This window comes from Bradyrhizobium sp. DOA9, from assembly GCF_000617845.2.
Lineage (GTDB): Bacteria > Pseudomonadota > Alphaproteobacteria > Rhizobiales > Xanthobacteraceae > Bradyrhizobium.
Genome location: NZ_DF820425.1, coordinates 4,897,130 through 4,951,890, shown reverse-complemented (window position 1 = coordinate 4,951,890; position 54,761 = coordinate 4,897,130). Strand labels below are relative to the sequence as shown.

The window sequence follows — 54,761 nt, the reverse complement described above, 5'->3', positions numbered from 1 at the left end:
CACCCCTTCGACGCCTATCCGCGGCTGCGCCAGCAGGCCCTCGACAACACCCCGCCGAGCCCGGCGGACAATTTCCGCTGGCGCTATTACGGAATCTTCTATGTCGCGCCGACGCAGGACTCCTACATGTGCCGCCTGCGCATCCCTAACGGCATCATGAAGCATTGGCAGCTGTCGGGCCTTGCCGAGCTCGCCGACGAGCTCTGCGGCCCCTACAGCCACGTCACCACGCGCGCCAATCTGCAGCTGCGCGAGATCCCGCCGAAGCACGCGATTAGAATGATCGAGGGCATCCAGGATCTCGGCCTGTGCTCGCGCGGCTCCGGTGCCGACAACATCCGCAACGTGACGGGAACGCCGACCGCGGGCATCGATCCGCAGGAGATCATCGACACGCGGCCCTATGCGCGCGAGTGGCACTACCACATCCTCAACGACCGCTCGCTCTACGGCCTGCCGCGCAAGTTCAACGTCGCCTTCGACGGCGCCGGCAAGATCGCCGTGCTGGAAGAGACCAACGACATCGCCTTCACCGCATACGAGGTGAAGGACGGCTTCGGCGTCGAGCCCGGCGTCTGGTTCCGGCTCGGCCTCGGCGGCATCACCGGCCACAAGGATTTTGCGAAATATTCCGGCATCATCGTCAAGCCGGAGCAGGCAACCGCCGTCGCCGACGCTATCGTGCGCGTCTTCATCGACCATGGCGATCGCACCAACCGCAACAAGGCGCGGCTGAAATACGTGCTCGACGCGATGGGCCACGACGGCTTCCTCAAGCTGGTCGAGGAGCGGCTGAAGACGCCTTTCGCGCGGGTGCCGGAAGAGGCGTTCGCGCCGCGGCCTGCCGCGGATCGCATGGCCCATATCGGCGTGCACAAGCAGAAGCAGGACGGCCTCAACTGGATCGGCGTATCGCTGACGCTCGGCAAGCTCAGCTCCGATCAGATGCGGGGCCTCGCCAAGGTCGCGCGCGATCTCGGTGACGGCGAGATCCGCCTGACGGTCTGGCAGAACCTTCTGATCTCGGGCGTGCGCGACGCGAATGTCGAGCTTGCCGTTGCCGCGATCAAGCAGATCGGGCTCGCGGTCGAGGCCTCCCACATCCGTGCCGGCCTGATCGCCTGCACCGGCAATGCCGGCTGCCGCTTCGCAGCGTCCAACACCAAGCGCAATGCCGCCGAGATCGGCGACTGGTGCGAGCCGCGCGTCGCCATGGACAAGCCGGTCAACATCCATCTGACCGGCTGCCATCATTCCTGCGCGCAGCACTACATCAGCGACATCGGCTTGATCGGGGCGCGCGTGCCCGTGAACGAGGAGGACACGGTCGAGGGCTATCACCTCTTCACCGGCGGCGGGTTCGGCCCCGATGCCGATGTCGGGCAGGAGGTCTATCACGACCTCAAGGCCGAGGACGCGCCGAAGACGGTCGAGGCGCTGCTCAAGGCCTATCTCGCCCACCGCGCCTCACCCGATGAAACCTTCCTCGCCTTTGCGCGCCGCCACGATGGCGAGACGCTGCGCAAGCTTGCCGATGCACAGGTGTCCGCATGAACCAGATCACGCCTCCACCGAAACTCGACATCATTCCCGCCAGCGCCCCGTTCTCGGATGCGCAGCGCTCCTGGCTGAACGGCTTCTTTGCCGGACTGCTCTCGCCCGACGTCGCAACGCCGCTGTCGGCGGAGCAGGGCGCCGCGGTGATGCAGGCCGGCGACGGCGACGACGGCGAAGCGCCATGGCACGATCAGACCATGCCGATCGCCGACCGCATGAAGCTCGCGGAAGGCCGTCCCGTCCGCCGCAAGATGATGGCGGCGATGGCGCAGCAGGATTGCGGCCAGTGCGGCTACAATTGCCACGATTATTCGGAGGCGATCGCGAGCCGCAGCGAGGCGCGGCTCAATCTCTGCGTCCCCGGCGGCAAGGAAACCGCGCGGATGCTGAAGTCGCTGTACGAGGAGCTCGACAAGGCGCCCGCGGCCAAAGCTCCCGAGAAAACGGACGCGGTGGCCGCGCCGGCCGTGACCGTGACGATCGCAGAGCCCGGCCGTTCGCGCGACAATCCGATTCAAGCGACGTTCCTGTCGCGCCGTCTTCTCAACAAGGGCAACTCGGAGAAGGAGACCTATCACATCGAGTTCGATCTCTCCGAGAGCAAGCTCGACTATGTCGTTGGAGACAGTTTTGGCGTCTTCCCGCGCAATGATATCGGCCTCGCCGACCAGATCATCGCGCTGCTCGGCGCCTCCCACACGACCAAGGTCAACGGCAAGACGCTGCGCGAGGTGCTGATCGACGACGTCTCGCTGTCGCCGGCCCCCGATACGCTGTTCGAGCTGATCTCCTTCATCACCGGCGGCGCGGCGCGCGAGAAGGCGCGGGCGCTGGCGCAGGGCGAGGATCCCGATGGCGATTCGGCGACCCTCGACGTGATGGCGGCGCTGCAGAAGTTTTCCGGCACGCGGCCGCATCCCGAAGCCTTCGTCGAGGCGCTGGAGCCGCTGCAGCCGCGGCTCTACTCGATCTCGTCCTCGCACAATGCGACGCCGGGAAAGCTGTCGCTGACCGTGGACTCCGTGCGCTACGTCATCGGCAAGCGCAAGCGGCTCGGCGTCGCCTCGACCTTTCTCGGCGAGCGGATCAAGGAGGGAGAGAAGCTCAAGGTCTATGTGCAGAAGGCGCACAATTTCGGCCTGCCGCAAGACCCGAAGACGCCGATCATCATGATCGGCCCCGGCACCGGCATCGCGCCGTTCCGCGCCTTCCTGTTCGACCGCAAGGCGACCGGCGCGCCCGGCAAGAACTGGCTGTTCTTCGGCCATCAGCGCAGCGATTGCGACTTCTTCTATCAGGACGAGCTCAACGCCATGAAGACCTCGGGACTTCTGACGCGCCTGTCGCTGGCCTGGTCGCGCGACGGCGAGAAGAAGTTCTACGTGCAGGACCGCATGCGCGAGGTCGGTCGCGAAGTGTGGACGTGGCTCGCCGAGGGTGCGCATCTCTACATCTGCGGCGATGCCAAGCGCATGGCCAAGGACGTCGAGCGCGCGCTGGTCGACATCGTCGCGCAGTTCGGAGCCCGCTCGACGGATGAGGCCGTCAGCTTCGTTGCCGAGCTCAAGAAGACCGGCCGCTTCCAGGCTGACGTGTATTGAGCCCGCTGTGGCCCGAGCCGGTTCCAACTGGCTCGGATTTGAACGAATAAGATTCTCGGAACCAGCATCTGCAGAGAATTTGCATCTCCGATGTGGCGCGGTCGGAGAAGGCGCATCGCTATTTCCGCCACCATCTTGCCTCCCGCCCTGGTTGATCCTTCATACTCCCGCAAATGGGGCGTTGGAGATCGACCATGCGCGAACTATCGGCGGAAGCCAGGCTGCACTTCTACGCGCGCTCGCTCTCGCGCCGGACCGGGGCGAGCATGCACCACGTTGCGATGTACAGCGCGTTTGCGGTGATCGCGGCGATCGTGTTCGGGACGCTGTCGGTGCATCCGTTTTGAAGGTCTCGTAGGGTGGGCAAAGGCGCGCTTGCGCCGTGCCCACCATCTCTCGACATAAGATCAATCCGGTGGGCACGCTTCGCTTTGCCCACCCTACGGCAGCTGTCGTGCCTCACGCCCCGCGCTTGAACGGCGCCACTTCAATCCCCGCAGCCTTCAACGCCTGACGCAACGTCCGCGCGATCTCGACCGCGCCGGGCGTGTCGCCGTGGATGCAGACCGTATCCGTGCGCATCTTGATGACCTTGCCTGTGACCGACACCACCGCGCCCTCCTGCACCATGCGCACCACGCGATCGGCGATCGTCTTGGCGTCGTGCAGCACCGCGCCCGGCTTCTTGCGTGACACGAGGTTGCCGTCGTCCTCATAGGCGCGGTCGGCGAACACCTCGTGCACCATCGGCAGGTTGGCCGCTTCGCCGGCCTTCACCAGCTTGGAATTGGCGAGCACGACGAAGATCAGGCCGGGATCGACCGCCTTGATGCCGGCGGCGATCGCCTTCGCCGTCATGTCGTCCTCGCAGGCGACGTTGGAGAGCGCGCCATGCGCCTTCACATGGGTGACCTTGTGGCCGGCCGCGGTCGCGATCGCCTGCAGCGCGCCGATCTGGTAGGCGACGAGATTCTCGATCTCGGAGGCCTTGAGCCCCGCGATCGGATGCCGGCCGAAGCCGTGCAGGTCGCGATAGCCGGGATGCGCGCCGACCGAGACGCCGCGCGCTTTCGCCAGCTCCACCGTCCGGCGCATGATGTCGGGATCACCGGCATGGAAGCCGCAGGCGACGTTGACCGAGCTTGCGAGCTCAATCATCGCGGCGTCGTTGCCCATCTCCCAGGCGCCAAAACCTTCGCCGAGGTCGCAATTTAGATCGACTGTTGTCATGGGTTGCTCTCCGCCTCTGGTCTTGTTGTCGCTTACGGCTCCGCCGTGACCTGCCAGGTCCCGGAATCGACTGCGCTGACCGCATAGCCCGCCACATTAGCATCGCTGAGCGCCTCGATGTTGAGCGTGACGGTGTCGGAGGAGCGCAGGCGATCGGGCAGGCTGCGGATCGTTTGCGCGAACTTGCGCGCCTCGTCCTGCGCTTCGGCCATGCTGACCGCCTTGAAGCGAAACGCGGTTCCTGCCGAGGTCTGGGCGAGGCGGCCGATGTCGGCCGTGATCACCGTTGCGATCTTCGGATAGCCGCCGGAGGTGCCGCGATCCATCATCAGCGCGATCGGCGCGCCGTTGCCGGGAACCTGGATGCTGCCGTTCACCGTGCCGTCGGAGACGATGTTGTGGCCGTGCAGATGCTTGATCGCGGGGCCCTCGAGCCGGTAGCCCATGCGGTCGGAGGTCGCCGAGATCTTCCACCCGCTATCCAGGAACAGCGCCTTGTTGGCGTCGTCGAACTCGTCGTCCTGCGGTCCGAGCAGCACGCGGATCGGACCTGTCGCCGGCTTCGGCAGCTCGATACGCAGCTCCTCGGCACCGCTGGCGGCATCGACAGTGAACTCGTCACCGGCCTGGAGTGGGCGCGGGTAGGGGCTGCCGAGGCCGGCGCGCGCGTTCACGGCGAGACTGCCGAACACCTGTTCGCCCTTGATGGCGCCTTCGATCGCCAGATACGTGAAGGCGCCGCCGCGGGCAAAGCCGAGCGTCAGCGTCTGGCCGTCTTTCAGCGTCACCGAGCTGTCCATCGCGACCGGGCTGCCGGCGATGTCCGCATTGCGCGGCGCGCCCGATATCGCCACGCGCACGGCGCCGTCGCGGGCGGTGAAGGAGGCGCCGAACGGGCCGATCTCGATCGCGGCCGCGAACGGCTCGTTTCCGACCAGCGTGTTCGCAGCCGCAAGCGACAGCCGGTCCATCGCCCCGCTCACCGTCAGGCCGTAGCGCTGCGCGCCGTGGCGGCCGCCGTCCTGGACCGAGCTGGCAGGGCCGATGCTGGCAACGACGAGCCGGCTCATGCGTCCACCTGCTCGGCGACGATCTCGCCGGCTTCCGCGGCGCGGTCCATGTCCTCGAACGTCTTGTGGTCGATGGCGTAGAACGTGACGCGGTCACCGGGCTCGGTGAGAAAGGTCGGATTGCGGTGGAGCTGATAGGTCCGCACCGGGGTGCGGCCGAGCAGGTGCCAGCCGCTCGGGGCGGCCAGGCACTGGATGCCGGCCTGGATGCCACCGATCGAGATCGTGCCTGATGGCGTCAGCAGCCGCGGCGATTGCCGCCGCGACATGTGCAGGAATTTGTCGAGGCCGCTGAGATAGGACCAACCCGGCGTGAAGCCGATCATGGCAACCTTGTAGTCGCCGCCCGAATGCCTGATGACGATGTCATCCGGCGTGGTGCCCAGCGTCTTGGCGACGTCCTCGAGATCGATGCCGTGCTCACCGCCATAGGCGACGGGAACGCGCCAGCGGCGCGCTTTGGTGACCGGCGGCAGCGGCCGGGTGGCGATCGGGAGGATCTTTTCGCCCAGCGCATCGAAGCCGATCTTGCCGGGATCGTAGTGGATCAGCAGCGAGCGATAGGTCGGCACGGTCTCGGTGATGCCGTCGATGGGCGCAGCGGCAAGCGCCTTGTCGAGCGCCAGCACGCGCTGGTTGGCATCGTCGTCGATGGTGCGGCTGAACTCGACCGTGACGGCACTGTCGCCACTGGGCAGAAGGCGGGGCGGGGGAAGCGTCGCGGCCATTGAGCTGTCGGTTGCGCTGTCGGTATCGGGCTTCTCGGAATGCGGGCTCGACCTTGAGTTCCGCGTGTCCCTGCTTCGCGTAAATGTGCCCGCAAGTCCAATAAATTAATCCAAGGGCGCACGATAAACCCTTGTTATCGCATCGCATAACAGCCCGGCGGCCCTGCGTAATTGCCAGCCTCTTTGCCCTTGACGGAAACCGCTCGGCTCGCAAGATGCGCGCGTTCTTTCCCGCACCCCGGAGCTCGTTCTCGTCCATGTCGCTATCCCCCGAAGCCCGCAAGACCCTCGCCGGCATCACCACCGCCACCATCACCACGGTCCTGCTGAAGAAGGGCCTGCGCAATGTGTGGATGCGGGGCGCGCGTCCGCTGCGGCCCGGCCTGCCGCGGCTGGTGGGACCGGCCTTCACGCTGCGCTTCGTGCCGGCGCGCGAGGATCTGGCGACGCCGGAATCCTGGTCGTCACCGATCTCGACCCGCACCGCGATCGAGGCGATGCCGGAGGGCTGCATCGCCGTGGTCGATGCCATGGGCATCAAAGATGCCGGCATCTTCGGCGACATCCTTTGCGCGCGCATGGTCAAGCGCGGCGTCACCGCGCTCGTCACCGACGGCGTCGTGCGTGACGTCGAGGGCGTGCTCGGCACCAATCTGCCGGTGTGGTGCGACGGCTATGCCGCGCCGCCGTCGGTTGCGGGCCTCACTTTCGTCGGCTGGGGCGAGCCGATCGGCTGCGGCGGCGTTGCCGTCTTCCCGAACGACATCGTGGTCGCCGACCAGGACGGCTGCGTGCTGATCCCGCAGGCGATGCTCGACCACGTCCTCAATGAGGGCGTCGAGCAGGAGCGGATGGAAGCCTGGATCGTGGGTGAGGTGAACAACGGCGCGGTGCTGCCGGGCCTCTATCCCATGAACGCCGAGACCAAGGCGCGCTACGCCGCCAGCAAGAAGTAACGGACAAGGAAACGAGGACCCTCATGGACATCACGCTCGCCGGCACGCGGCCGACCCGCCAGGCGCCGAAGGAACACTTCACCGGCACCGTGTGGCAGGACCCCATCAACATGGCCCCGGCGCCCGCGCGGCTGAACGTCTCGCGTGTCGCATTCGAGCCGGGCGCACGCACCAACTGGCACCATCATCCGCTCGGGCAGACGCTCTACGTGATCTCGGGCGTTGGCCGCGTCCAGACCAAGGGCGGCCCGGTCCAGGAAATCCGTCCCGGCGACACCGTCTGGATTCCGCCGGGTGAAGTGCACTGGCACGGGGCGTCACCGAGCAACGGCATGTGCCACATCGCCATGCAGGAAGCGCTCGACGGCGTCTACTCGACCTGGCTGGAGCCGGTGACAGACGCGGAGTACGGGGCGGCGGTGGGTTAGTTCGCGTGCCCCCGGGGGCCCAGAGTCTTCGCACCACTGAGAGCACTGGGTCCCGGCTCTGCGCAGCAACGCTCCGCGTTGCTGCTTGTCCAGGACACGGCACTTACATCTTCTCCGCCGTCCACGTGCCCGTGCACATCGCGCCGCGCCAGGTGCCGGAGCCGGACGCGCCGCTGAGCCGGCCGAAGCCGACGGCACGCTTGATGCCGGTGCTCAGGGTGACCTTGATGTTGCCGGCATCGGCGACGCGGCCCGACGCCGTCACGGCGGTGCTGCTCGAGGCGATCTGACCATTATTGATGCCGATCGCGACAGTCGCGCCGTTGCCGCAGGCCTGGCTTGATGAAGCGATGCGGACGTTCCACGCGCCATCGAACGTGCTTGTCGCAGCGTCGGCCTGCGCGAGCGGGACAGCGATGACGACGGCGGTGGCGAATAGAGCCTTGCGAAACGCGTTCATGACACGCCCCTGTGGTTGACCATGCGGGGACCGTGACACGCGTGCGGAACCGGCGATGTGAGGGCTGTCACGTGCACAGGAGGCTGTGTGAGCCTGCGCACGTCGGCACGGCGGGGCGCAAAAAGCAAAGGGGCCCGCATCGCGGGCCCCTTGTCTGCGTAAGAACGATCAGGCGGATCTCAGTTCACCCGCGTCCAGGTCTGGCCGCCGCAGAACATGCCGCCGAAGGCGCAGCCCTGCACGCGCAGCCGGTCGGTGCCCTTCATTGCGATGGTCGAATCGTAGGTCGAGCCCGAGTTGGGGTCGAGGATGCGGCCGGACCATTTCTGGTCCTTGCCGGGCTTCATGTTGATCAGCACCTGCTCGCCGTTCTGGTTCGACTTGCTGTCGACCGAATAGCCGCAGAGGTTGGTGCCGCATTGCTCGATGCGGACCTTGCCTTCCTTCTCTTCGGTGAGCCAGACGCCGACCGGCGAGCTGAGATCGCGGGTGGGCGCAGTCAACGGAGCAGGTGGCACTGCGGCCGCCTGGACGCGAGCGGGAGCCGGAGCGGGTGGCGGAGGTGGAGCCGGCGGGGCGGCAGCCACGGTCGGGGCGGGCGCCGGCGCACCGGCGGGCGCGGCTTGCTGCTCGACCGGAACGGGGGCCGGAGGCGGTGCGGGCGGCGGCGCAACGGCCGTTTGGGCCGGCGTGGTGGCGGCGGTCGTCGCCGGCGGAGGAGCTGCTGGCGGCGGTGCAGGTGGCGGAGCGACGGCGGCAGCCGGTGGCGCGACTGCGGCAGCCGCGGGCGCTTGCACAGCCGCGGGCGCTTGCACGGCTGCGGGCGGCGCAGCAGGCGCGGGGGCCGGAGCCGGAGCAGGCGGCGCTTGCGGGTCGACCGTGGCCTGCTGCGGCGCCGTCTCGTTCTTCTTGGCCTTCTTCTGCTTGCCCTGGCCAGTGTTGTCGTAGACGCCCGGGATCTGCACCGTGCCGCGGTCCGGATCGATGCGGATGGTGCGCCCGCCATATTCGAAGGTGTATTGCGCCTGCGCGGCGGTGCTCGCCAAAAGGAATGCGGCCGTGGCCAACAGCTTCCTCATTTCCGTCTCCTGAACAGGTGGTCCCCGCACCGACGCTTACGCGCCGGCTCGCTTGCAAAAAGTGATCTAGATCACTGTTCTCGGTATGTGTCGTGCTCGTACGGACCTTGGTTCAATAACGCCGAACTCGGTCCAGAGTTGGACGGTGACGTCTACTTCTGCGGACATCCCTCGCTGGCCGCCCGTTGGGCGCGGGCCAGCGCCGCATCGTTCGCCTTGTCGGTATGGATATCGACCGAATCCACGAGGCAGGCATTCTTGCCATTGACCGCGAACACGGAGAGCTCCTGGAGCTCCTTCTCATCCTCGCCGACCGTTCGCCAGGTGCGGATCACCGCAGCCCTTGGGACGCCGGCACGCATGATCCATTGCACCTTCCCGCCGAACGACTTGCCGGCACCGCGCCATTGCGCGGTCGGCCCGGACACCTTCTCGATCTCGCGCCGAGGCGCGATCGTGAGCGATACGATGTTGCCCTCGTCGGCAAAGCGGATCACGTAGCCGGCCGGCCCCGGGCATGTCCACAGACCGAGCTCCTCTGTCGACTCGTCCTTGCAGGTCGGCCCGGTCGCGGGTGTGAACGTCGTCTGCGCGAGCGCACTGTCGACCCCGCCGATCCCGAGCGCGATTGCGACCGTCAATTCCCTTCGCATGTCAGTCAAACCACGCCGCGTAGATTTTCTTGTAGGTGCCGTCTTCCATCGCAATGTGCAGCCATTGGTCGACGAAGGCCTTGAGCGCCATGTCGCGCTGGAGCCAATAGGCCTTCTCCGAAAAATCGAACGGCTTTTCCGGATGCACCGCGCAGAGCACGCCGGCGTGCTGCTTCTGCTGGTAGCGCGTCTCGGAGGCGTCCGTCATCATCAGGTCGGCATTGCCCTTGGCGATCTCGTCGAAGATCACGGTGTTGTCGGGGAACACGGTGATCTCGGCCTCCTTGATGTTGGCGCGGGCGAAACGTTCGTTGGTGCCGCCGGGATTGACGATGATTCGGGTGCCTTTCTTGTCGATGTCTGGCAGCGTCTGGTACTTGCCGACGTCGGCGCAGCGCGCGATCGGCGTCTTGCCCTCGCGCATGATCGGTGTGGAGAACAGGCCTTTCCTCTGGCGATCGAGCGTCACCGACACGCCGCCCATGGCGATATCGAACTGATCCGCTTCGAAATCCCTCATCAGCTTCGGCCAGGCCGTGGCTACGAATTCGACCTTGACCCCGAGCGCCTTGCCGAGCGCCTCCGCCATGTCGACATCGAAGCCAGAGAATTGCTGCGTGGTCTTGTCGAGATAGGTGAACGGCTTGTAGTCGCCGGTCATGCCGACGCGCAAGCTGCCGCGCTTCATGATCTCGTCGAGACGCGAGGGCGCCGCCTGCTGGGCATGGGCCGAAAGGTTCATCAGCAGCGCCACGGCCAAAGCCGCCAAAACTCGAACGGTCATCTCTTTTCCACCCAGGCCCGAGCTGTCATTGTACAGCTCTCCTGACCTGGATTTAGACCAGATGCCCGTCGCTGGCGAGGCAGAATTGAAAGGAAGCTTGGGGTGACGATTTCGCTATACGAGGCCTCGGTTAGCCTCTTCGTGCCTTATCTGCGCAATCTGTCCGTGCTGCTCGACAAGGGCGTCGCTTACGCCGAGGCCCGCAAGTTCAATCCGGCGGTGCTGCTCGGGATGCGCCTTGCGCCGAACATGTATGACCTCGCCCAGCAGGTGGGCGAAGCCTGCCGCCATGCCACGGTCGCGCCGGCCCTGCTGGCGCAGTGCGAGCCAGTGGCGCTGCCGGCGCTGGAGCACGACATGGCCGGGCTGCAGGCGCGCATCGCAACGTCCATCGAGTTCATCGAGAGCCTGCCGCGCGCCGAGATCGATGCGGCGGCAGAACGCAATGTCTTCTTCAGATTGAAGAACGGCACCGAGCTGCCGTTCACAGGGCGGACGCTGCTGCTGACGTTCAGCGTCCCGCAATTCTTCTTCCACGTCACCACGGCCTACGACCTGCTGCGGCACGCCGGCGTCGAGCTGGTGAAGAAGGACTTTTTGGGAAGGAAGTGAAGCCTAGGCTTCGCCCTTGCGCTCGTAGTCGGCGAGCGAACTGCGGCCGGCGATTTCGCTGCGCAATAGCTCGAAGCGCCTGTTCGCCTCGTCTTGCTGGGTGTCGACGAAACGCACCGCGGCCTCGCTCGTCATCGGGCCGCTGATCACAGGCGCGGACTGCTCGCCGATGGTCTCGTGGACGTAGTACTGGCCGTCATCGCCGCGATGGACCGTCCATTTCAGACGGATCGCCACCATGGGTCCCGGACCAACCTTGCTGTAGCCGTCGGCATCGGTGTGCTCGGGCGCGAGCGGCTGCTCCTCGACCACGGGATGATGCTCTTCGGCTGACGGATGCTCTTCGATCGCCGCATATTCATCCACGACCTGATGCTCGTCGGAGTCCACGTGCTCACGCTCTCCGGCGACCACGATTTCGGTCTCGGTCTGGCGAACGACGAGAACCGGCTCGGGGTGCTCCAGGATGCTGGCGATGGTCGCCAGCGCGTGGTCGGTCGGGTCGATCTCTGACAAGGGTCCATCCTCCAGCTCGCCGCGCCGGCCAGTCTGTCCCACCGCCGCCGCGTTTCAAGCCCATTACGCGCGTTTGATTAAGGCTGAGTTGGGGCCCGATCTGCACCAAAATGGGACGCTTTCTGGCGCCCCGAAGGCGGGCGGGATGGGCCGCCCGCTCACCGCTCGCTCAGCTGAGCACGTCCTGGTTGATGACGTTCTGCCTGATAGGATCGCCGTCCAGCACGCTCAGGATATTGCGCGCGGTCTGCTCGCTCATGCGGCTCACCGCCTCGACCGTGACGCCGGCGACGTGCGGGGCCATGATGACGTTGGGCAGCGCAAACAGCGCGTTGCTGACCGGCGGCGGCTCCACCTCGAACACGTCGATGCCGGCGCCGGCGAGCTTTCCGGACGTCAGCGCGTCATGGAGCGCCGCTTCCTTCACGATGCCGCCGCGCGCGGTGTTGATGAGGTAGGACCTATCCTTCATGCGGACGATCCTGCCAGAATCGAACAGGCCGACCGTCTCCGGCGTCTTCGGGCAGTGGATGGTGACGAAGTCGGCGTGAGGCAGCGCGGCGTCGAGGTCGGTGACCGGCTCGCATCCGGCGGCCTTGATGTCGGCGGCGTCCTTGTAGGGATCGTAGACTTGCACCTTCATCTCGAAGGCCAGACAGCGTTTGGCGGTGCGGCTGCCGATGCGGCCGAAGCCGACGATCAGCACGGTCTTGCCGTAGAGGTCGAACGGCAGCATGCCGAGCCGGTCGGCCCAGGTGCCTTCCTTGACGCAGGAATGCAGCTCCTGCGCGCGCTTGGCCAGCGTCAGCATCATGAACAGCGCCGCCTCCGCAACCGAGGGCGAGTTGGCGCTGCCGGCGACCATCAGCGGCACCTTGCGGCGGGAGAGGGCGGGCACGTCGACGGCATCGTAGCCGACGCCGATGCGGGTCACCACCTTCATGTCGCGGGCGGCCTCGAGCTCGGTCTCGCCGAAAGCGGTGGCACCCAGCGCCACGCCATGGACCGGCGCATGGCTCTTCAACAAGGCCTCGAAATCCTTCGCCGAGATCAGGTTCGGAAACTCGACGAGCTCGATATCGTCGCGCTGGGTGAGGAGGGCGCGTGCCCCTTGAGACAAGGTTTGCGTAACGAAAATCTTCTTCTTGTTGGTCGCCATTGCTCCCCTGCCTGCGCTTATTGAGGCGGCGTCACAGCACGGCCCCGGTCTCCTCATTTAGCAGGTGCATGTTGTTGAGGTCCATCGCCAGGCGCATGGGTGCCCCGTCCTTGGCGCCGGCATTGGGATCGACGCGGCCGCAGACCGGCGTGCCGTCGAGCCCGAAATAGACCAGCGTCTCCATCCCCATCGGCTCGGTGACGTCGAGCACGGCGTCGAAGGTCTCGACCCCTGGCCCCAGATGCGCATGCGACTCGGTGAGATGCTCGGGACGGATGCCGAGCAGCAGCTTGTCGGTGCGCGGCAGCGCGTTGTAGCGCGCGGCACGGGCCGGCGGCAGCGCGAAGGCGATGCGGTCGGTGAGGCGGAGCTGAAGCGTGCCGCCGACATCCTCGAGCCGGCACGGGATGAAGTTCATCGCGGGCGAGCCGATGAAGCCCGCAACGAAGCGCGTCGCCGGCTTGTGATAGAGCTCGTTCGGCGTGCCGATCTGCTCGATCCTGCCCTTGTTCATGACGACGACGCGATCGGCCAGCGTCATCGCCTCGACCTGGTCGTGGGTGACGTAGACCGTGGTGGTGCGCACCTTCTGATGCACCTTCTTGATCTCGATCCGCATCTGGACGCGGAGCTTGGCGTCGAGATTGGACAGCGGCTCGTCGAACAGGAAGACCTTGGGATTGCGCACGATGGCGCGGCCCATGGCGACGCGCTGGCGCTGGCCGCCGGAGAGCTGCTTCGGCTTGCGGTCGATCAGGTCGGTGATGTCGAGCAGGCGGGCGGCTTCGGTCACCCGCGCCTTGATCTCGGCCTTGGGATAGTGCTTCAGGCGCAGCCCGAACGACATGTTCTCGGCGACCGTCATGTGCGGGTACAGCGCGTAGTTCTGAAATACCATCGCGATGTCGCGGTCCTTCGGCGGCACGTCGTTGACGATGTCGCCCCCGATCATGATGTCGCCGTCGCTGATGTCCTCGAGGCCCGCGATCATGCGCAGCGTGGTCGACTTGCCGCAGCCGGAGGGGCCGACCAGCACGATGAACTCATGGTCGGCGATGTCGAGGTCGATGCCGCGCACGGCTTCGACATCGTCGTAACGCTTGACTACCTTCCGCAAAGCAACGTCAGCCATCGAACTTCAGCTCCTCGTCATCAACCCTTTGTCGCGCCGGCGGTCAGGCCGGCAATGTAGTAGTCCATCAGGAACGCGTAGATGATCAGCGGCGGCGCGGCACCGAGCAGCGCGCCGGTCATGATCTGTCCCCAGTTGAAGACGTCGCCCTTGATCAGCGTCGTGATGATGCCGACCGGCAGAACGAGCTGGTCCGTCGAGGTCGTGAACACGAGCGGATAGAGGAATTGCGCCCAGGACACGGTGAAGGCGAAGATGGTCGCGGCGATCAGCCCGGGCAGCGCGACCGGAATGAAGATCCGGGTCAGAGTCTGGAACCAGGACGCTCCATCGATGATGGCGGCTTCGTCGAGCTCCTTGGGGATGGAGGCGAAATAGCCGATCATGATCCAGGTGCAGAACGGGACCGTCAGCGTCGGATAGATGAAGAGCAGCACATACCAGCGGTTGATGAGCTGGATGCCGGTCCAGTCGCCGAATAATGCGAACACCTTGAACAGTGGAATGAATAACAGGCTGTCTGGAATGAGGTAGGTCAGGAACACGCCGGTCGCCAGCGTGGCCGAACCCCAGAACCGCATCCGGGCCAGGGCGAACGCCGCGGGCACGCTGATCAGCATCGTGATGGTGACCACGAAAATCGACACCAGCGCCGAATTCCAGAAGAAGCGCAGGAACTGGTTCGACGTCAGCAGGCCGACATAGTTCTCGAGGGTCGGGTGAAAGACCCACCAGGGATTGGTCGCTGCCGAGATTTCGGCGCTGCTCTTGAGCGAGGTGATCAGCATGTAGATGGGCGGCAGCAGCGAGAAGATCGCAAACAGCGTCAGGAAGAAATACGACCATCTCAGCGCCCATTTGCGGTCGCGGCTCATGCTGCCATATTTGACCGTGCGTGTCGGCGCGGCCTTGTCGATCGTGACTGAGCTCATCAGGCTTCATTCCCGCGCTTGTTGACGTCCCGCAGGATGAAGATCGCTGCGACCGCCAGGATTGGCACCATGAACAGGGAGACGCTGGCACCGAGCGGAATGTCGCTTCCCTCGATGCCGATCCGGAACGCCCAGGTGGCAAAGATGTGGGTGTGGTCGAGCGGGCCGCCGGCGGTCAGGATTCGCACGATGTCGAAATTGGCGAAGGTGACGATCAGCGAGAACAGCGTCGTGATCGCGATGATGTTGCGCATCATCGGCAGAGTCACGTACCAGATCCGCTGCCACCAATTGGCGCCATCGATCGCTGCCGCTTCATAGAGCTGGTCGGGCACCGATTTCAGAGCCGCCAGATACATGATCATGAAGAACGGCGCGCCGTACCAGACATTGACCAGAATGACCGAAAAGCGCGCCCAGGCTGCGTCGCCGGTCCACGGGATCGGGCCTATCCCGAAGAACGACAGCGTATAGTTGAATGCACTGTAGGAGGGATCGAACAGCCAGAGCCATGCCAGCGTGCTCATGGCGGGTGGGATCACCCATGGGACCAGCAGCATGCCGCGCCATTTGCGCTGGCCCTTGGCCGGAATGTTGTGGACGAAATGCGCGACGATGAACCCGATCAGCGCCTTGAAGACCACGGCGGTGATGGCAAAGATGCAGGATTGCTTGACGACCAGCCAGAACGTGTCTCGCCTGAACAAAAACTCAAAATTGCCGAGGCCGACGAATTTCTGCATCGACTTGTTGAGGGTCGCCAGGTGAAGCGAATAGAACGCGGGATAAATCACCAGAAGCGCGATGAGGATGATCAGCGGTAGCGTCATCAGGAACGCCGCGGTCGATCTGCGCTTGAGCGCCTTTTGCAAGCCGGAGCGTTTTCGCGCCGGTTGCGCGGTGCCAATCCCGTCCGGCCGCAATGCCACATCCGCCATGATGCATTTTCCTCGCGCGGTTTGGTACAAAGAGCTCGATGTCTGAGCGAGAGCCGAGCTGCTCGCGGCTCGTGCCAAGGCGAGGTGTCGCCGCAAGACGACTAGACGCTTGCGGCGACACCTTGGCCGTCTCAGCTCCGCATGAAGCCTTCACACTCGCCTTCGGCCCAGGCAAGCGTCTTTTCCATCGCTTCACCTTGATGGTAGCGCAAACACATCTTGGTCAGCGTGGCCTGCGCGTAGATTTGCTGTGCAATCTTCGGCGGCGCGGGGGAGGCTGCAATCGACAGCGTCTGATGCTTGTAGGGGTTGGGATAGTGATAGAGCGTACCCTTCGGCGGCCCTTCCTCCTGCCACACCTTCAACGTCGTCAGCTTCTCGTAGGCCGGTAGATCGTAGCCGCCGCTTGCGACCACCATTTTTTCGATGGACGCCGGCTTCGAGAGCTGGACCAGGAGGCTCTTCGCCGCGTCCTTGTTCTTGGAGAAATTCCAGATGCTCCAGAAGTACGGCAGGTAGGGGGCAAAACGCCCCTTGGGTCCGGCCGGGAAGCCGTGGGTCCAGCATTGCTCCGCAACCTGCGGCGCGTCGCGTTTGGCGACGGCCCAGGCGCTCGGCGGGTTCATGATCATCGCACCCCTGCCGGAGACCAGCCATTTATTGTTGGATGCGTCATCCCAGGCTGCGGCGTCGGGCGGCAGGAAGCTGATGAGCTTCTTGTAGAATTCGAGGGCCTGACGAACCGCATCGGTCTTGACGGTGAGATTGCCCTTGGCGTCAACGAGCTGGGCGCCGAACGACAGGAAGATCGCGCCCGCCGTATCGACGTTGTCGGTGGTCTCGCCGAGGCCGATGCCGAACGGGACGCCGGCCTTGTGACAGGCTTCGGCAGCCTTCAGGAATGTTTCGAGCGTCCAGTTATCAGCTTTTGGCTCAGAACCGACCGGATACATCGCCTGCACATCGATGCCGGCATGCTTCTTCATCAAATCGATGCGGGAGCAGGGACCCTTGATCTGGCTGCCGACGGAGGCCGGAACTCCAAGCCATTTGCTCCCGGCCGTGCCCAGATACTTGGCCGTGCCGTTCACCTCGCCATTCTCGGCGATGATCGGCCCCATGATGTCGCTGACGTTCTCCAACTGGTCGGCATTGGCGTGGGCCCACCACGTTGGCATGGCGAAAATATCATGGCCCGACTTTGCCTGCGCTTCGGCGGCAATGGTGAGCAGGTTCTTGTTGCCCTGGCTGGGGATGTAGTCGATCGTGACTTCGACCTTCTCCTTCGCCGCCCATTCGTTGACGATCTCGGTCGAGGCCTTGTTGGCGCCTGGCACCCAATGGTCCCAGAAGCCGATCGAGAGCTTGCCGGCGGCGTAGGCGCCCCGGACATAGGGCGCTGTGATCAGCGCCGCGGAGGACATTGCAGTGGCAGCCACAAATTGACGTCGCGTCAGTTTCTTGCGTGACATCTCGTTTCCTCGCTTGGGTGTTGTTGTTGGAGTTTCCTCTGAGACTTCTTTCTTGAATTTCTTGTTCTTGAGTTGTTGTTGGTCGATTTTCTTGTTGGCGCCGTCGGCCTGCGTTTGCAATTCACGCCTGTCGCAGCAAATTGGTAGCGCGATCAGATCATGATTGATCGCGTCTGTCGAGAAAGCCGAACGGCTTCGCGTCTAAAACTAATGTTGTGCCCCAAAACGCCGCAACGTGTGTGGCGAGCGAGGCGATGCAGGCGAGGGGCACAGTGTTTTGCGGCGCACACTTCGCGCTAAGCGCTTCCGTGCGCATTTACGCCGCAGTTCCGCACGAGCCTGGATAAGCGCTTCGCGTGAAAGACTTTTCGGGCGTGGACAGCAATCGGCCGCGTCTGGACCTTGAAGCTGTGGAAACGATAGAGTTGCGCCTGGCGGCTGACTGCCGCCGATAGACCAGATCGATGATGGAGACGAGAATGATCAAACCGGCATCACCCGCGCGGCTTCACCTGCGGCGATGCCTGGCGCTGGGGTCTGTGCTCGCGCTGTTGCTCGGGGCCGCCGCGGTGGCGAATGCCCAAGGTCTGGTCAAGGGCGTTCAGGAAGGCGCTGCGGCCGGCAACAAGGCGGCCGGTCCGGTCGGTGGCGTGCTCGGTGGCGCAATCGGCGGCGTGGTCGGCGTTTTCACCGGTGTGCTCGGTGTCGGCAACACCGGCAATCAGGCGCCGCCACCCAAGGAAGCAGGCAAGGACGCGGCCAAGGATTCCAAGCAGCCGGGCGGGGCCAAGGACAAGGACAAGGACAAGGATGCCAAGAGCGCCAAGGGCAAGGGCGCCAAGGCGACCAAGGAGGCGAAGAACGCGCCGCAGGACAACAAGGGCAAGGACAACAAGGAAGTCACGGTTCTAACTCAACCCGGTGCGCCGCAGCTGACCGCCGAGCAGATCGTCGCCAACAGCGATTCCTACATCGAGCGGATCAAGAGCGAGCTGAACCTCACACCGGATCAGGAGAAGCACTGGTACGGCTTCTCGAGCGCGATGCACTACCTCGGGCATAATGGTGCAGAGCGGCTCAACCTGCGGATTGCGCGCGCCAAGCGCGATCCGCCCGACGACATCATCGAGCAGATGCGCAACGAGGCCCAGTTCCTGATCGATCGCGCCGGCGACCAGCGCAACGTCGCCGATGCCGCCGAGCCGCTGTTTTCGAGCCTCGACGACAAGCAGAAGCAGGTGTTCATCCAGGCGATGGTGCGTCTCAGCCACGAGCGTGGGCTGGATTGATCAAGTTGAATCGGTTCGGGCGCGCCTGGATTAACGGCACCCGCCACGAATTCGTGTATCCACAGCGCAATTCGGTTATGCTTAGCTTCGCGAGGCTGATTGCGGGGTTGATATGGCGGACGGACTCTCCGTTTTCCTGGTCGAAGACGAGGCGTTGATCCGGATGATGATCGCCGACATGGTGGAGGAGCTCGGCCACCACGTCGTTGCGGAAGCCGACAATGTGCGCGACGCCAGCGCCTTTGCCATGACCGCGCAGTACGATCTGGCCATCCTCGACATCAATCTGATGGGCGTCTATGTCGATCCCGTCGCCGATCTGATCGAACGCCGCGGAAAGCCGTTTCTGTTCGCCACGGGCTACGGACCGGAACTGCTGCCGTCCTTGCTCCGGCGCAGGCCGATCCTGCGCAAGCCGATCGCGATGGATCAGCTCAAGGCGATGATCGATTCGATGTTTCCAGAGCGGTCGGCCAAGGTGCCGAGCTGACCGATCGCGCTTTTGCCGCATGGCGGGAGAAGGGCTCAACCGGCAGGATTGCGGCCGTTCCTCAGCACCGTGGCAATGGTGTGAGCCGTCATGGCCGCGCGGTCCGAAGCGCGCTGGGCAGCCAGCTGGTCGCGGGCCTTTTCCTCGATCAGGAGCTCGATAAGCGCCAGCCGCTTGTCTTCGCTGTCCGCTTCGCGCAGTAACCGGTGATAGCGGTGATAGTCGAAACCCGTATCCTGCTTACGCATGTCACGCCCCCGGAACTACGCCACACACGGCTGAGATTGTTTCTCATCGGGAACATGCAGGCAAGCACGAACCTGCGTGGAACCGCAGGTGTGCTGCAATCAGCTGTGCATGACGGGAACTCGCCGCGCGGAGGTCGCCCTCAGCCGGGATTGTGCTCGGCAAACATGGTCAGGCCGAGGAAGCTCGCATCGGGCTTGATCACCAGCCTGGTCGGGATGTTGCGCAGGTAATCCTGGAACCGTCCCTTGGCTTCGAAGCGTGCCCGGAACGCGGAGGCGGCCAGGAACTCGCGGAAGCGCGGCACGATTCCGCCGGCGATATAGACGCCGCCGCGGGCGCCGAAGGTCACCGCGAGATTGCCGGCGACCGAGCCGAGAATGGCGCAAAACATCTCGAGCGTCGCGCGGCTGACCGGACAGCTGTTCTCCAGCGCGGCCTTGGTGATCCCTGCGGCATCGCGATGCGGCACCTGAACGCCGTCGATCTCGGCCAGCGCCTCATAGAGGTTCTGCAGCCCGGAGCCCGAGAGGGCGCCGCGCTCGATCGAGACATGGCCGAGGCGCTGCCGCAAGCAGGCGATCACGCGCTCCTCGCGCTCGTTCTCCGCCGGCAGGGTCGCATGTCCGGCCTCCGTGACGACGGCCAGTCGCGAGCCGTGGCGGTCGACCAGGCAGGAGACACCAAATCCGGTTCCGGGCCCAACGACCAGCAACGGCTCCCCGTGCAAGCCGTCGCCGCCGCCAAGTGGGACCAGGTCTGAAGGCTCCAAGGCGGGCAGGGACCAGGCCACGACCTCGAAATCGTTCAGCACATGGACGCTGTCGAAGCCGAGCGCGCCCTGCAGCTCGTTGCCGTCGATGACCCAGGGACTGTTGGTCATGACGCAGCGATTATTGGTGACGGGACCCGCCACCGCCAGCACCGCGCGATGGGGCTGCTCGCCGTTGGACCGGCGCGCCAGCACGTCCGCGATGGCTTCGCGGACGGTCGGGAAGTCCGCGACCTTGACATAGTCGATCGGTCCGGTCCGACCGCTCGGGCTCAGCGCGAAGCGCGCATTGGTGCCGCCGATATCGGCGAGAAGAATTTTTCCGGTCTTGCCGATATTCATGACCTCATCGCCGCCACGACCCTCAGGCCCTGGCAGCCCTGTCCTCCGCTGCTTCGACCCGATCCGCCTGGCGCGGGCGGTGCGAGAATCTGCCCTTGGGTGCGCCTAGTCAACACGGACGAGGTCAATCCGTTGCATGGTGGCAGCCTACGGTGACCAATTCGCGCAGCTGTCGCGCGCGCCAGTGGTTGCGCAGCAGCGCGGGAAGGCGGACACTGAGCCGGCTCGCCCGGCGCCCTCGCGCCCGGCAGATCGAATGGGACGGCGATGAAGATTTCCGACCGCGACGTGCTGCTGGTGATCGACGTACAGAACGACTTCTGCACCGGCGGGGCGCTCGCCGTTCCCGGTGGCGAGAAGGTCGTCCCCGCCATCAACAGGATCGCCCAAAAATTCGCCAATGTGGTGCTGACCCAGGACTGGCATCCGGCTGATCATGTCTCCTTCGCGCCCAACCATGCCGGCAAGCAGCCATTCCAGACCATCGCGCTCGACTACGGGCCGCAGGTGCTTTGGCCGACGCATTGCGTGCAGGGCACGGCCGGCGCGGAATTTCATTGCGATCTCGACGTGACGCAAGCGAGCCTCGTGGTGCGCAAGGGCTTCCGCCGCGGCATCGATTCCTACTCGGCATTGTTCGAGAACGACCATCGGACGCCGACCGGATTGCTCGGATATTTGCACGAGCGCGAGCTGAAGACCGTGTTTGTCGCGGGTCTCGCGCTGGACTTCTGCGTCCGCTTCTCGGCGGAAGATGCGCGCAAGGCGGGACTGGAGGTGGCCGTCATCGAGGATGCCTGCCGCGGCATCGATCTCGACGGCTCGGTCGCGGCGACCCATCGGAGTTTTCGCGACCTCGGCATTGCCGTCGTGAGCCTCGAGGCGTTTCTGTGAGGATGTCGAGGTAGCCATGGTGGACAAGATCGCCAAACCGCCGCGCGGGCCAGGGCAGGCTCCTGATGATCCCAGGCTCTGGCCGTTTGCGGCGGCGCAGCTCGCCATGGATGCCTGCTTCTGGTGGCTGGAGCGGACATCCGAGAACCAGGGCGACAGCAGCCTGCCGTGGACGACGCCGAGCAGCGTTGCGCTGGAGCTCGCAACCATGGGCTTGCGCGATTGCTCGCAGACCCGGTCCGGCCAGCCGGCGCTGGTCTGCGCACCCTATGCGCTGCACCGGGCCCTGATCGCCGATTTCGCCGCAGGCCACAGCGTGGTGCAGTCGCTGCGAAATGGCGGCATCGACCGGGTCTATCTCACCGACTGGCGATCGGCGACGCCGGACATGCGCTATCTCTCGATCGACAGCTATCTTTCGGATCTCAACGTCGCCATCGACGAGATCGGCGCGCCGGTCGATCTCGTCGGGCTCTGCCAGGGCGGATGGCTGTCGCTGCTCTATGCCGCGCGCTTTCCAGCCAAGGTGCGGCGGCTGGTCCTGGTCGGTGCTCCCGTGGACCTGTCGATCGAGTCCTCGTTGTCCCGGCTCGCCCGCAACGCGCCCGAGCTGGTCTATGACCAGCTCGTCGCGCGCGGCGGCGGCAATGTCAGCGGCGAGGAGATGCTGCGCTTCTGGTCCAAAGCGCCCGACGACGACGATATCGTGGCGGCATTGCAGCGGGATCTCTCGGACGAGCAGGGCGCCGAGCTGCTGGCGCGGTTCGACCGCTGGAACGCCGAGACGCTCAACCTGCCGGGCACTTATTATCTCGAGATCGTCAACGCGATCTTCCGGGAGAACCGCATCGCCGAGGGCCGTTTCGTGGCGCTCGGCCGCCCAATCGATCTGAAGGACGTCAAGGCACCGATCTTTCTGCTCGCCGGGCTCGACGACGATGTGGTGCCGGCAACGCAAGCACTGGCCACCGCGGGGCTTGTCGGCACGCCACCCGCCTTCATCGCGGCAGCGTCCGAGCCCAGCAACCATCTCGGCCTGTTCATGGGCGCGCGCACCCATGCGCACGCCTGGCACCGGATCGCCGGGTGGCTGCGCGACGATCGGCCCGGCGTGCTGGCCCGCAGCGCCTGAGCTCGCCGGCACTGGACCGGACGAGGCGCAAACCCGTTATGCATGACGGCTGATGGCCTGCACGGGGCCAGATCGATGGGCTACATTTGACTGGAACTGACGGCGACTGCCGCCGGCAAGAGACTTGAGGGTACTGCGCTCGATGACGTTCCACTCGATTTACGCCCATGGATTTGCGCGCGTGGCGGCCTGCGTGACCACCTCCCACGTCGCCGATCCCAGCGCCAATGCCAAGGCCGTCCTCGCGGCGGCCGATGCCTGCCACGAGCAGTCGGTCGCGGTCGCGGTGTTTCCCGAGCTGTGCCTGTCCGGTTATGCGATCGAGGACCTTGTGAAGCAGGATCCGCTGCTCGATGCGGTCGAGCGCGGGCTCGGCGCGATCGTTGAATCCTCCGCGGGGATGATGACGGTCCTGATCGTCGGGGCGCCGCTGCGCTTTGGCAATCGAATCTACAATTGCGCCGTCGTCATTCATCGCGGCAACGTCCTCGGCGTCGTGCCGAAATCCTACTTGCCGACCTATCGCGAGTTCTACGAGGGACGGCATTTCGCCTCCGGCGCCGGCATCGCCGGCGAGAGCATCGCCTTCGGCGGACTGCACGCGCCGTTCGGGGTGGATCTCCTGTTCGCGGCCGAGGACGTTCCGGGCCTCACCATCGGCGTCGAGATCTGCGAGGACATGTGGATCCCGGTGACCCCGGCCTCGGAGCTCGCGCTTGCTGGCGCGAGCGTGCTGATCAACCTGTCGGGCAGCCCGATCACGATCGGCCGGGCGCGTTCGCGCGCATTGCTGTGCCAATCGACCTCGGCGCGTTGTCTTGCGGCCTACGTCTATTCCGCGGCCGGGGCTGGGGAATCCACAACCGATCTCGCCTGGGACGGTCAGACCTCGATCTACGAGAACGGCGTGCTGCTGGCCGAGGGCGAGCGGTTCCGCCAGGGCGGCCAGATCACGCTTGCCGACGTCGATCTCGACCTGCTCAGGCAGGAACGCGCGCTGATGGGAACGTTCGACGACAACAGGCGGCAGCGCGAGGCGTTTTTCCGCAAGGTGACATTTGCCCTGAAGCCGCCGGCGGCCGATATCGGCTTCCTGCGCAAGGTCGAGCGCTTCCCGTTCGTGCCAAGCGATGAGAGCCTGCTCGAGCAGGACTGCTATGAAGCCTACAACATCCAGGTCGCCGGCCTGGTGCAGCGCATGCGCGCGACCGGCACCAAGCGCGTCGTGATCGGCGTCTCGGGCGGCCTCGATTCCACCCATGCCCTGATCGTCGCCGCCAAGGCGGTCGACCTGCTCGGCCTGCCGCGCGAGAACATCCTCGCCTACACCATGCCGGGCTTTGCCACCGGCAGCGAGAGCAAGACCCATGCGCTCGCACTGATGAAGGCGTTGCAGACGAGTTGGCAGGAGCTCGACATCCGCACCACGGCGACGCAGATGCTGAAGGATATCGGCCATCCCTTCGGCAAGGGCGAGAAGGTCTACGACGTCACCTTCGAGAACGTGCAGGCGGGCCTGCGCACGGATTATTTGTTCCGGCTGGCCAACCATCACGGCGGCATCGTGATCGGGACCGGCGATCTCTCCGAACTTGCGCTCGGCTGGTGCACCTATGGCGTCGGCGACCAGATGGCGCATTACAACGTCAACGCCGGCGTGCCGAAGACGCTGATCCAGCATCTGATCCGCTGGGTGATCTCCTCGAAACAGTTCAGCGACGACGTCAACCGGACGCTCGGTTCGATCCTGGCCGCCGAAATCTCGCCCGAGCTCGTGCCGGTCGAGGCCGGCGAGAAGCCGCAGAGCACGGAAGCGTCCGTCGGACCGTACGAGCTGCAGGACTTCAACCTGTTCTACACGCTGCGCTTCGGCATGCGGCCGTCCAAGATCGCCTTCATGGCGCTGCAGGCGTGGAAGGACGTTGCCAAGGGCGAATGGCCGCCGGCCTTCCCCAGCGACCGGCGCAGGGCGTATGATCTCAAGGAGATCCGCCGCTGGCTGGAGGTGTTCCTGCGCCGCTTCTTCGCCTTCAGCCAGTTCAAGCGCTCGGCCATGCCGAACGGGCCGAAGGTCTCGGCCGGCGGCTCGCTGTCGCCACGCGGCGACTGGCGCGCGCCCTCGGATTCGAGCGCGGCGGCATGGCTCGAGGATCTCGAGCGGAACGTGCCGAACTGATCGGGGCAGCGGATCGGTGGGGGATGATCGGATGTCGGCTGGCGATGCGGCGGAAGCGGGCGAGGAGGCCAGGGTCGTCAACGGCCTCTACATCTTCGACATCGAGATGCGGGACGGCAAGCGTGGGCAGGCCAGGGGCGTGGTCGTGCTCTGCGACGGCCGCATCATGGGCGGCGACAGCTACTTCTACTACACCGGCAGCTACACCTTCCGGAACGGCAAGTGGCGGGGCGACATGATCGTCAATCAGCACACCGAGGCGGTCGGCAGGACGCTCGCATTCGGCGGCAGGGAGGTCACCTGCGGCTTTTCCGGGGACTATTTCCCCGGCGGCGCGGAAGTCGAAGGCATGGCGCTGGTCGGCAAGACCAGCGTGACCTTCACGGCGCGACTGACGCTGAAGGATGCGATGTGATCGCGACCTGATCGGCTCACTTTCACGACTGCGTTCCTGCTCAGGAACCTTCGCACGGACAGAACGTTCGCGTCTGTTGTTGCGAATTGTCGAGGAGAGGGACCATGCGTCAACATTTGTTGTTATCGACTGCGGCCATCGGACTCATGCTCGCGTCCGGCCTTGCTTACGCCCAGGCGCCCGGCGAGCGCAGGGACGAGCCGAAACGGACCGAGGAACCGGCCAAGGGCGCTGCGCCGCAGCGCGGTGGTGCGGCTCAAGACCGTGTTCAAGAGCGCGCGCAGGGCGCCCAGGAGCGGCTTCAGGGCGCAGGTCGCGAGGATCGAGGCGGCGCTGCCAAGAGCGAGGCAAATGACGACAAGCGCCAGCCGGCGACGGCTTCGGAACGCAACCAACCGAAGGCGAAGGATCAGGCGCAGGAGTCTCGCGAGCATTCGCGCGATCGCAACCGGGAAGCCGAGAGCGCGAAGCCCGGACGCGATGCGGGCAAGAGCAGCGCGGAAACCAAGCAGGACAAGGCGACGCCGCAGAAATCAGCCGCCGAATCCGAGAAATCCAAGACTGGCCCGACGACTGGCCAGCAGAACGAGCGCGCGGGAGCGACAGCCAACCAGAACGAGCGCAACCAGGCCCAGCCGCCGCGCAATGCGGCCGAGCAGCAGCCACCGGCGCAACAGGGCAACCGGCCGGCCACTGCGACGGATACCAACAGCACGGCTCCGACCAACAATGCGCAGACCGCGCCCGGAACCTCGGGCACGCAAACCAATCAGGCCAACCAGACCACGCAGACCAACACGCAGGTGAATCAGCAGGCCCAGGTGACGACCGAGAGGCAGGTGCGGATCTCCGAAACGGTGAGCCGCGCGCGTCTGGCGCAGCCGGAGCGCAATCTGAACATCTCGATCCGGGTCGGCGAGACGATTCCCTCGCGCGTGCGTCTGCATCGGCTTCCGCCCGAGATCGTCTCGATCGAGCCTGCATATCGGGGCTACGAATATTTCACGACGGAAGACGAGGTCATCATCGTGGAGCCGCGCTCGCATCGCATCGTCAGCCAGGTCCCCCGCGATCCGTCGCGGGCGCGTGCCCAAATGGGCGGCAGCACCTCGTCGTCAAGCATGGCGGCGGCAAGCGGAAGCAACATGGTGAACTGCCAGATCATGCGACGTGACGCCTCCGGCAACGTGGCCCAGGCCGAGCCGACCACCGTGGGTTCGACCGCGCGCACCGATTCCCTGAGCGTGATCGTCCAGATGCCCGGCGGCGGCTCCTCCGCGCCGATCGCCCTCGGCGCTCCCGCGGGCAACATCGTGGTCGCGACGCAAGGGCAGGGCGACTGCACCGTGACGCTGGAGCCGCAGACGCGCTAAGCGCTGAAACGACAACGCGCCGCCCGGATGCCCCACCGGACGGCGCGTTGCTGCGTTCAATCTAAAAAGTTTCGAGGTCCGGAGTGCCTAGGAGTCCGGACCTCGTCACCTTGCCCCAGCCTTCAATCCCCCGCCCCATGTGGTCCCCCAACCCCAAGGGTAGCGCGATCAGAGGGTGATGCCCGTGGAAGTGGCCGCCGATCGATGTCCCGCGATGTACGCGAAGGTTGGCTAGGATTCCATTCCGGATCACTACGGGCACGATAGCGCTTGCCCTGTGCCCGTTCGGCATCGCTCGCGAGCGATCGATGCGGTGAACCGCAGCACGCGCGGGCAGGATGTCCACATCTCGTCCGCGCTGCGGAAGACGGATTTCACGGGCCTGTCATTGAACTGGTCTAGCGCTGCTCCCCGTCATTGCTGACGACGAAGGAGCATGCCATGTCGAAGCCGGTGCTGGGCGCCGCATTGTCCATCAAATCGATCCCCGCGCATCGCGACTGGCTTCTCGAAAAGCAGCGCGATCTGGAAATCCAGGACTTCTTCCGCGCCGACCTGCTCGATAGCGACTGGCGCACGACCGCCGGCGAGATCAAGCAGATGCTGTCGGGCCATACCGGCCGGCTCGGCATCCACGGTCCGTTCTGGGGCTTCAAGATCGACAGCCACGATCCCATGATCCGCCAGGCCGTGACCAAGCGCCTGCTCCAGGGGCTCGAGGCCGCCGAGTTCCTCGGCGCAACGCAGATGGTGATCCATTCGCCGTTCACGACCTGGGATCACAACAATCTCGATCTCTATCCGGACAACCGCGCCAATATCGTCGAGCGCGTCAAGGCGACGCTCGCCGAGGTGATCGCGCGTGCCGAGACGATCGGCTGCGAGATCGTCATCGAGAACATCGAGGACAAGGATCCGCGCGACCGCGTCCGCCTGGCCAAGGCGCTGGAAAGCAGCAAGGTCCGCGTCTCGCTCGACACCGGCCACGCCAATTACGCGCACATCTCCACCGGCGCGCCGCCGGTCGACTATTACGTCGAGACCGCCGGGGACATGCTGACGCATGTGCACCTGCAGGACACCGACGGCTTCGCCGATCGGCACTGGGCCCCGGGCGAGGGCAACATCCCCTGGGTCGCCGTATTCCGCGCGCTGGGACGGCTGACATCAAATCCGCGGCTGATCCTCGAACTGCGCAATCACGACGACGTCCGCAAGGGCGCGGCGCATCTCGCCGCCCTCGGTCTCGCCGAATAACCGACATCACAAAGGGTAGGGCTTATCGCCATGAGCAAATTCACCCGTCGCACCATCCTGAAATCCGGCGGCGCCGCCGCAGGCGCGCTTCTGCTGCCGCGCTTTGCGATCGGACAAGCCGACAACCGACCGTCGGTGACGATCGCCGTGCAGAAGGTCACGAACGCCAACGTGGTCGACGTGCTGCGCGAGCAGTCCAATGTCGGCGAGCGCGTGTTCTTCTCCTCGATCTGGGAAGGCCTGATCTCGAAGAACTGGCGCGGCAGCTTAGAGGCCGTGCCGGGCCTTGCCACCGAATGGCGCCGCATCGACGACCAGACGGTCGAGGTGAAGCTGCGCCAGGGCGTCAAGTTCCACAATGGCGACGAGCTGACGGCGGAAGACGTCGTCTTCACCTTCAGCCGCGAGCGCATGTTCGGCGAGACCGAGGCCAAGAACCGCTCCACCATCAAGGCGTTCGAGAAGATCCCGACGCCGCGCCCGGGCAAGGAGCTGCCGCCGGACGTTCCCGCGGTCGCCCGCCGCATCTGGCCGGACCTGGTGCGCGTCGATGCCGTCGACAAGTACACGGTGCGCTTCTACAACGCGACGCCCGACGTCACGATCGAGGGCCGGCTGTCGCGTTACGGCTCCGACATCATGAACCGCCGCGCCTGGGAAGAGGCGGCGAGCTATCTCGACTGGGCCCGCAAGCCGGTGACGACCGGCCCCTACAAGGTCGTCGAGCTCAAGCCCGACGTTTCGCTGACGTTGGAAGCGCACGATGAATATTGGGGCGGCCGGCCACCGCTCAAGCGCATCCGCTTCCTCGAAGTGCCCGAAGTTGCCAGCCGTATCAACGGACTGCTCTCGGGCGAATACCAATTCGCCTGCGACATCCCGCCGGACCAGATCGCCGGTATCGAGAAGAATGCAGCGTTCGAGGTGCAGGGCGGCACGATTCAAAATCACCGCCTCACCGTGTTCGACAAGAACCATGCCGTGCTCGCCAATCCGCTGGTGCGGCGCGCCTTCACCCACGCGATCGATCGCCAAGCCATCGTCGACAGCCTGTGGTCTGGCCGCACCCGCGTGCCGAAGGGCCTGCAATGGGAGTTCTACGGCGATATGTTCAACGCCGACTGGAACGTACCGGCCTACGATCCGAAGCTCGCGCAGGATCTGCTCAAGCAGGCCAACTACAAGGGCGACCCGATCCCGTACCGCCTGCTCAACAATTACTACACCAACCAGGTCGCGACCGCGCAGATCCTGGTCGAGATGTGGAAGTCGGTCGGACTTAACGTGCAGATCGAGACCAAGGAGAACTGGTCGCAGATCATGGAGCGTAGCCCGACCCGCGCGGTGCGCGACTGGTCGAACTCGGCCGCCTTCAACGATCCGGTGTCGTCGCTGGTCGCCCAGCACGGTCCCAACGGCCAGCAGCAGCAGATCGGCGAATGGACCAATGCCGAGCTGAACAAGCTCTCCGAATTCCTGGAGACCTCGACCGACCGGGCCGCGCGCAAGAAGGCGTTCCGCCGCATGCTGGAGATCGCCGAGCGCGAAGACCCCGCCTACACGGTGCTGCACCAGAACGCGACCTTCACGGCCAAGCCGAAATCGATCAAGTGGAAGGCAGCGCCCGCCTTCGCGATGGATTTCCGCGCCGGCAATTTCGAGGCCTGAAGGTGAAGCCGCTGGTCAGCATCGAGGATCTGCGCGTCGCCTTTGGTGGCGTGCCGGTCCTGCGGGGCGTCGACATCGCCTTGCAGAAGGGCGAGGCCGTCGGCCTCGTCGGCGAGTCCGGCTCCGGCAAGTCGGTGACGTGGCTCGCCGCGCTCGGCCTGTTGCCGCGCCATGCGCAGGTCTCCGGCTCGGTGCGGCTCGACGGGCGCCAGATTCTCGGCGCGCCGGCCAATGAGCTCGACCATGTCAGGGGCGGGCGCATCGCCATGATCTTCCAGGATCCGGCGAGCGCGCTCAATCCGGTGCTGACCATCCGCAGGCAGCTCTGCGAGGCGCTGGCGCTGCATCGGGATCTCCAAGGCAACGCCGTGAAGGCGGAAGCGCGGCGGCTGCTCGATCTCGTCGGCATTCCCGACGCAGGCCGGCGGCTCGAGGCCTATCCGCACGAATTCTCCGGAGGCCAGGTCCAGCGCATCATGATCGCGATGGCGCTGGCCGGCAATCCCGATCTCCTGATCGCGGACGAGCCGACCACGGCGCTCGATGCCACCATCCAGGCCCAGATCCTGGAGCTGCTTTCAACCGTCCGCCGCGAGCTCGGCATGGCGATGGTGCTGATCAGCCACGATCTCGGCGTCGTCGCCGAGAATTGCGACCGCGTCGCGGTGATGTATGCCGGCCGCATCGTCGAGCAGGCCCCGAGCAACCAGCTGTTCGCCGATCCCGTGCATCCCTATGCGCAAGGGTTGATCGGCGCGCTGCCGCCGCTCGATGGTCCGCGGCGGCGCCTCACCGCCATCCCCGGGACTGTGCCGGATCCCGCGCATATGCCCGGCGGCTGCGCCTTCGCGCCGCGTTGCGCGCTGGTCGCGGACGCATGCGGCCTTGCGGCGCCGACGCTTGCACCGATTGCCGATGACCGCAGCGTCGCCTGCGTCCAAGCCGAGGCCTCGCGCCGCGCGGTGCTCGGGATTGCCGCCGAATGAGTCCGCCGCTCGTCGAGGTCTCCGCGATCTCGCGCACCTATGCGATGCGGTCCGGAATGTTCGGGCGGGCTGCGGCCGTGCATGCCGTCGATGGCGTGTCGCTGACGATTGCGAGGGGCCAGACGCTGGGACTCGTCGGCGAATCCGGTTCGGGTAAATCCACCACGGGCCGCATCGTGCTCGGCCTCGAGCCGCCGGACAGCGGCGAGGTGCGGTTCGATGGCAAGCCGATGGCCGCGCCTGGGACGACGGCGTGGCGTGCGCAGCGCGCGCGGATGCAGATGATTTTCCAGGATCCGCTCGGCGCGCTGGACCGGCGTCTGCCGGTCGCAGCGCAGATCCGCGAGCCGCTCGACATTCACGACATCGGCACGCCTGCTGTGCGCGAGGAGCGCGTCCGCGAGCTGCTGCGCGCCGTCGAGCTGACACCGGCACACGGCGCGCGCTATCCCGGCGCGCTTTCCGGCGGCCAGCGGCAGCGCATCGTGCTGGCGCGGGCGCTGGCGACGAAGCCGGATTTCCTGGTCTGCGACGAGCCGGTCAGCGCGCTCGACGTTTCGATCCAGGCGCAGGTGGTGAACTTGCTCTGCGATCTCCAGGCGCAGCTGTCGCTGACGCTGCTCTTCATCAGCCACGATCTGCGCGTTGTCAGGCAGATCAGCAATGTCGTCGCCGTGATGTATCTCGGCCGCATCGTCGAAATCGGCAGCGCCGACGATCTGTTTGCGCGGCCCGAGCATCCCTACACCCAGGCGCTGGTCTCGGCCTCGCCCGCACCGGGCCGCCGCAGCGCCGGCCGCATCGTGCTGTCAGGCGATCCGCCGAACCCGGCCGCGCGCCCCGCCGGCTGCGCCTTTCATCCACGCTGCCCAAGCGCCATCGCGCGCTGCAAGAGCGAGGTGCCGGCGCTCGAAACCGTCGGCGGCGACAGGCAGGTCGCCTGCCATCTCGTCACCGGCGCTGCGACACGGGACGCCGCGTGATGGGACGCTATTTCGCCATTCGCATCGGACGCGCCGCGCTCACGATCGTGCTCGTCGTCACCTTCGCCTTCATCGTGTTGCGGCTGTCGGGCGATCCCGCGTTGATGATCCTGGGACCGGAGGCGCCGCCGGAGGTGCTCGCGGCTTTCAGGAAGGCGTGGGGCCTCGATGATCCCATTTGGGCTCAATATTTCGACTATTTCGGCGCCATTGCCAAAGGTGAGCTCGGCCGCTCCATGCGCGACGGCCGGCCTGCGATCGAGCTCGTGCTGGAACGCATTCCCGCGACCTTGGCGCTGACCTTGCCGGCGTTCTTCTTCAAGGTGGCGCTCGGCATTCCCGCCGGCACCTACGCCGCGCTGCATCGGGGCTCGGGAATCGACCGCGCCGTGATGATGACGGCGGTCGCCGGCTTCACCGTGCCGAGCTTCGTGCTCGCGCTGCTGCTGGTGCTCGTCTTCGCCGTGCAGCTCGGCTGGCTGCCTTCGGGCGGACAGGACAGCTGGCGCCACGCCATCCTGCCGATCGCAACGCTCAGCCTCGGCGGCGCCGCGGTGTTGGCGCGCTTCACCCGCAGCGCCATGCTGGAGGTGCTGGGCCAGCCCTATATCCGCACCGCCTCCGCAAAAGGCGTGCCCTGGCGCAAGGTGGTGACCTCGCATGCGCTGCCGAACGCGGCGATCCCGACCGTCACCATCCTCGGCTTCATGGTGGGCACGCTGATCGCAGGCGCCGTCGTGGTCGAGAGCGTGTTCGCCTGGCCGGGAGTAGGGCGCCTGCTCGTCGTTGCTGTTGCCAACCGCGATCTCGCGGTCGTGCAGTGCATCCTGCTGCTGGTCGCGATGACCATGGTGACGTCCAACCTGATCGTCGATTTCCTTTACGGCTTCCTCGATCCGCGCCTGCGCAGCAAGGGAGCCCATGCATGACCGACGCGACGCTGAAGGATACGGCCGTCCGCCGCCGCATCAGCCTGCCGGCCATTCCGGTCTCGGTCGCGCTGGCGATTGCCTGGATCGTCGCGATGCTCGTGATCGCGGCTTTTGCGGAGAAGATCGCGCCGTACGGCTTCACCCAGCTCGACCTCCGCAACCGGCTGGCCGCGCCCGGCAACGCCGCGCACTGGCTCGGCACCGACGAACTCGGCCGGGACGTGCTGTCGCGGCTGCTCGTCTCGATCCGCATCTCGCTGCTGATCGCGTTCGGCGCCACCGCGATCTCGGCCGTAGCAGGCACCACGCTCGGCTTTCTCGCCGCGCATTTCCGCGGCGCCGTGGAGCAGCTCGTGCTGATGCTGTCCGACTTCCAGGCCAGCATGCCGTTCCTGATCATGGCGCTCGCCGTGCTCGCCTTCTTCGGCAATTCGCTGCCGCTCTTGATCGGCCTGATGGGCCTGTTCGGCTGGGAGCGCTATGCCCGCATCGCGCGCGGCCTTGCCATCTCCGCCAATGCGCAAGGCTACGCCGCCGCGGTCCGTCAGTTGGGCGCGACGCCGTCGCGGATCTACCTCCGGCACATCCTGCCCAACATCGCCTCGACGCTGATCGTTTCGACGACGCTGGTCTTCCCCGAGGTGATCCTGATGGAGTCGGGCCTGTCCTTCCTCGGCCTCGGCGTGCAGCCGCCGATGACCAGCTTGGGCAACATGGTCGGCTACGGCCGGGAATATCTGACCCGGGCGCCGTGGATTATGCTGGCGCCGGCGACCACCATCGTGGTGACCACGCTGGCCGTCTCTGTGATCGGCGACTGGCTGCGCGACCGGCTCGATCCGACGCTGCAGTAAATGCTCGTCATGGCCGGGCTTGTCCGGCTTGTCCCGGGCATGACGGTTGAAACCGCCTGAGCCCCCGCGCCGGGAGCAGGGGAGCCCTGTCCACCCCAAGTTCCCGTTGCGCGCGTTCCCCGGCTGCGCTATCCGGCCACAAAGGCCTGAGGCGACGCCATATTTTCCCGCCCTGCGCCCCAAACCGAGGACGGAAACCGCCATGCCAGCCTATCGCTCCCGCACCACCACCCACGGCCGCAACATGGCGGGTGCCCGCGGCCTCTGGCGTGCGACCGGCATGAAGGACGCCGATTTCGGCAAGCCGATCATCGCGGTGGTCAATTCCTTCACCCAGTTCGTGCCCGGCCACGTCCATCTGAAGGACCTCGGCCAGCTCGTGGCACGCGAGATCGAGCAGGCCGGCGGCGTCGCCAAGGAGTTCAACACCATCGCGGTCGACGACGGCATCGCCATGGGCCATGACGGCATGCTCTACAGCCTGCCGTCGCGCGAATTGATCGCCGACAGCGTCGAGTACATGGCCAACGCCCATTGCGCCGACGGCCTCGTCTGCATCTCCAATTGCGACAAGATCACGCCCGGCATGCTGATGGCAGCGCTCAGGCTCAACATCCCCGCCGTGTTCGTCTCCGGCGGGCCGATGGAGGCCGGCAAGGTCAAGCTGGCCGGCAAGACCAAGGCCGTCGACCTCATCGACGCCATGGTGGCTGCGGCCGACAGCAAGGTCAGCGACGAGGACGTCAAGGTGATCGAGCGCTCGGCGTGCCCGACCTGCGGCTCCTGCTCGGGCATGTTCACCGCCAATTCCATGAACTGCCTGACCGAGGCGCTCGGCCTCGCGCTGCCCGGCAACGGCTCGGTGGTCGCGACCCACGCCGACCGCAAGCGCCTGTTCGTCGAGGCCGGCCACACCATCGTGGATCTGGTCCGCCGCTATTACGAGCAGGACGACGCCTCCGTGCTGCCGCGCAACATCGCCAACTTCAAGGCGTTCGAGAACGCCATGACGCTCGACATCGCCATGGGCGGCTCGACCAACACCGTGCTGCATCTGCTCGCCGCCGCCCATGAAGGGCAGGTCGCGTTCACCATGAAGGACATCGACCGGCTCTCGCGCCGCGTGCCCGTGCTGTGCAAGGTCGCGCCCTCGGTTGCCGACGTGCATGTCGAGGACGTGCATCGCGCCGGCGGCATCATGGGCATCCTCGGCGAGCTCGATCGCGCCGGCCTGATCGACACATCTGTGTCGACCGTGCACGCGCCGACCATGAACGAGGCGCTGGAGCGCTGGGACATCAAGCGCACCAAGAGCGAGACGGTGCGCACCTTCTATCGCGCCTCGCCCGGCGGCATCCCGACGCAAGTCGCCTTCAGCCAGGAGCGCCGCTACGACGAGCTCGATGCCGACCGCGAGAAGGGCGTGGTGCGCGATCTCGAACACGCCTTCAGCAAGGACGGCGGCCTCGCCGTGCTCTACGGCAACCTCGCGCAGGACGGCTGCATCGTGAAGACCGCCGGCGTCGACGCCTCGATCCTGAAATTCTCCGGCCCCGCGCGCGTGTTCGAGAGCCAGGACGCGGCCGTCGACGGCATCCTGGGCGGCAAGGTCGTCGCCGGCGAGGTCGTGGTCATCATCTATGAAGGCCCGCGCGGCGGCCCCGGCATGCAGGAGATGCTCTATCCCACGAGCTATCTGAAATCGATGGGCCTCGGCAAAGCCTGTGCGCTCGTCACCGACGGCCGCTTCTCCGGCGGCTCCTCCGGCCTGTCGATCGGTCACCTGTCGCCGGAAGCCGCCGAAGGCGGCAACATCGGTCTCGTGCGCACCGGCGACATCATCGCCATCGACATCCCGAACCGCAGCATCAGCCTCGAGGTCTCCGACGAGGAGCTTGCCAAGCGCCGCGCGGCGGAGGAGGCAAAGGGCGATGCAGCCTGGCAGGCGCAAGGCCGCAAGCGCAACGTCTCCACCGCGCTGCAGGCCTACGCCGCGCTCACCACCAGCGCCGCGCGCGGCGCGGTGCGCGAGGTGAAGCGTCGCTCGAACTGAACGCGCGCCATTCGCCTCGCGTTGCATGGTCAACAAGTTCTGAACGGCCGGCGAAAGCCGGCCGTTTGCATTAAGGATGCCCCGACGAAGTTCGGCAAAGCAGGATTTTGCGGCGTATACTGCGGCGACCTTCGCAAATCCATTTCGGGCAACTGGGGCACCACTGCAATGTCTCGTACTCTCGCCGTTGTTTTCTCCGCGGCCGTCGCCGCGATTTCCATGACGGGCGCAGCCTCCGCCGGCTGCTACAATTGCTACACGCCGCCGCCGTGCACGACCTGCTATCAGCAGCAATACGTGCCGCCGCAATACCGCACCGTCGACGAGACCGTGATGGTGTCGCCCGGCTCTGTCGTGGCGCATCGCACGCCGGCGCAGTACCGCACCGTGATGGTGCCGCAGACCGTGATGGTGGCGCCGCCGAGCGTCCAGTACGAGCGCATCCCGCCGCAATACGCCACTCGCCAGCGCGTCGAGATGGTCTCGCCGGGCTATTCCTATTACGCCCCGGTGCAGATGAACTGCGCGTCCTGCGGCTACTGAGCCGAACGCAGCCAAGGCGAACATTGGCGCGGCGTTCCTCGCGGGGCGCCGCGCTTGTTTTTTGCGCGACTCAAAAGTGAGGGAGCTTTTGAACCGCGAGGCCCGGAACGACACGAAACGGCATGATGCTGTTTCTGGACTCTCTCGAGCGACCGCAACTCGGGCTGGTCGCTGCTCTCGCTGTTTCGCTGATGTGCGCAGTTGCGATCGTCTGGTCGGTCGGCTCGACGGACCGCGTCACCTATCTCGGCCCCGACCACGGCCAGGAACAGACGATCACACAGGTCCGCCTGAAGACGCTCCCGGAAGGGAGTTACGTGATCGAGCGGGGCGCGATCTACAAGGCAATGCAGGCAGGGTGCCGCTACGACCTCAACTACAGCCCTCAATTCGGCCGCCATGTCAGCGACCGGCAGAGAACCAAATATATCCGGAGCGCCGTCCTGGTTGATTGCCCGAAGAGCTAGGCACGCCGCCGCGCTCCGGCCGGGACGCTGTAACGGTTCGGTGAATGAAACACGTTTCCCCTCGCTCGAAACATCCCGGAAACACGATGGGGCCAACTTTCGATCGGGACTTATCGTTGGGGAGACTTAAGATGATCGCACTTCAAGGAATTGCGCTTGCTCTCGGTGCCGGCCTTGCTTGCTGGATTTATTCCCCCGAGTTCGGAGCCGAACTGGTCCTCGCTATCGTTGCCTGCCTTGCATGATTGCCAGCGTTTGCCTGCGGAGAGCAGCCCCGGTCAACCCGAGCCGCGCTTCGTCGGCGCCAGTTGCGGAAGCCGCGACGCCGGTGTCAGGCCGGATTTCCAGAGTAGGACGCCGCCACAATTCGCAAGATCGAATGCCCGCTGGTATCGGAGCCAGCCAGGGGCGCGCGCCGGTTGACATTTGATAATGCGGGAACTCTCGGTAATTTAGTAGGATTGGCGCTGCCGATCTCCAGGCCGTTGTTGCCTACCGCATTCCTGCCGTCCGAGGAGCCTGGCCGTTGAACCGGGAATTAAAGGAATTCCGCAGGCTCGAACGCGCGTGCAGAGAGCACGCGCCCCTCGCTTCCCTCGATCTTGAGCGTGAAGGCCTTCTTTCAAGTGGCTGAGTACTACCGGCTTGCCATTGAAACCCTTCAACGCCAGCAGGCGGCGAACGGCCCCCCTTAGGTTTCCAAAGGAAGGCCCGCCAGCGCGAGCTTGCAACGGCTAAGGCGGCGCTCCACAAACAAAAGGGGGCCCCAGCAGGGTCAGCTGCCGGGGCCTGGGGGTCTACTCCGGTTTCAGGGGGGCGTTGGGGACACCGGAGCAAAGAATAGACTCTCCAGATTGCCACTTGTTCCCGATTTGGATCGCGGGGGCGCATACCCAGGTGGTTAGCGCGGCGTGAGCTGCTCGGTGCGGACAACGGGCCTGTCTTCGCCCCGGTCGTAGCTCCTGCTCGCGATCTGCTCGATCTTCAAGCGGTACCGCTGAAACGTGCCTTCGACGTCCGTTTGACGAGTCCCATCCTTTGCAGCGCGATCGATCAAGGCAGCCCAGGTGACGAAGCAAGGGACGCGATGTTCGCGATCGAACATCGCAAACGCGATGCCTTCGAAAAGCCGGAGCTCCGTGTTGCGAGATGGATCGGTCGTAAGGGGCATGCATTGAGGTCTTGGACTGTGCAAACCAAGACAGGCGCGACGGCGGCCTTAGGTTCCTGCTGCTGTTAAGGACAAAGTGGCAATTTAACTTGATCCTGAGGCCGGGCTGGATTTACTTTCGGTTCTGCCGGGGCTGGCATTTCATTCCCGAACAATATTTCAACCGGCAAGAGGCTACCGAAAGGTAGCCTCTTTTAATTCCGACGACGGACCTGGCTACCTAGCTTTGCGGCTGCGATGTTGATTTGCTCAGCGCAGGGATCGTTCGATCAAGGTGTTCCCGCAGCCTCGCCAGGATGGTTGCAGCCTGGGCCTGATCTCCGCGCTCCAAGGCATTTGTTGCGACGACGAGCATCGTCTCGGCTTCGAGCAGCGCATTCTTTGCGCTCTGGCTGCTTTGCAACGATCGTCCATCCCGTCTCATGATCTCCTCTAACAATAGATGATGCGGGAGAACATGGCAATCTCTGCGACATGCGGACTTTACGGAGCCTCACAGGCATCATCCGCAGTCGACCACCGGTCGCGTAAGCCAGGTGATGTCTCCGTTTTGAGCGCGCTTCACTTGCGAAAAGCATGTTGACGAGGGGCGGCTCAGTGCCTGCGATCCTCTCGCTCGGCGGTGAGGATCTGTGCCGGCTGCCGCTGGAGATGCGCAAGACTCGCCCGCGGATGCGGACGTCGGGGCTCGTTCAACGCCCCTTACTGCTCTGTTCGAATGTGCTGCGCTTCTCGCATATCGCCGAAGCAATTCGGCGGCGCTTTGACCAAACGTTGTGCTTGCAGTCGGCAGCAAGCTCGGCTTCGATAGCGGTATTGGTTCTACAAGTTCATTGCCGTTATCGACCGAAAGTTTTCATGACGACCATCTTGCTGGTTATCGGCAGCTGGTTGCTGCTGAACATCCTATTCGTCTTGATCGTCATTCCGCCGCGCCAGACCAAGCTGACATCATCGCTGGGTCGAGCAATCGATGCTCTACGACACTTCGTCCGGCGCAGCCGTCGACCGCCTTCATGAATTGGCGTCGGGCTCTGAGCACGAGCGCCTGTTCTCTCTCTCGACCGAGCTGGCTCCAAGACGCAAACGGCCCCGCTCGCTCCGGGCAGAGTGAGCAGGACCGTTCATTCCCAGAAGCGGCCGATAGGGGCTTGAGGATTGGCCGCAACGCAGAGCTTATCCGATTCCAGCGGAGCAGCCCATGGCTACGTGCTTTCGGCGTGCCGGTTGATCACTCTGATACCGGTTGGGAAGACATCCGGATATTTCCGCCCCGGCCGGTTATTGCCACTTTTTCCCGGTTGCACTACCGTGGTTCCTGACGTCGAAGCCCGGCGTCAAACCTGAGATGACTGACCGTCGTCGCCCGTCCTCTGGTTCGCAAGATCGAACACAGAGGGCGGGCTTCGAGGCGGAGTTTGGTGCTCGCTTTGCCTCAAGCTCAGCGCTGGCAAGCTTCCCGATGACGCGTTGCTGTTCGTCAACCTCGATGGCGCGCTGCCGTCCCAGAAGCGCGACGGCAGAGCCTGGCGCGACTTCCAAACTGACATGGGGTTCCACAATGTACGGCACCCTCAGAGGAGCCAGCTCGTCGACGCGTGGAAATTGGCACGATTTCCAAACGCATCGAGCATGCAATGCCCGATATCACGTTGCGCATCTACGCCCAGCTGTTTAGGAAAGGCGATGGCAAGGCGGCAGCGGCGATCCATGCGGCGCTCAATCGCTGGGGTGCCAATCGGGTGCCTACTTCGCACTTTGTTCTATTCAGAGCATGAGCTAAGCACTTGAAATTATTGAGACGGAAGGGTGGCCGAGTGGTTTAAGGCACCGGTCTTGAAAACCGGCGTGCCCGCAAGGGTACCGTGGGTTCGAATCCCACCCCTTCCGCCAGTCTATCCGAACGGGGTCTCTCGGTCGGGCTCTCCCGAGCAGGTGACCAGTGAATCAAACGTCCAATCCAGCCGCGCTCGACAAGCTCAAGCTGCGCATCCAGGCGTTGCGCGCCAAAACCATCGCCAATGGCTGCACCGAGGACGAGGCGCTGTCTGCCGCCGCCAAAGTCGCCGAGCTGCTGGACCGCCACGATTTGTCGCTTTCCGATGTCGAGCTGCGCGCCTCGCCGTGCGAACGGAGGGTGTTTGAGACCCATCGCAAGAAGCGAATTCCACTGGACGACTGCATCGGCGCGATCGCTCATTTCTGCGATTGCCGGGTCTGGCGCGAGAAGAATGCGGCCGGCGAGAACGTCTATGTTTTCTTCGGTCTGGCTGCGGATGTCGAGGTCGCGCATTATTTGGCCGAACTGATCGACGGCGCCGTGCGCGCCGAGCTCGGCCGCTTCAAGACCTCGGTCGATTACAGCAGGTTCCGGCACCAGGAGCGGTATCTGGCCAACGCCTCCTTCGCGCTCGGGATGGTGGCGTCGATCGCGCAACGGCTGGTGGCGATCAAGGCCGGCCGCGATCAGGTCAATGAAAGCACCGGCCGCGGGCTGGTCGTCCTCAAGACCTCGGTGGTCGATGCCGAATTGGACAAGCTCGACCTCAAGCTCAGGACCGCGCGCAGCACCAGCCGGATGGTGTCGATGACGGCCTACGAAGCCGGCGGCGCTGCTGGAGCGTCGCTGGCCATCAATCCCGGCCTTGGCGGAGCGGGGGCAGGGACCACCGCCAAAGGAAGCTGAGCGCGGCGCATCGGGGCAGAGGCGGCCTCCGGACGATAGGTCCGCCTCTCCTCAGCGGGCAGGTTCGCCGAACCGAAAACCTCAGCTCTTGGTATCACCGCCCTTTAGCGCGTCCCACGCGGTCTTGTTGGCCTGATCGAACGCCTTGCGGGATTCGGCGAGTGCAGCGCTCATCACCGACCAGGACTCGCTGCCGGCCTGCTTCAGCTTCTGCAGGCGTGCTTCGGCTTCGGAGGCGTCGGACTTCATCTGCTTGAGCGCGGCGTCGATGTCCACGGTGCGGGCAGCGGCGACCTTGCCTGCGGCCTCGCGGAATTTCTCTGCGGCTTCACCCCAGGCCTTGGCCTGTGCAGCCGCAAGATCCTTGAAGGTGGCCTGCTGCTGTTCGAGCTGTTTTCCGGCGCTTTCGAAGTAGGTCTTCATCTGGGCTTCGAATGCGTTCCATTGCCGCTCCAGCTCGGCCTTGGCGTCCGCCCATGCCGCTTCACCGGCCTGCGCCTTGGTCTTGAGCAGCGCCTGAAACTCGTCGCGGCGCTTGGTCAGATCGGCCAGGAGCTGATCGGTCTTGACCTTGGACTCTTCCTTGGCCTGACCGGCCTTGACCTCGAACGAGGCCAACGCCGCGTCCATCTCGTCGATCCGCTCCTTGGCCCAGTTGAGATAGAAATGCATGCTGCTCTGCTGTGACATCGCGGCCTCCGTTGATTTGCCGAGGTCAGTTTTCCAGAGCTTCGGCGCGCTCGTATTGACCTGTCTCAATGACGCACGGAAAGCGGTTGCCTGCTCGAGCCAAGAGAGGCGACGCGCCAGGAACCTGGCCCCAGCTCGCCTGTTGTTCGCAGTCTCGACCACACGGAGAGCAGCCTTGGAAAGCACCATCATTGGAGAATTCGACACGCGCCGCGGCGCCGAGCTTGCGGTCGAGCATGTCGTGCAGGAATGCGGCGTGCCGCGAGCCGACGTCTTCGTCCAGCCCGCCGGCGCTGCGAACACGGTGGGAACACGCGCGGCAGGTCCCGACGCCAAGACAGCGCCCACTCCGGAGGGGCGGCAGAAGCTGGAAGGTCTGATCGAGGTTTCCGTCGATTTCCACGGCGATGCCCCTGAGAAGATCGCGGATGTGTTGAGGAGCGCCGGCGCGAAGACGGTCCGCACCAAATGACGAATTGTGCGATGGGCCCAGTGAGCGCCGGAGTCCGGCATTCGCGTCGTGGAACGCCCTGAGCCTCCAGCGCGTTTAGACGCAAACGCGAATTGCGAGGTCCATCTGCTTCAGAGCGCATCGACACTGATACCCGGCGACACCGTCTGGCGGCGGTGCAGGGCGCGGCGCGTGGCGGTTCTGAACGATGGCGCCGCCTATTTCGCAGCCCTGCGGGAGGCCCTGCTGGAGGCGCAGGATCTCGTCTACATTATTGGCTGGGATATCCATAGCAGGACGCGCCTGGTCGGAGCGTCCGGACGCGCGGATGACGGCCTGCCTGAGGAGCTTGGTCCCTTCCTGCGCGCCCTGGTGCAGCGCCGGCCCTCCTTGCGCATCAATATTCTCGTCTGGGACTTCGTCTCGTTTTACGCCTCCGAGAGAGAGTGGAATTCCGCGGCGAAATTCACCGCCGATACCGATGGCCGCGTCCGCTTTCATCTGGACGCCACGCTGCCGTTCGGTTCGGCGCAACACCAGAAGATCGTCTGCGTCGACGGTTCACTCGCGTTCGTCGGCGGCCTCGATCTGACGATCAGGCGCTGGGACACGAGCGACCACCGCGCCGACAATGCCATGCGCTGCGATACCCAGCGCAAGCCGTATCCGCCGTTTCACGATGTCCAGTGCCTGGTCGACGGCGAGGCCGCGGAGCAGCTGTTCGCCCTGGTGGAGCAGCGCTGGCGTGCGGCAGGCCAACAGGCCGATGAACGGCGCGCGCGCAAGGCCGGTCGCTGGCCCGCGAACGTGCCTGTCGAGGCCGAGCATTTGCCGGTCGGGATCGCCAGGACCGAGGTGGTCTGTCCGGCCGGTTCGACCATCAGGGAGGTCGAACGCTCGTTCATTGCGGCGATCCGTTCGGCAACGAGCTTCGTGTACATCGAAAACCAGTTCACCAGCGCAACGAGGATGGCGCATGAATTGGCGGAGCAGATGCGTCGCGTGCCGTCGCTTCGGGTTCTGGTCGTCGCCCCGAAACTGCATTCCTCGTGGCTGGAATCCCAGGCCATGCAGAACGGCCGTGGCGCCTTCATCGACTGCTTCAGCGCGGCTGGCGTCGCCGATCGCATCCGCTTCGTCTATCCGGTCTCCCGCAGCGGCAATAAGGAAGCCGCGGTAATGGTGCACAGCAAGCTCATGGTCGTCGACGACCGGATCCTGCGGATCGGCTCGGCCAATTTGAACAATCGATCGATGGGCGCCGACAGCGAATGCGACCTGATTTTCGAAGCTGAATCCGAGGAGCATCGGGATTTCATCGCGTCGGTCCGCCGTCGCCTCATCGCTCATTTCTGCGATCTCGACGAACAGGCCGTCACGCAGAACGAGCATCGACTGTTCGCTCTGCTGGACCAGGTGTCGAAAACGGGTGGGGCGAGGACGCTGCGAAAAGTGGAGTCCTCGGTTCTGACCAGCACGCTGGCCAATTTGGTTCAGCCGGTGGCGGACCCCGAGCTGCCGCTTCATCTGGAGCGCGCGGCATCGCGCATGTGGAGCACGAAGACGATCATCGGAATCGCCTCGATCGCGCTGGCGCTGCTTGGACTGGCGCTGGCGTGGTCGTACACGTCGTTGAGCGATTATGCCAATACGGGCCGCATCTCGTCATTCCTGTCTGCCTATTCGCAGTCGGGCTGGGGACCGCCATTCGCGATCCTGGCCTTTGTCGTCGGCGGGCTGGTGATCTTTCCGGTTCTCGTGCTCATTGCCGCAACTGCTGCCGCGCTCGGGCCCTGGCTGGGTTTCGTCACCGCCATGGCCGGCGTCTTGCTGAGCGCCCTCCTGCTTTTTGCGATCGGACGGTTTCTGGGGCGGGAGCGTCTTCAGCGCCTGCTGGGACGCCGTGCCGCGCGCATCCAGGAACGGGTCGTCGGCAAGGGAATTCTGGCGGTCGTCGTCATCCGGATGATTCCGATCGCACCGTTCTCGCTGGTGAACGTCGCGGCCGGTGCGAGCACGCTGCCGCTGCGTGATTTCATGGTGGGAACGCTGCTCGGCATGATGCCCGGCATTCTCGCCATGGCCGTTCTGGGCGCGCAGATCGCAGATCTCGCCAGGAATGCGTCCTGGAGCAACATCGCGCTGCTGGCTCTTGCGTTCCTGGGCTGGGTCGGGATCTGCGCGGGCGCACAGTTTGTCGCGACCTGGCTTGCCGGGAGACGTTGATGCCGGTGCGTTTCATGACGTGGAATGTGCACGGCACCTTCAATCTCAATCCGACGTTCGATCTGGAGGGGGTTTGCTCCATCATCCGCAAATGGTCGCCGGATGTCGTCGCGCTCCAGGAGGTGGATTCCCGATCGCGCTCGGATGATCCGTTTGCGAAGCTGGCGCGCGTCGTCGGCGATCATGACGTTCATGCCAAGTCGATCGTCACGGAGGACGGTGACTACGGCCAGATGCTCATGAGCCGCTTTCCGTTCTCCAGCGTGCCCGAGATCGTCGACGTGTCCTATCGGGAGCGGGAGCCGCGGAGGGCGATCGCGACGGGATTGCTGACGCCTTTCGGCGAATTCCGCGTGGTCGCCACGCATCTCGGCCTGAGCATCCACGAGCGTTATGCGCAGGCTCAGGCCCTGGCGAGCCTGGTCAAGTCGGAAAGGACCGTCGTGCTCGGCGATTTCAACGACTGGTTCTGGGTGAAGTCGGTGCGGCGCGTGCTCGCGCAGGTCTGCCCGAACCGGACGCGGCTGCGAACCTTTCCGGCGCATTTGCCCTTGCTTCGGCTCGACCGCATCTATGCAACGCGGGACAGCCGGTTCGGAAAAGTCTGGACCGACGCGGAAGCGCGCGCCTATTCGGACCATTTGCCGGTGATTGCGGACATCGCGATCTGACGGTTCCGGGGCGTGGACCGTATCGCCTGTTGCCGGGCGTAGCGCGCGAAAATGCTCGCATTTGCAGCTGTTTGGCCCAACGAGAGCACGTGCTCCTGCGCTGTCGAGAAAAGCGTTGTAGCAGAACGACTTAGCTACTGTGCATGGGGTTGTTTTCGCAAGACTTCACTACCCCGCCAGACGTCGCGGCCGGAACTTTTTCCTGTCGGCCACGTTCACTCGGCATGACTGAAGACCTTTCGTTCCGACGCAAGCCCCTGACCCCCGAACAACGCCACGCCCGCGATGCGGCGCGCCGGGTCGAGGCCGAAAAGGCCATGCGCGACCACGAAGCGGCGCAGAAGGCGTTCTACGCCAACAAGGAACGGCTGAAGGCCGAGCGGCTGGCGCGCGAAGCGGCCGCGGCAAAGGGCTGAGCGCACGCGCTTCGCTGCCCAAACTCCCAGATCGCTTCTCCTGCGGCCGACCTAATGCCGCCTGGCCTTCGCGCTCAGGGCCAGCTTGAGCGCCTGGACGGCGTCCGCGAAGACCCCGCGAGGCAATTGCGCCTCGATCGCTTCGGCCGCGATCCGGCAGTCGTCGGCGACCTTCAGCAGCCCGCTGCGTGTCAGGTCCATGGAGAGGGCAGCCTGCTCCAGGCAGACTTGTTCAAGCCGTCGAAACTCCCGCAGCTCTCTGTTCATGCGTCAGCTCTCGATGTCTTCGTCCCATCCGTCACCGAGTCTGGTTAACGAATGGTAAACGACAGCTTGCCGGAGCCGGCTTACGCGGGGCTGGCGGGTCCATGCGCCCGCCTTGTGAGCGCTCGGCAGGCTTGACGCCGTTCGGCTTCCGGGAGGAAGCTTCAAATGATCCTAAACTGACGTGAACCACGGAGACGTTCGCTCCCAGCAAGTCCGATCCTCATCAGCGAATCAGAATGGAGCTGACCATGACCACGTTCGACAAGCGCGAGCAGGGCTTTGAAGCCAAATTCGCCCACGACGAGGAATTCATGTTCAAGGCCACGGCGCGGTCCAACAAGCTGCTCGGGCTGTGGGCAGCAGGCCAGCTCGGGCTCAGCGGTGACGCCGCCGCAAGCTACGCAACCGCGCTGGTGACGGACCATCTGGAGAGCCGGACGATCGACGACGTCGTCCGCAAGGTGTCGGACGATCTCGCAGGCAAGGGCATCGCTCGTGAGCGGGTCGCAGCAAAGCTTCAGGAGTGTCTGCACCAGGCGCTGGCGCAGCTCGAAGCGGACCGGCAATGAGACCGGCCGGAGAGCGCTTCATTCGGCATGATTGCGCATTCCGGACTCGCTGAGCTTGTCGACATAGGCGATGCCGATTGCCGAGACGATGAAGGTGATGTGGATCAGCACTTGCCACATCACGCCGGTCTCGGTGTAGCCGGCGCGGTTGGAGCCGAGATTTCCGGCTTCGATGAAGGTGCGCAGCAGCGCGATCGAGGAGATGCCGATGATGGCCATGGCGAGCTTGATCTTCAGGACGCTCGCATTGACGTGGCCGAGCCATTCCGGCTCGTCGGGATGGCCCTGGAGGTCGAGCCGCGAGACGAACGTCTCATAGCCTCCGACGATCACCATCACGAGCAGATTGGAGATCATCACGACGTCGATCAGCGCCAGCACGCTCATCATGATCTGCTGCTCGGTGAGCTCGAGGGCGTGCCAGGAGAGGTGCCAGAGCTCCTTGAGGAACAGCGCGATGTAGACGCACTGCGCCACGATCAGTCCGAGATAGAGCGGCAGCTGCAGCCAGCGTGAGCCGAAGATGATCATCGGCAGCAGGCCGAGCTGCGGCGAGGGCGGGCGGGGACCAGGTCTTTTCTCGGGCTCAACCGACATTCGGGCAACACCCTCGCATCGAGACGATCTCGCCGTCGTGTACCCCGACAAGATGGCTGGCGGAAGACACGACGCGCGCCTCGCCTTCCGCGGGCTGGGCCGTTTCGTGCTACCGTGCCGACCGGCCGGTCAGGGGACGGCGGCGAGCGGGAGGCGGGGCGTGTCTCGGTGGGACTTTGGCAAGTGGTTCGGCGCAATCGCATGCGCTGGCGCCATGCTGGTCGGTACAGGCGGCGCCGAGGTCTCGGCGACGTCGCTGACGCCGTTTCGCTACGAAGCGCAGGCCCAGCGTCATTGCCCGCACGACAAGGTGGTATGGCTCGACTTCAGGAAGGGCGTCTACTACCGCAAGGGGCAGAAGCGCTACGGCCAGGGCTTCGACGGCAGCTTCGTCTGTCAGAACGAGGCCCGCGACAGCCTCTACCACCGCTCGCTGTTGGGTCTGCGCTGAGCGGCGGGTGTCGCCGGCTGATGGAGGCGTCGGCTATTTCGGCGGTGTCGGCCTGACCGGCACGTGCGGGGAGGTGCTGATGACCCGGGGGCTTCCATCCGGATAGGTGCGGTCGCCGCGGATCAGGGATTCCAGGACCAGGAAGAATTTCTCGGCAAGCATTTGCGTCACCCTCGTTGGTGATGGCCTCTTGCAAATACGTCGAGGCGCCGGCCGCAAAAATTCAATCAACTGAATGGGAGCAGGGACGGCCCGCGCCCGCTGCGCCGCAATGGAGCCGTGTTGGAAACGAGCGTTGGAAGATGGACGCGCGGCTCAGGCAAACGCCAGCGCGACGAGGCTCGAGCAGAGCAGCACCAAGCCGCCGGCGGTCAAGGCCAGGAAGCCATCGGATACGAGGTCATGGTTACGCATGGGACACCTGCCGCTCTCGTGTTCGATGCGCAATCGGATCGACCAGACCGTCCCGAACGCGCCGCATTGAAAGAGGTGATGCTTGCCGCCCGCGCGAGTGCCTTCAGGCCCTCGTGCGGTAACCTTCGAACGCATGGGCCAGGAAGATCCCCGCGCTTACCAGACCCATCAGTGCCGAAACCGTCTCGATCATCGTTAAATTCCAAATCCCGCCCTTGCATCCGAGAGAACGCGTGCGGCCTTGCACAGTCAAAAGAATTTCGGCCAGCGGCGCGACAATGGGGGTGGAGTGAGGATTTGGCGCAACAGGATGCCCAGCGCTGGCACAATGCGGGCGCCATCGTCCCGTAGAACAACGGAAAAATGCGAACGTCCCGTTTACCATCCCGGCGCGATCGCCGCGGGCTCCCCATTTCCGCCGCGTTCGGGTTGCGTTATCCTTACCACGTCCGATGCGGTGGTGGGCCGCCTCGGAATCTGAAGGACCGGACAGCGCTCCCCGTCACCAAAGCGGGTTGGGTACGCCTCCGGCGAAGTGGTATTTGGGGCGCATGGGGATCCGTCGGTCAGATTCGGTTTTGCGGGCCGCGCGCGGCGTTGCGGCGGTCGCGACCTGCCTTGCGCTCGCCAATTGCGCCTCCTCGAACAAGTTCGCCAGCCGCGTCGATCCGAAATACGGCGTGTCCTCGAGCCCGCGTGTGGTGGCCTTCGGCGACCCGGTCCCGAAGGGCGGTGGCACCTACCGCGTCGGAAAGCCCTATGTCGTGGCGGGCAGGACCTACGTCCCGGAGGAGGACGTCAACTACCGCGCCGAGGGCATGGCGTCCTGGTACGGCGATGATTTCCACGGCCGCCTGACGGCCAACGGCGAGGTGTTCGACATGACCTCGCTGACCGCCGCGCATCCGACCCTGCCGATGCCGTCCTACGCCCGGGTCACCAACATCTCGAACGGCAAGTCGCTGATCGTCCGCGTCAACGACCGCGGACCCTATCACGGCAACCGCCTCATCGACGTCTCGAACAAGGCCGCCGAACTACTTGAATTCAAAGGCAATGGCGTCGCCAAGGTCCGGGTCGAATATGTCGGCCGGGCGCCGCTCGAAGGCTCTGACGACCGTCAGCTTCTGGCGACGCTGCGCACCGGCGTTCCGGCGCCGTCGCCCTCGATGGTCCGGGTCGCCTCGGCCAAGCCGTTCGTGCCGGAGCTGCCGTCCTCGTCCCGCGGCGCCCTTCGCGGCGACGTGCCGATGCCGGAGGGGCGGCCGTACAACCTCGGCAGCACCTCGGCCGACATGGCCTCGCTCAATGCGACCTCGGAAATGTCGGCTTCGACCCGCGGCCGGGGCCGGGCGCTCCCGAACGCCCGCGCGGTGTCCTATGACGAGGAGGGCCGTTACGCGAGCCAGAGTGCTCCGTCGGCCGGCTATACCTCGGACGGCGCGGCCGAAGCCCGCAGCATCCTCAGCGGCCGCGGCCTCTACTGAAGAGGTAAATCCAGCCGGCGCGTTGCGACGCTGCCTGGCTGATCAGAACGGGATGCGCGCCCGTCCCGAGAATGTCCAGATCTGCGTGTTGCCGCCGATGCCGCCGAGTTCGGCGCCGAAGCCGACCGTGGCGCCGCTGGCGAGCCTTGCGCCGATGCCGCCCGTGACACGCGCCGACCAACCCTGGAGCAGCGGCGTCGAAGCCAGCGGGATGCCGCCCGCGGCAACGATTGCGGCAGCATCGTCCTGGGTGAAGTAGTAGTCGCCATACACGCCGGCATAAGGCAACAGCAGCACGCTATCGAGCCAAGGCACGGGGTAGGACACCCTGTTGCCCGCCGACGCACGGCCGCTCGAGAAGGTCCGGGCGGCCTGCTGGGTGCCGAGCGAATCGACATAGGCGTTTTCCCGCTCCCACAGCGCGTACACCTTGGCCGACGGCTCGATGTTGAAATTGGCCCAGCTGTAACTGCCGGTGAAGCCGGTCGCGAACATCCAGCGATTGCCGTTGAAATTGCCCTGGGCCGTGCCGGCGGTGCCGTCATAGCCGATGCCGGAATAGGTCACCGCCACGTCGTAGCGCAGCGTCGGGATGAGCTTCCAGCCGAGATAGGCGCCGACGGTCCAGCCGTCGCCCTTCAGCTTTCCGTTGATGTCGGTCTGGGTGTAGCTGAAATTCTCGTAGCCGCCGACCACGCCAACCAGGAGATCGGGAGCAGCCCGGTAGGTCAGGCCGGAGAGCAGGTTGATCTGCTGGCCATAGAGCGTGGCCTGGGTTGCCCCTTGACCGATATTGCCGGACGAGCTCCAGCGGTCGATGCCGGTGCCGCGTGCATCGATCCAGAACAGCCAGTCCTTTTGTTGCCTGAACCGCGCGGGTGGCGCCTTGGTCGGTGCCGCCCGATCGATCGCAGCGAAGGCGTCGTCGATCCGCGATGGCCCGCGGCCGGTTCTGCCGGGGCGCCCGTCGCCGGCATAGGCATTGGAGCTCTGCGGATCGCTTGGGCGACCGGCTGGCGGCTCATCGTCACCATCGGGGGCGGCGGCGAAATTGACGCGCAGCCCGCCGCCGCCCGGCGTGATGTACTGTCCGCCATTGCTGAAGCCTTCGGAGATGGCGGTGTCGATGGCGCCGGAGATCGCCTGTCCCGAGCTTTGTGCGACGATCTTGGTAACGTTGACCTGAAGCGCGCGCAGCCTGGCGCTGTCGGCGGGAATATCGACGGACTGGGTCAGGGCCGCCGAGGTCGAGGCATTAAACGCCGGCGATCCGTTGTAGGTCGCGGTGATCGTGTGATTGCCGATGGCGAGCGCGGCTGTCGCGAAAGTCGCGACACCTGCCGACAGCGCTGACGTTCCGATCGGCGTGCCGCCGTCGTTGAAGGTCACCGTTCCCGTCGGCGTTCCGCCCGAGCTGCTTACGGTGGCCGTGAAGGTGACGGACTGGCCGTAGCTGCTCGGATTCTGTGACGATGTCACCGCGGTCGTGGTCGTGGAGGACAGATAGGCGAACCGGTCCGCGGCCGAGGTCGGCGAGGTCCCGCCGCCCGTGGTCACCGTGACGTCGACCGTGCCGGCGCCGGCCGGTGACGTCGCCGTGATCGACGTGGCCGAGTTGACCGTGAAGCTCGTCGCATTGTTGGCACCGAATTTCACGGCGGTGACACCTGTGAAGCCGGATCCGGTGATCGCCACTGACGTTCCGCCCAGCGCGGGGCCGGATGTCGGGGAGATCGACGTCACCGACGGCGCTGGCGAGTAGTTGAATTGATCCGCCATCGATGTCGCGGATGTTCCGCCCGGCGTCGTCACGGTGACGTCGACTGTGCCGGCGCCCGCTGGCGAAGTCGCCGTGATCGAGGTTGCGGAATTGACCGTGAAGCTGGTCGCGTTGGTTGCGCCGAACCTCACGGCGGTAGCGCCGGAGAAGGCAGTGCCCGTGATGGTGACCGACGTTCCACCCGTCGTCGGGCCGGCATTGGGCGAAACCGATGTCACCGTCGGGGTCGCGGCGTAGGTGAACTGATCCGCGGCGGAGGTGGCCGATGTGCCGCCCGGTGTTGTGACCGTGAGGTCAACCGTGCCGGTTCCGGCGGGAGCAGTCGCGGTGATCTGGGTTGCGGAATTGACGGTGAAGCCCGTCGCGGCCGTCGCGCCGAACATCACCGCGGTCGCGCCGGTGAAATTGGTGCCCGTGACCGTCACCGACGTGCCGCCGGCCAGCGGTCCGCCCGTCGGCGAAATCGAGGTCACCGTCGGTGCGCCGAAATAGGTGAACTGATCCGCCGCTGACGTCGCCGAGGTGCCGCCGGTGGTCGTCACTCTGACGTCCACGACGCCGCTCCCGGCCGGCGAGGTCGCAGTGATCTGGGTCGCCGAATTGACGGTGAAACCTGTCGCAGCCGTTGCGCCGAAGGTGACGGCAGTCGCACCGGTGAAATTGGTGCCGGTGATGACCACCGTCGTGCCACCGGCCTGCGGGCCGAGGGTCGGCGAGATCGAGGTGACGGTCGGGGTCGCGACATAGGTGAACTGATCCGCCGCTGATGTTGCCGAGGTGCCGCCGGCCGTCGTCACCCTGACGTCGACCGTGCCGCTACCCGCCGGCGAGGTCGCGGTGATCTGGGTGGCGGAATTGACGGTGAAGCCCGTCGCGGCCGTCGCGCCGAAGGTCACCGCGGTTGCGCCGGTGAAATTGGTGCCGGTGATCGTCACCGTGGTGCCGCCTGTGCCCGGACCTGCGGTCGGCGAAATCGAGGTGACCGTCGGTGCAGCGACATAGGTGAATTGATCGGCCGCCGACGTCGCCGACGTCCCGCCGGGCGTCGTGACGGTGATGTCGACGGTGCCGGTGCCCGCCGGCGAGGTCGCGGTGATCTGGGTGGCGGAATTGACGGTGAAGCCCGTCGCGGCCGTCGCGCCGAAGGTCACGGCGCTCGCACCGGTGAAATTGGTGCCGGTGATGACCACCGTCGTGCCACCGGTCTGCGGGCCGAGGGTCGGCGAGATCGAGGTGACGGTCGGGGTCGCAACATAGGTGAACTGATCTGCCGCCGAGGTGGCCGATGTGCCGCCGGGCGTCGTCACCCTGACGTCGACAGTTCCGGTACCCGCCGGCGAGGTGGCGGTGATCTGGGTGGCGGAATTGACAGTGAAGCCCGTCGCGGCCGTCGCGCCGAACATCACCGCGGTCGCGCCGGTGAAATTGGTGCCGGTGATTGTCACCGCGGTGCCGCCGGCGGTGGGACCGGCCGTCGGCGAGATCGAGGTGACCGTGGGAGCGGCGATATAGGTGAATTGGTCCGCCGCCGACGTGGCGGATGTGCCGCCGGCGGTCGTCACCCTGACATCGACCGTTCCTGTCCCAGCCGGCGCGGTCGCTGTGATTTGGGTGACGGAATCGACGGTGAACCCCGTCGCAGCCGCAGCTCCGAAACTCACGGCAGTCGCCCCGGAAAAATTGGTGCCGGTGATCGTCACCGTGGTGCCGCCTGCGCCCGGACCCGACGTCGGCGAGATCGAGGTGACGGTCGGTGCAGCGACATAGGTGAATTGATCGGCCGCCGACGTCGCCGATGTTCCCACCGATGTCGTGACCGTGACGTCGACGGTGCCTGCCGCCCCGGCCGGCGAGGTCGCCGTGATCTGAGTGTTGGAATTGACGGTGTAACTCGCCGCATTGGTGCCGCCGAACTTCACGCCGCCGGCTCCGGTGGTCGTGCTGAGATTCGTGCCGGTGATGATGACCGTCGTGCCGCCGGCGGTCGGACCGGCAGTCGGCGATATCGAGGTCACGGTCGGCGGGTTTGGCAGATTGACCGTGATCGTGAACGAGGTGTCGGTGGGATGAACGCCGGAGGTACAGGGCACACTCTGCGAACAAGTGCTCGTGTACCAGAGGGTGATCGTATCGGTGCCGGATCCGGAAAGTGTGTTGATCTGGATGCCGTATTCATCGGTATGCTGGTTGTTGACCCCGTTGTTGACGGGCACCAGCGTGTAAGTGGCCTTGGCTGACGTGTAGCTCAGGTTCGTGAGGGTCAGTCCCCCCGCGGTCATCGGATAGTTGTTGAAGGCGTCGATGCTCGGATTGGCGCCGTTCGAGGAGCCGTAGAGGCCCCAGCGTACCGTATCGTTGCTCACGCAAAGACCGACGGCGTTGCCGGCGCCGGTCCCGGTCATCGTGATCGTGCCGCCGGAGGGCGACGCTGACGAGAAATCGCACGCAGCATTCGCCGCGATCACGGCGCCGAGCATCAGGACGGCCGCGATGCAGATGCGTTGAACCGCGCGCAAAAGAGTCCGCAAGACGTGCCGAACCACAGCTCCGCCATTGCGCGCGGAGATCGTCGATTCCCCACTCATGTCTGGCACGGCCACCGCAATTGCGTGACTCACCGGCCCCCCTTCGCGGCCCCTTTCCGAAGAGGTCCGCGCTGAAATCCCTGATTGTGCAAATTTTCACGTATATCCTTGCGTGTATTTGGCTGAGGCGCGGCGCACAAGGCAAGCGGAGAACCGGATAAATCGCTGAATGCCTCGCACGGAGCGCAACTTTCCAGAGAACCGTTGCGCCGCGGCAACAAAAGAGCGATCGTGCACCGATAAACAATATGCCGCAGGATGCATTTCTGGTTGTGTTGGAGCTTGACTGTCGGCTCTGACTGTTTCACAATCTTAGCGAGTAGGTCGTTTTTCGTTCATTCTTTAATTTAGAATCGGTCGTCGTCGCATCACGACACGACAGGGCGCCTGATCTTCTTGGGGAGGGGTCATGCCGTACCAGCCAGTTCTTGGCCAGATCATGCCTTTTGCGGGCGCCGTCGTTCCCAGAGGCTGGGCGCAATGCAACGGAGCATTGCTGGCCATCACGACAAATCAAGCGCTGTTCTCGCTGCTCGGCACGTTTTACGGCGGCGATGGCGTGCGAAACTTCGCGCTGCCGGACCTGCGGGGTCGTGCTATCCTCGGCTCGTCAGGTGGCAGCGGCCAATATCCCCTGGGTATGATCAGCGGATCGATGTCGGTCACGCTTACTGCGGCTCAATTGCCTGCCCACAATCATCTGATCCAGGCGATTGCGACGCAGGGAAGCGGACGTGGCGCTTCGCCGGCCGGCAACATCTTCGGCACAAATACGCTGCCATCCGATAAACCGAAAGCGATCTTTGGGGCATCCGGGAGCGGGGACACGCCATTGGCGTCCGGTACCAATCTGTTGAACGAAGGCGGAGGCCTGCCGCACAACAACATGCAACCCTATCTCGTCATCGGCTATCTGATCGCGACGCAGGGAATTTATCCGAGCCGAAACTAGGCGGCTGAACAGCGACATTTTCGCAGCCGAGCTCTTTTCACATCAATTTCGAAGATGGCGCATTCACCGATCGCATCGGGGCGCGCGTGCAGAGGATCAGAGGCGATGTCGGATCCGTTTATCGGCGAGATCAGGTTGTTTGGCTTTCCGCGGGTGCCCGATGGCTGGCTCGCCTGCAACGGCCAGGCGATGTCGATCTCGGAGTATCAAGTGCTCTATGCCGTGATCGGCACCACCTATGGCGGTGATGGCGTCAACACCTTCAATCTCCCCGATCTTCGCGGCCGCGTAGCGATCGGACAGGGGCAGGGGCAGGGCTTCCCGTTCTACGCGCTGGGCCAGACGGGAGGAGAGGAAACGCATACGCTGGTCGCAGGCGAAATGCCGACCCATAGTCATGCGCTGATGTCCTCGACAGGGACGGGAGAGACACCCACGCCCGGACAGACGGTCCATCTTGCGACCGCATCAACGGGCAATCTCTACGCGCCCGTTGCGAACGCAGCGCCCTACGCGACGATGGCAGCCTGCGTCACTCCGGCGGGCAACAGCTTCGGGCACGACAACATGATGCCGACCGTCGTTGCCAATTACTGCATCTGCAACGACGGCATCTTCCCTTCGCCCGGCTAGCCTGCACCGGACCATATTCAGTCTCGAGGAGACACCATGTCAGATCCGTATATCGGGGAAATTCAGGCCTTTACGTTCCAGTTTGCCACCAGCGGATTCAACAATGCTTGGCTGCCATGCTTTGGCCAGATCGTTGCAATTCAGAGTTTCACTCCGTTATTTTCGCTCATCGGCACTTATTACGGCGGCAACGGCACGACCAATTTCGCCTTGCCGAATCTCAACGGTTCGGTCGCGATCAGCCAGGGGCAAGGTCAGGGATTGCAGAACTACCTCATCGGTGAGGTCGTCGGCAGTCCGACGGTCAACCTGAGCTCGGGCGAGATGACCATGCACACGCACGCCCTGCAACTCGGCGCCGGCAACGCAGAGAACGCCGCCCCGGGTCCCGGAACGTCTGCGAACATGGTTGCGATCGATCCCCAGTTCAATGGCTTCATCGCTCCGCCTGGCAACCTCACCTTGGCGGCGAATGCGGTCACGCTGACCGGGCAGGGGCTGCCCCACGACAACATGCAGCCGACCCAGGCCATCAT

At 65.0% G+C, this 54,761-nt stretch carries 57 protein-coding genes and 1 tRNA gene (2 of these 58 running past the window's edge); 36 read left to right on the top strand and 22 right to left on the bottom strand.

The features are described from left to right. The 3 genes from BDOA9_RS23185 to BDOA9_RS38135 all read left to right on the top strand — a co-directional run. On the top strand, positions 1–1,554 hold the 3' portion of the coding sequence (locus BDOA9_RS23185) for a NirA family protein (protein WP_025036354.1). The gene continues 225 nt to the left of window position 1, outside the view; the window shows 1,554 of its 1,779 coding nt (coding positions 226–1,779); the start codon falls outside the window, past its left edge; its stop codon occupies positions 1,552–1,554. Then, complete coding sequence (locus BDOA9_RS23180) at positions 1,551–3,158, top strand: sulfite reductase subunit alpha (RefSeq protein ID WP_025036353.1); 1,608 nt, start codon at positions 1,551–1,553, stop codon at positions 3,156–3,158. Before BDOA9_RS23185 ends, BDOA9_RS23180 begins: the two co-directional genes overlap by 4 nt. Before the next feature lie 194 nt (positions 3,159–3,352). After that, on the top strand, positions 3,353–3,505 hold the full coding sequence (locus tag BDOA9_RS38135; protein ID WP_036028094.1) for a hypothetical protein: 153 nt from the start codon (positions 3,353–3,355) through the stop codon (positions 3,503–3,505). Between the two features lie 112 nt (positions 3,506–3,617). Here the strand turns inward: BDOA9_RS38135 and BDOA9_RS23170 are convergent, their stop codons facing one another. Genes BDOA9_RS23170 through BDOA9_RS23160 form a run of 3 tightly spaced genes read right to left on the bottom strand, consistent with a single transcriptional unit; the run spans position 3,618 to position 6,186 of the window. Next, positions 3,618–4,388 carry a LamB/YcsF family protein gene (locus BDOA9_RS23170; RefSeq protein WP_025036352.1) on the bottom strand — a complete coding sequence of 257 codons (771 nt, stop codon included), beginning with the start codon at positions 4,386–4,388 and terminating at the stop codon, positions 3,618–3,620. A 32-nt stretch (positions 4,389–4,420) separates the two neighbouring features. After that, positions 4,421–5,458 (bottom strand): 5-oxoprolinase subunit C family protein, encoded by a 1,038-nt coding sequence (locus tag BDOA9_RS23165; protein ID WP_025036351.1) that lies wholly within the window; start codon positions 5,456–5,458, stop codon positions 4,421–4,423. Then, positions 5,455–6,186, bottom strand: coding sequence for a 5-oxoprolinase subunit B family protein (locus BDOA9_RS23160; RefSeq protein WP_025036350.1), 732 nt, complete (start codon positions 6,184–6,186; stop codon positions 5,455–5,457). The genes BDOA9_RS23165 and BDOA9_RS23160 overlap by 4 nt, the downstream gene beginning before the upstream one ends. 257 nt (positions 6,187–6,443) lie before the next feature. On the opposite strand from BDOA9_RS23160, the gene BDOA9_RS23155 reads away from it, so the two are divergent. After that, the gene (locus BDOA9_RS23155) at positions 6,444–7,142 is read left to right on the top strand and encodes a ribonuclease activity regulator RraA (protein ID WP_025036349.1); all 699 of its coding nucleotides are present in this window, start codon (positions 6,444–6,446) and stop codon (positions 7,140–7,142) included. A 23-nt stretch (positions 7,143–7,165) separates the two neighbouring features. Beyond that, on the top strand, positions 7,166–7,570 hold the full coding sequence (locus BDOA9_RS23150) for a (R)-mandelonitrile lyase (RefSeq protein ID WP_025036348.1): 405 nt from the start codon (positions 7,166–7,168) through the stop codon (positions 7,568–7,570). A gap of 103 nt (positions 7,571–7,673) precedes the next feature. On the opposite strand, the gene BDOA9_RS23145 is transcribed toward BDOA9_RS23150, so the two are convergent. From BDOA9_RS23145 to BDOA9_RS23130, 4 genes are all read right to left on the bottom strand, one after another. After that, complete coding sequence (locus tag BDOA9_RS23145; RefSeq protein ID WP_025036347.1) at positions 7,674–8,030, bottom strand: hypothetical protein; 357 nt, start codon at positions 8,028–8,030, stop codon at positions 7,674–7,676. Positions 8,031–8,209: 179 nt separating this feature from the next. Continuing rightward, on the bottom strand, positions 8,210–9,109 hold the full coding sequence (locus BDOA9_RS23140; protein WP_025036346.1) for a DUF2147 domain-containing protein: 900 nt from the start codon (positions 9,107–9,109) through the stop codon (positions 8,210–8,212). A gap of 152 nt (positions 9,110–9,261) precedes the next feature. Next, positions 9,262–9,762 (bottom strand): hypothetical protein, encoded by a 501-nt coding sequence (locus tag BDOA9_RS23135; RefSeq protein WP_082847865.1) that lies wholly within the window; start codon positions 9,760–9,762, stop codon positions 9,262–9,264. Position 9,763: 1 nt separating this feature from the next. Continuing rightward, a complete protein-coding gene (locus BDOA9_RS23130; protein ID WP_025036344.1) occupies positions 9,764–10,546 on the bottom strand; it encodes a transporter substrate-binding domain-containing protein in 783 nt (260 codons plus the stop codon). A 102-nt stretch (positions 10,547–10,648) separates the two neighbouring features. Between BDOA9_RS23130 and BDOA9_RS23125 the strand changes: the two genes are divergently transcribed. Beyond that, the gene (locus tag BDOA9_RS23125) at positions 10,649–11,158 is read left to right on the top strand and encodes a DUF1993 domain-containing protein (RefSeq protein ID WP_025036343.1); all 510 of its coding nucleotides are present in this window, start codon (positions 10,649–10,651) and stop codon (positions 11,156–11,158) included. A 3-nt stretch (positions 11,159–11,161) separates the two neighbouring features. Here BDOA9_RS23125 and BDOA9_RS38995 read toward each other — a convergent pair whose 3' ends face one another. The 6 genes from BDOA9_RS38995 to BDOA9_RS23095 all read right to left on the bottom strand — a co-directional run bounded on the left by BDOA9_RS38995 (position 11,162) and on the right by BDOA9_RS23095 (position 17,307). Next, on the bottom strand, positions 11,162–11,674 hold the full coding sequence (locus tag BDOA9_RS38995; protein WP_025036342.1) for a hypothetical protein: 513 nt from the start codon (positions 11,672–11,674) through the stop codon (positions 11,162–11,164). 169 nt (positions 11,675–11,843) lie between these two features. Then, positions 11,844–12,833 carry a hydroxyacid dehydrogenase gene (locus BDOA9_RS23115; protein WP_025036341.1) on the bottom strand — a complete coding sequence of 330 codons (990 nt, stop codon included), beginning with the start codon at positions 12,831–12,833 and terminating at the stop codon, positions 11,844–11,846. A gap of 31 nt (positions 12,834–12,864) precedes the next feature. Beyond that, positions 12,865–13,965, bottom strand: a complete 1,101-nt coding sequence (locus BDOA9_RS23110; RefSeq protein WP_025036340.1) for an ABC transporter ATP-binding protein — start codon at positions 13,963–13,965, stop codon at positions 12,865–12,867. Between the two features lie 20 nt (positions 13,966–13,985). Beyond that, positions 13,986–14,897, bottom strand: coding sequence for a carbohydrate ABC transporter permease (locus BDOA9_RS23105; RefSeq protein ID WP_025036339.1), 912 nt, complete (start codon positions 14,895–14,897; stop codon positions 13,986–13,988). Beyond that, complete coding sequence (locus BDOA9_RS23100; RefSeq protein ID WP_025036338.1) at positions 14,897–15,835, bottom strand: carbohydrate ABC transporter permease; 939 nt, start codon at positions 15,833–15,835, stop codon at positions 14,897–14,899. The genes BDOA9_RS23105 and BDOA9_RS23100 overlap by 1 nt, the downstream gene beginning before the upstream one ends. Positions 15,836–15,966: 131 nt before the next feature. Beyond that, the gene (locus BDOA9_RS23095; RefSeq protein ID WP_025036337.1) at positions 15,967–17,307 is read right to left on the bottom strand and encodes an ABC transporter substrate-binding protein; all 1,341 of its coding nucleotides are present in this window, start codon (positions 17,305–17,307) and stop codon (positions 15,967–15,969) included. A gap of 479 nt (positions 17,308–17,786) precedes the next feature. Between BDOA9_RS23095 and BDOA9_RS23090 the strand changes: the two genes are divergently transcribed. Further along, positions 17,787–18,596 (top strand): Spy/CpxP family protein refolding chaperone, encoded by an 810-nt coding sequence (locus BDOA9_RS23090; RefSeq protein WP_025036336.1) that lies wholly within the window; start codon positions 17,787–17,789, stop codon positions 18,594–18,596. Between the two features lie 112 nt (positions 18,597–18,708). Continuing rightward, complete coding sequence (locus tag BDOA9_RS23085; RefSeq protein WP_025036335.1) at positions 18,709–19,086, top strand: response regulator; 378 nt, start codon at positions 18,709–18,711, stop codon at positions 19,084–19,086. Positions 19,087–19,121: 35 nt separating this feature from the next. Here BDOA9_RS23085 and BDOA9_RS23080 read toward each other — a convergent pair whose 3' ends face one another. Next, complete coding sequence (locus BDOA9_RS23080) at positions 19,122–19,334, bottom strand: hypothetical protein (protein WP_025036334.1); 213 nt, start codon at positions 19,332–19,334, stop codon at positions 19,122–19,124. A gap of 140 nt (positions 19,335–19,474) precedes the next feature. Continuing rightward, entirely contained in the window at positions 19,475–20,446 is a 972-nt protein-coding gene (gene glk / locus BDOA9_RS23075; RefSeq protein ID WP_025036333.1) for a glucokinase, read from the bottom strand. Between the two features lie 267 nt (positions 20,447–20,713). Here glk and pncA point away from each other — a divergent pair, with 267 nt between their 5' ends. The 14 genes from pncA (at position 20,714) to BDOA9_RS23000 (ending at position 36,179) form a co-directional block, all read left to right on the top strand. After that, positions 20,714–21,340, top strand: coding sequence for a bifunctional nicotinamidase/pyrazinamidase (pncA, locus tag BDOA9_RS23070; RefSeq protein ID WP_025036332.1), 627 nt, complete (start codon positions 20,714–20,716; stop codon positions 21,338–21,340). A gap of 16 nt (positions 21,341–21,356) precedes the next feature. Further along, entirely contained in the window at positions 21,357–22,472 is a 1,116-nt protein-coding gene (locus BDOA9_RS23065; protein WP_025036331.1) for an alpha/beta fold hydrolase, read from the top strand. 142 nt (positions 22,473–22,614) lie between these two features. Further along, positions 22,615–24,648 carry an NAD(+) synthase gene (locus BDOA9_RS23060; RefSeq protein ID WP_025036330.1) on the top strand — a complete coding sequence of 678 codons (2,034 nt, stop codon included), beginning with the start codon at positions 22,615–22,617 and terminating at the stop codon, positions 24,646–24,648. Between the two features lie 31 nt (positions 24,649–24,679). Then, positions 24,680–25,063, top strand: coding sequence for a GrlR family regulatory protein (locus BDOA9_RS23055; RefSeq protein ID WP_025036329.1), 384 nt, complete (start codon positions 24,680–24,682; stop codon positions 25,061–25,063). Between the two features lie 104 nt (positions 25,064–25,167). Further along, positions 25,168–26,436: a DUF1236 domain-containing protein gene (locus BDOA9_RS23050; protein WP_025036328.1), complete on the top strand. Its 1,269-nt coding sequence runs from the start codon at positions 25,168–25,170 to the stop codon at positions 26,434–26,436. Between the two features lie 441 nt (positions 26,437–26,877). Further along, entirely contained in the window at positions 26,878–27,693 is an 816-nt protein-coding gene (locus BDOA9_RS23040; protein ID WP_025036326.1) for a sugar phosphate isomerase/epimerase family protein, read from the top strand. 30 nt (positions 27,694–27,723) lie between these two features. Further along, complete coding sequence (locus BDOA9_RS23035; RefSeq protein ID WP_025036325.1) at positions 27,724–29,361, top strand: ABC transporter substrate-binding protein; 1,638 nt, start codon at positions 27,724–27,726, stop codon at positions 29,359–29,361. Between the two features lie 2 nt (positions 29,362–29,363). Next, on the top strand, positions 29,364–30,347 hold the full coding sequence (locus BDOA9_RS23030) for an ABC transporter ATP-binding protein (RefSeq protein WP_025036324.1): 984 nt from the start codon (positions 29,364–29,366) through the stop codon (positions 30,345–30,347). Further along, complete coding sequence (locus BDOA9_RS23025) at positions 30,344–31,330, top strand: ABC transporter ATP-binding protein (protein WP_025036323.1); 987 nt, start codon at positions 30,344–30,346, stop codon at positions 31,328–31,330. Before BDOA9_RS23030 ends, BDOA9_RS23025 begins: the two co-directional genes overlap by 4 nt. Then, on the top strand, positions 31,330–32,259 hold the full coding sequence (locus tag BDOA9_RS23020; RefSeq protein WP_025036322.1) for an ABC transporter permease: 930 nt from the start codon (positions 31,330–31,332) through the stop codon (positions 32,257–32,259). The genes BDOA9_RS23025 and BDOA9_RS23020 overlap by 1 nt, the downstream gene beginning before the upstream one ends. Continuing rightward, positions 32,256–33,116, top strand: coding sequence for an ABC transporter permease (locus BDOA9_RS23015; protein WP_025036321.1), 861 nt, complete (start codon positions 32,256–32,258; stop codon positions 33,114–33,116). The genes BDOA9_RS23020 and BDOA9_RS23015 overlap by 4 nt, the downstream gene beginning before the upstream one ends. A gap of 202 nt (positions 33,117–33,318) precedes the next feature. Further along, positions 33,319–35,169, top strand: coding sequence for a dihydroxy-acid dehydratase (gene ilvD / locus BDOA9_RS23010; RefSeq protein WP_025036320.1), 1,851 nt, complete (start codon positions 33,319–33,321; stop codon positions 35,167–35,169). 219 nt (positions 35,170–35,388) lie between these two features. Then, a complete protein-coding gene (locus tag BDOA9_RS23005; RefSeq protein ID WP_036028057.1) occupies positions 35,389–35,712 on the top strand; it encodes a hypothetical protein in 324 nt (107 codons plus the stop codon). 122 nt (positions 35,713–35,834) lie between these two features. Beyond that, complete coding sequence (locus BDOA9_RS23000) at positions 35,835–36,179, top strand: hypothetical protein (RefSeq protein WP_025036318.1); 345 nt, start codon at positions 35,835–35,837, stop codon at positions 36,177–36,179. A gap of 901 nt (positions 36,180–37,080) precedes the next feature. On the opposite strand, the gene BDOA9_RS22995 is transcribed toward BDOA9_RS23000, so the two are convergent. Together BDOA9_RS22995 and BDOA9_RS22990 are read right to left on the bottom strand one after the other, a co-directional pair. After that, the gene (locus BDOA9_RS22995; protein WP_025036317.1) at positions 37,081–37,350 is read right to left on the bottom strand and encodes a DUF1488 family protein; all 270 of its coding nucleotides are present in this window, start codon (positions 37,348–37,350) and stop codon (positions 37,081–37,083) included. Between the two features lie 220 nt (positions 37,351–37,570). Next, complete coding sequence (locus BDOA9_RS22990; RefSeq protein ID WP_152033421.1) at positions 37,571–37,774, bottom strand: hypothetical protein; 204 nt, start codon at positions 37,772–37,774, stop codon at positions 37,571–37,573. Positions 37,775–37,947: 173 nt separating this feature from the next. On the opposite strand from BDOA9_RS22990, the gene BDOA9_RS38125 reads away from it, so the two are divergent. The 4 genes from BDOA9_RS38125 to BDOA9_RS22980 all read left to right on the top strand — a co-directional run bounded on the left by BDOA9_RS38125 (position 37,948) and on the right by BDOA9_RS22980 (position 40,036). Continuing rightward, positions 37,948–38,370, top strand: a complete 423-nt coding sequence (locus tag BDOA9_RS38125; RefSeq protein WP_152033420.1) for a hypothetical protein — start codon at positions 37,948–37,950, stop codon at positions 38,368–38,370. Between the two features lie 617 nt (positions 38,371–38,987). Further along, positions 38,988–39,128, top strand: coding sequence for a hypothetical protein (locus BDOA9_RS38120; protein ID WP_210183842.1), 141 nt, complete (start codon positions 38,988–38,990; stop codon positions 39,126–39,128). A 25-nt stretch (positions 39,129–39,153) separates the two neighbouring features. Next, a tRNA-Ser gene (locus BDOA9_RS22985) sits at positions 39,154–39,243 on the top strand. 49 nt (positions 39,244–39,292) lie between these two features. After that, positions 39,293–40,036, top strand: a complete 744-nt coding sequence (locus BDOA9_RS22980) for a DUF7168 domain-containing protein (RefSeq protein WP_025036315.1) — start codon at positions 39,293–39,295, stop codon at positions 40,034–40,036. A gap of 81 nt (positions 40,037–40,117) precedes the next feature. Here BDOA9_RS22980 and BDOA9_RS22975 read toward each other — a convergent pair whose 3' ends face one another. Beyond that, complete coding sequence (locus BDOA9_RS22975) at positions 40,118–40,726, bottom strand: hypothetical protein (RefSeq protein WP_025036314.1); 609 nt, start codon at positions 40,724–40,726, stop codon at positions 40,118–40,120. A 175-nt stretch (positions 40,727–40,901) separates the two neighbouring features. Between BDOA9_RS22975 and BDOA9_RS22970 the strand changes: the two genes are divergently transcribed. The 4 genes from BDOA9_RS22970 to BDOA9_RS22955 all read left to right on the top strand — a co-directional run bounded on the left by BDOA9_RS22970 (position 40,902) and on the right by BDOA9_RS22955 (position 44,490). Then, positions 40,902–41,198 (top strand): hypothetical protein, encoded by a 297-nt coding sequence (locus BDOA9_RS22970; RefSeq protein WP_025036313.1) that lies wholly within the window; start codon positions 40,902–40,904, stop codon positions 41,196–41,198. Between the two features lie 48 nt (positions 41,199–41,246). Then, entirely contained in the window at positions 41,247–43,403 is a 2,157-nt protein-coding gene (locus tag BDOA9_RS22965; RefSeq protein WP_244521516.1) for a VTT domain-containing protein, read from the top strand. After that, entirely contained in the window at positions 43,403–44,074 is a 672-nt protein-coding gene (locus BDOA9_RS22960; RefSeq protein ID WP_042336393.1) for an endonuclease/exonuclease/phosphatase family protein, read from the top strand. Before BDOA9_RS22965 ends, BDOA9_RS22960 begins: the two co-directional genes overlap by 1 nt. Positions 44,075–44,298: 224 nt before the next feature. Further along, a complete protein-coding gene (locus BDOA9_RS22955) occupies positions 44,299–44,490 on the top strand; it encodes a hypothetical protein (RefSeq protein WP_025036310.1) in 192 nt (63 codons plus the stop codon). 51 nt (positions 44,491–44,541) lie between these two features. Here the strand turns inward: BDOA9_RS22955 and BDOA9_RS22950 are convergent, their stop codons facing one another. Next, positions 44,542–44,757, bottom strand: coding sequence for a hypothetical protein (locus tag BDOA9_RS22950; RefSeq protein WP_025036309.1), 216 nt, complete (start codon positions 44,755–44,757; stop codon positions 44,542–44,544). A 248-nt stretch (positions 44,758–45,005) separates the two neighbouring features. Between BDOA9_RS22950 and BDOA9_RS22945 the strand changes: the two genes are divergently transcribed. Beyond that, positions 45,006–45,326, top strand: a complete 321-nt coding sequence (locus tag BDOA9_RS22945) for a DUF1476 domain-containing protein (RefSeq protein WP_025036308.1) — start codon at positions 45,006–45,008, stop codon at positions 45,324–45,326. Between the two features lie 18 nt (positions 45,327–45,344). Here the strand turns inward: BDOA9_RS22945 and BDOA9_RS22940 are convergent, their stop codons facing one another. After that, positions 45,345–45,923 (bottom strand): TIGR00645 family protein, encoded by a 579-nt coding sequence (locus BDOA9_RS22940; RefSeq protein ID WP_025036307.1) that lies wholly within the window; start codon positions 45,921–45,923, stop codon positions 45,345–45,347. Between the two features lie 214 nt (positions 45,924–46,137). On the opposite strand from BDOA9_RS22940, the gene BDOA9_RS22935 reads away from it, so the two are divergent. Beyond that, on the top strand, positions 46,138–46,374 hold the full coding sequence (locus tag BDOA9_RS22935; RefSeq protein ID WP_244521515.1) for a hypothetical protein: 237 nt from the start codon (positions 46,138–46,140) through the stop codon (positions 46,372–46,374). 33 nt (positions 46,375–46,407) lie between these two features. Here BDOA9_RS22935 and BDOA9_RS39915 read toward each other — a convergent pair whose 3' ends face one another. Then, entirely contained in the window at positions 46,408–46,536 is a 129-nt protein-coding gene (locus tag BDOA9_RS39915) for a hypothetical protein (protein ID WP_256375401.1), read from the bottom strand. Positions 46,537–47,339: 803 nt separating this feature from the next. Here BDOA9_RS39915 and BDOA9_RS22930 point away from each other — a divergent pair. Beyond that, positions 47,340–48,275 (top strand): septal ring lytic transglycosylase RlpA family protein, encoded by a 936-nt coding sequence (locus BDOA9_RS22930; RefSeq protein WP_042336390.1) that lies wholly within the window; start codon positions 47,340–47,342, stop codon positions 48,273–48,275. Between the two features lie 42 nt (positions 48,276–48,317). Here the strand turns inward: BDOA9_RS22930 and BDOA9_RS22925 are convergent, their stop codons facing one another. After that, the gene (locus BDOA9_RS22925; protein WP_025036304.1) at positions 48,318–52,532 is read right to left on the bottom strand and encodes an IPT/TIG domain-containing protein; all 4,215 of its coding nucleotides are present in this window, start codon (positions 52,530–52,532) and stop codon (positions 48,318–48,320) included. 517 nt (positions 52,533–53,049) lie between these two features. On the opposite strand from BDOA9_RS22925, the gene BDOA9_RS22920 reads away from it, so the two are divergent. The 3 genes from BDOA9_RS22920 to BDOA9_RS22910 all read left to right on the top strand — a co-directional run. Further along, positions 53,050–53,592, top strand: coding sequence for a phage tail protein (locus BDOA9_RS22920; RefSeq protein ID WP_025036303.1), 543 nt, complete (start codon positions 53,050–53,052; stop codon positions 53,590–53,592). 105 nt (positions 53,593–53,697) lie between these two features. Continuing rightward, entirely contained in the window at positions 53,698–54,225 is a 528-nt protein-coding gene (locus tag BDOA9_RS22915; RefSeq protein WP_025036302.1) for a phage tail protein, read from the top strand. Between the two features lie 36 nt (positions 54,226–54,261). Beyond that, a protein-coding gene (locus tag BDOA9_RS22910) for a phage tail protein (RefSeq protein WP_025036301.1) crosses the window boundary here: on the top strand, positions 54,262–54,761 show its 5' portion. The gene runs 49 nt beyond the window's last position; 500 of the gene's 549 nt are visible here — the first part of the coding sequence; it begins with the start codon at positions 54,262–54,264; its stop codon lies beyond the right edge, outside the window.

Excerpts from the sequence above, each read along its gene's own strand:
- BDOA9_RS23095 (WP_025036337.1), bottom strand. The coding sequence starts at position 17,307 with ATGTCACGCAAGAAACTGACGCGACGTCAATTTGTGGCTGCCACTGCA.
- BDOA9_RS22940 (WP_025036307.1), bottom strand. The coding sequence starts at position 45,923 with ATGTCGGTTGAGCCCGAGAAAAGACCTGGTCCCCGCCCGCCCTCGCCG.
- BDOA9_RS23150 (WP_025036348.1), top strand. The coding sequence starts at position 7,166 with ATGGACATCACGCTCGCCGGCACGCGGCCGACCCGCCAGGCGCCGAAG.
- BDOA9_RS23035 (WP_025036325.1), top strand. The coding sequence starts at position 27,724 with ATGAGCAAATTCACCCGTCGCACCATCCTGAAATCCGGCGGCGCCGCC.
- BDOA9_RS22995 (WP_025036317.1), bottom strand. The coding sequence starts at position 37,350 with ATGCCCCTTACGACCGATCCATCTCGCAACACGGAGCTCCGGCTTTTC.
- BDOA9_RS23135 (WP_082847865.1), bottom strand. The coding sequence starts at position 9,762 with ATGCGAAGGGAATTGACGGTCGCAATCGCGCTCGGGATCGGCGGGGTC.
- BDOA9_RS23090 (WP_025036336.1), top strand. The coding sequence starts at position 17,787 with ATGATCAAACCGGCATCACCCGCGCGGCTTCACCTGCGGCGATGCCTG.
- BDOA9_RS39915 (WP_256375401.1), bottom strand. The coding sequence starts at position 46,536 with ATGCTTGCCGAGAAATTCTTCCTGGTCCTGGAATCCCTGATCCGCGGC.
- BDOA9_RS22925 (WP_025036304.1), bottom strand. The coding sequence starts at position 52,532 with ATGCTCGGCGCCGTGATCGCGGCGAATGCTGCGTGCGATTTCTCGTCA.
- BDOA9_RS23065 (WP_025036331.1), top strand. The coding sequence starts at position 21,357 with ATGGTGGACAAGATCGCCAAACCGCCGCGCGGGCCAGGGCAGGCTCCT.
- BDOA9_RS23145 (WP_025036347.1), bottom strand. The coding sequence starts at position 8,030 with ATGAACGCGTTTCGCAAGGCTCTATTCGCCACCGCCGTCGTCATCGCT.
- pncA (WP_025036332.1), top strand. The coding sequence starts at position 20,714 with ATGAAGATTTCCGACCGCGACGTGCTGCTGGTGATCGACGTACAGAAC.
- BDOA9_RS23015 (WP_025036321.1), top strand. The coding sequence starts at position 32,256 with ATGACCGACGCGACGCTGAAGGATACGGCCGTCCGCCGCCGCATCAGC.
- BDOA9_RS23050 (WP_025036328.1), top strand. The coding sequence starts at position 25,168 with ATGCGTCAACATTTGTTGTTATCGACTGCGGCCATCGGACTCATGCTC.
- BDOA9_RS38135 (WP_036028094.1), top strand. The coding sequence starts at position 3,353 with ATGCGCGAACTATCGGCGGAAGCCAGGCTGCACTTCTACGCGCGCTCG.
- BDOA9_RS23040 (WP_025036326.1), top strand. The coding sequence starts at position 26,878 with ATGTCGAAGCCGGTGCTGGGCGCCGCATTGTCCATCAAATCGATCCCC.
- BDOA9_RS22945 (WP_025036308.1), top strand. The coding sequence starts at position 45,006 with ATGACCACGTTCGACAAGCGCGAGCAGGGCTTTGAAGCCAAATTCGCC.
- BDOA9_RS23105 (WP_025036339.1), bottom strand. The coding sequence starts at position 14,897 with ATGAGCTCAGTCACGATCGACAAGGCCGCGCCGACACGCACGGTCAAA.
- BDOA9_RS22975 (WP_025036314.1), bottom strand. The coding sequence starts at position 40,726 with ATGTCACAGCAGAGCAGCATGCATTTCTATCTCAACTGGGCCAAGGAG.
- BDOA9_RS23180 (WP_025036353.1), top strand. The coding sequence starts at position 1,551 with ATGAACCAGATCACGCCTCCACCGAAACTCGACATCATTCCCGCCAGC.
- BDOA9_RS23140 (WP_025036346.1), bottom strand. The coding sequence starts at position 9,109 with ATGAGGAAGCTGTTGGCCACGGCCGCATTCCTTTTGGCGAGCACCGCC.
- BDOA9_RS23155 (WP_025036349.1), top strand. The coding sequence starts at position 6,444 with ATGTCGCTATCCCCCGAAGCCCGCAAGACCCTCGCCGGCATCACCACC.
- BDOA9_RS22990 (WP_152033421.1), bottom strand. The coding sequence starts at position 37,774 with ATGAGACGGGATGGACGATCGTTGCAAAGCAGCCAGAGCGCAAAGAAT.
- BDOA9_RS23165 (WP_025036351.1), bottom strand. The coding sequence starts at position 5,458 with ATGAGCCGGCTCGTCGTTGCCAGCATCGGCCCTGCCAGCTCGGTCCAG.
- BDOA9_RS23110 (WP_025036340.1), bottom strand. The coding sequence starts at position 13,965 with ATGGCTGACGTTGCTTTGCGGAAGGTAGTCAAGCGTTACGACGATGTC.
- BDOA9_RS23085 (WP_025036335.1), top strand. The coding sequence starts at position 18,709 with ATGGCGGACGGACTCTCCGTTTTCCTGGTCGAAGACGAGGCGTTGATC.
- BDOA9_RS23160 (WP_025036350.1), bottom strand. The coding sequence starts at position 6,186 with ATGGCCGCGACGCTTCCCCCGCCCCGCCTTCTGCCCAGTGGCGACAGT.
- BDOA9_RS22955 (WP_025036310.1), top strand. The coding sequence starts at position 44,299 with ATGACTGAAGACCTTTCGTTCCGACGCAAGCCCCTGACCCCCGAACAA.
- BDOA9_RS23020 (WP_025036322.1), top strand. The coding sequence starts at position 31,330 with ATGGGACGCTATTTCGCCATTCGCATCGGACGCGCCGCGCTCACGATC.
- BDOA9_RS22930 (WP_042336390.1), top strand. The coding sequence starts at position 47,340 with ATGGGGATCCGTCGGTCAGATTCGGTTTTGCGGGCCGCGCGCGGCGTT.
- BDOA9_RS23115 (WP_025036341.1), bottom strand. The coding sequence starts at position 12,833 with ATGGCGACCAACAAGAAGAAGATTTTCGTTACGCAAACCTTGTCTCAA.
- BDOA9_RS23000 (WP_025036318.1), top strand. The coding sequence starts at position 35,835 with ATGATGCTGTTTCTGGACTCTCTCGAGCGACCGCAACTCGGGCTGGTC.
- BDOA9_RS23100 (WP_025036338.1), bottom strand. The coding sequence starts at position 15,835 with ATGGCGGATGTGGCATTGCGGCCGGACGGGATTGGCACCGCGCAACCG.
- BDOA9_RS23055 (WP_025036329.1), top strand. The coding sequence starts at position 24,680 with ATGTCGGCTGGCGATGCGGCGGAAGCGGGCGAGGAGGCCAGGGTCGTC.
- BDOA9_RS22915 (WP_025036302.1), top strand. The coding sequence starts at position 53,698 with ATGTCGGATCCGTTTATCGGCGAGATCAGGTTGTTTGGCTTTCCGCGG.
- ilvD (WP_025036320.1), top strand. The coding sequence starts at position 33,319 with ATGCCAGCCTATCGCTCCCGCACCACCACCCACGGCCGCAACATGGCG.
- BDOA9_RS38120 (WP_210183842.1), top strand. The coding sequence starts at position 38,988 with ATGCCCGATATCACGTTGCGCATCTACGCCCAGCTGTTTAGGAAAGGC.
- BDOA9_RS22960 (WP_042336393.1), top strand. The coding sequence starts at position 43,403 with ATGCCGGTGCGTTTCATGACGTGGAATGTGCACGGCACCTTCAATCTC.
- glk (WP_025036333.1), bottom strand. The coding sequence starts at position 20,446 with ATGAATATCGGCAAGACCGGAAAAATTCTTCTCGCCGATATCGGCGGC.
- BDOA9_RS23080 (WP_025036334.1), bottom strand. The coding sequence starts at position 19,334 with ATGCGTAAGCAGGATACGGGTTTCGACTATCACCGCTATCACCGGTTA.
- BDOA9_RS22950 (WP_025036309.1), bottom strand. The coding sequence starts at position 44,757 with ATGAACAGAGAGCTGCGGGAGTTTCGACGGCTTGAACAAGTCTGCCTG.
- BDOA9_RS22935 (WP_244521515.1), top strand. The coding sequence starts at position 46,138 with ATGCTGGTCGGTACAGGCGGCGCCGAGGTCTCGGCGACGTCGCTGACG.
- BDOA9_RS23025 (WP_025036323.1), top strand. The coding sequence starts at position 30,344 with ATGAGTCCGCCGCTCGTCGAGGTCTCCGCGATCTCGCGCACCTATGCG.
- BDOA9_RS23005 (WP_036028057.1), top strand. The coding sequence starts at position 35,389 with ATGACGGGCGCAGCCTCCGCCGGCTGCTACAATTGCTACACGCCGCCG.
- BDOA9_RS23170 (WP_025036352.1), bottom strand. The coding sequence starts at position 4,388 with ATGACAACAGTCGATCTAAATTGCGACCTCGGCGAAGGTTTTGGCGCC.
- BDOA9_RS23060 (WP_025036330.1), top strand. The coding sequence starts at position 22,615 with ATGACGTTCCACTCGATTTACGCCCATGGATTTGCGCGCGTGGCGGCC.
- BDOA9_RS22920 (WP_025036303.1), top strand. The coding sequence starts at position 53,050 with ATGCCGTACCAGCCAGTTCTTGGCCAGATCATGCCTTTTGCGGGCGCC.
- BDOA9_RS23130 (WP_025036344.1), bottom strand. The coding sequence starts at position 10,546 with ATGACCGTTCGAGTTTTGGCGGCTTTGGCCGTGGCGCTGCTGATGAAC.